The organism is Rhodococcus sp. ACPA1, assembly GCF_002300195.1.
GTDB lineage: Bacteria > Actinomycetota > Actinomycetes > Mycobacteriales > Mycobacteriaceae > Rhodococcus_F > Rhodococcus_F opacus.
Map to the genome: position 1 here is coordinate 1 of NZ_NSDX01000012.1, position 57671 is coordinate 57671.

The 57671-nt window shown below is 67.6% G+C and carries 55 protein-coding genes and 1 tRNA gene (1 of these 56 running past the window's edge); 13 read left to right on the forward strand and 43 right to left on the reverse strand.

Annotated elements, in window-relative coordinates:
- Positions 1 to 425 precede the first annotated feature (425 nt).
- Positions 426 to 1700 carry a UDP-N-acetylglucosamine 1-carboxyvinyltransferase gene (gene murA, locus CJ177_RS39030; protein ID WP_005252964.1) on the reverse strand — a complete coding sequence of 425 codons (1275 nt, stop codon included), beginning with the start codon at positions 1698 to 1700 and terminating at the stop codon, positions 426 to 428.
- A gap of 54 nt (positions 1701 to 1754) precedes the next feature.
- Between murA and CJ177_RS39035 the strand changes: the two genes are divergently transcribed.
- Positions 1755 to 2330, forward strand: coding sequence for a cob(I)yrinic acid a,c-diamide adenosyltransferase (locus CJ177_RS39035; protein ID WP_005252963.1), 576 nt, complete (start codon positions 1755 to 1757; stop codon positions 2328 to 2330).
- Here the strand turns inward: CJ177_RS39035 and CJ177_RS39040 are convergent, their stop codons facing one another.
- The 21 genes from CJ177_RS39040 to argS form a co-directional block, all read right to left on the reverse strand.
- Positions 2331 to 2753, reverse strand: a complete 423-nt coding sequence (locus tag CJ177_RS39040; protein ID WP_005571048.1) for a DUF2550 domain-containing protein — start codon at positions 2751 to 2753, stop codon at positions 2331 to 2333.
- Between the two features lie 48 nt (positions 2754 to 2801).
- Complete coding sequence (locus CJ177_RS39045) at positions 2802 to 3170, reverse strand: F0F1 ATP synthase subunit epsilon (protein ID WP_005252961.1); 369 nt, start codon at positions 3168 to 3170, stop codon at positions 2802 to 2804.
- Between the two features lie 6 nt (positions 3171 to 3176).
- Positions 3177 to 4628 carry a F0F1 ATP synthase subunit beta gene (gene atpD, locus CJ177_RS39050; RefSeq protein WP_005252960.1) on the reverse strand — a complete coding sequence of 484 codons (1452 nt, stop codon included), beginning with the start codon at positions 4626 to 4628 and terminating at the stop codon, positions 3177 to 3179.
- A 3-nt stretch (positions 4629 to 4631) separates the two neighbouring features.
- Complete coding sequence (locus CJ177_RS39055) at positions 4632 to 5612, reverse strand: F0F1 ATP synthase subunit gamma (RefSeq protein ID WP_005252959.1); 981 nt, start codon at positions 5610 to 5612, stop codon at positions 4632 to 4634.
- Between the two features lie 48 nt (positions 5613 to 5660).
- Positions 5661 to 7304: a F0F1 ATP synthase subunit alpha gene (gene atpA, locus CJ177_RS39060; RefSeq protein ID WP_005252958.1), complete on the reverse strand. Its 1644-nt coding sequence runs from the start codon at positions 7302 to 7304 to the stop codon at positions 5661 to 5663.
- A gap of 62 nt (positions 7305 to 7366) precedes the next feature.
- On the reverse strand, positions 7367 to 8194 hold the full coding sequence (locus tag CJ177_RS39065; RefSeq protein ID WP_179443395.1) for a F0F1 ATP synthase subunit delta: 828 nt from the start codon (positions 8192 to 8194) through the stop codon (positions 7367 to 7369).
- 5 nt (positions 8195 to 8199) lie between these two features.
- Positions 8200 to 8757: a F0F1 ATP synthase subunit B gene (locus CJ177_RS39070; protein ID WP_005252956.1), complete on the reverse strand. Its 558-nt coding sequence runs from the start codon at positions 8755 to 8757 to the stop codon at positions 8200 to 8202.
- Positions 8758 to 8764: 7 nt separating this feature from the next.
- Complete coding sequence (locus CJ177_RS39075; RefSeq protein ID WP_005252955.1) at positions 8765 to 9010, reverse strand: ATP synthase F0 subunit C; 246 nt, start codon at positions 9008 to 9010, stop codon at positions 8765 to 8767.
- 85 nt (positions 9011 to 9095) lie between these two features.
- Positions 9096 to 9878 carry a F0F1 ATP synthase subunit A gene (atpB, locus tag CJ177_RS39080; RefSeq protein ID WP_009474169.1) on the reverse strand — a complete coding sequence of 261 codons (783 nt, stop codon included), beginning with the start codon at positions 9876 to 9878 and terminating at the stop codon, positions 9096 to 9098.
- Between the two features lie 327 nt (positions 9879 to 10205).
- A complete protein-coding gene (locus CJ177_RS39085; protein ID WP_007300049.1) occupies positions 10206 to 10679 on the reverse strand; it encodes a hypothetical protein in 474 nt (157 codons plus the stop codon).
- 38 nt (positions 10680 to 10717) lie between these two features.
- Complete coding sequence (locus CJ177_RS39090; protein ID WP_005252952.1) at positions 10718 to 11899, reverse strand: glycosyltransferase family 4 protein; 1182 nt, start codon at positions 11897 to 11899, stop codon at positions 10718 to 10720.
- Entirely contained in the window at positions 11896 to 12552 is a 657-nt protein-coding gene (locus tag CJ177_RS39095; protein ID WP_095870239.1) for an L-threonylcarbamoyladenylate synthase, read from the reverse strand. Before CJ177_RS39095 ends, CJ177_RS39090 begins: the two co-directional genes overlap by 4 nt.
- Positions 12549 to 13478, reverse strand: a complete 930-nt coding sequence (gene prmC, locus CJ177_RS39100; protein WP_095870240.1) for a peptide chain release factor N(5)-glutamine methyltransferase — start codon at positions 13476 to 13478, stop codon at positions 12549 to 12551. Before prmC ends, CJ177_RS39095 begins: the two co-directional genes overlap by 4 nt.
- Positions 13479 to 13531: 53 nt before the next feature.
- On the reverse strand, positions 13532 to 14611 hold the full coding sequence (prfA, locus tag CJ177_RS39105) for a peptide chain release factor 1 (protein WP_005252949.1): 1080 nt from the start codon (positions 14609 to 14611) through the stop codon (positions 13532 to 13534).
- 92 nt (positions 14612 to 14703) lie between these two features.
- Positions 14704 to 14946 carry a 50S ribosomal protein L31 gene (gene rpmE / locus CJ177_RS39110; RefSeq protein ID WP_005252948.1) on the reverse strand — a complete coding sequence of 81 codons (243 nt, stop codon included), beginning with the start codon at positions 14944 to 14946 and terminating at the stop codon, positions 14704 to 14706.
- Between the two features lie 227 nt (positions 14947 to 15173).
- Entirely contained in the window at positions 15174 to 17258 is a 2085-nt protein-coding gene (gene rho, locus CJ177_RS39115) for a transcription termination factor Rho (RefSeq protein ID WP_095870241.1), read from the reverse strand.
- A 328-nt stretch (positions 17259 to 17586) separates the two neighbouring features.
- Entirely contained in the window at positions 17587 to 18531 is a 945-nt protein-coding gene (gene thrB, locus CJ177_RS39120) for a homoserine kinase (RefSeq protein ID WP_095870406.1), read from the reverse strand.
- A gap of 44 nt (positions 18532 to 18575) precedes the next feature.
- A complete protein-coding gene (thrC, locus tag CJ177_RS39125) occupies positions 18576 to 19658 on the reverse strand; it encodes a threonine synthase (protein WP_005252945.1) in 1083 nt (360 codons plus the stop codon).
- Positions 19655 to 20968 carry a homoserine dehydrogenase gene (locus CJ177_RS39130; RefSeq protein ID WP_005252944.1) on the reverse strand — a complete coding sequence of 438 codons (1314 nt, stop codon included), beginning with the start codon at positions 20966 to 20968 and terminating at the stop codon, positions 19655 to 19657. The genes thrC and CJ177_RS39130 overlap by 4 nt, the downstream gene beginning before the upstream one ends.
- Positions 20965 to 22386, reverse strand: coding sequence for a diaminopimelate decarboxylase (gene lysA, locus CJ177_RS39135; RefSeq protein ID WP_005252943.1), 1422 nt, complete (start codon positions 22384 to 22386; stop codon positions 20965 to 20967). The genes CJ177_RS39130 and lysA overlap by 4 nt, the downstream gene beginning before the upstream one ends.
- Entirely contained in the window at positions 22383 to 24035 is a 1653-nt protein-coding gene (gene argS, locus CJ177_RS39140) for an arginine--tRNA ligase (RefSeq protein ID WP_005252942.1), read from the reverse strand. The genes lysA and argS overlap by 4 nt, the downstream gene beginning before the upstream one ends.
- A 218-nt stretch (positions 24036 to 24253) precedes the next feature.
- On the opposite strand from argS, the gene CJ177_RS39145 reads away from it, so the two are divergent.
- Positions 24254 to 25174, forward strand: a complete 921-nt coding sequence (locus CJ177_RS39145) for a DUF3105 domain-containing protein (RefSeq protein WP_095870242.1) — start codon at positions 24254 to 24256, stop codon at positions 25172 to 25174.
- Positions 25167 to 25901 (forward strand): DUF305 domain-containing protein, encoded by a 735-nt coding sequence (locus CJ177_RS39150; protein ID WP_005252940.1) that lies wholly within the window; start codon positions 25167 to 25169, stop codon positions 25899 to 25901. Before CJ177_RS39145 ends, CJ177_RS39150 begins: the two co-directional genes overlap by 8 nt.
- A gap of 9 nt (positions 25902 to 25910) precedes the next feature.
- Here CJ177_RS39150 and CJ177_RS39155 read toward each other — a convergent pair whose 3' ends face one another.
- Positions 25911 to 28313 (reverse strand): phosphoketolase, encoded by a 2403-nt coding sequence (locus CJ177_RS39155; RefSeq protein WP_061045530.1) that lies wholly within the window; start codon positions 28311 to 28313, stop codon positions 25911 to 25913.
- 166 nt (positions 28314 to 28479) lie between these two features.
- On the opposite strand from CJ177_RS39155, the gene CJ177_RS39160 reads away from it, so the two are divergent.
- Together CJ177_RS39160 and CJ177_RS39165 are read left to right on the forward strand one after the other, a co-directional pair.
- A tRNA-Arg gene (locus CJ177_RS39160) sits at positions 28480 to 28555 on the forward strand.
- Positions 28556 to 28766: 211 nt separating this feature from the next.
- Positions 28767 to 29927, forward strand: coding sequence for a N(5)-(carboxyethyl)ornithine synthase (locus CJ177_RS39165; protein ID WP_179443396.1), 1161 nt, complete (start codon positions 28767 to 28769; stop codon positions 29925 to 29927).
- A gap of 72 nt (positions 29928 to 29999) precedes the next feature.
- Here the strand turns inward: CJ177_RS39165 and CJ177_RS39170 are convergent, their stop codons facing one another.
- The 11 genes from CJ177_RS39170 to CJ177_RS39220 are packed head-to-tail and all read right to left on the reverse strand — an operon-like array spanning position 30000 to position 41274.
- Complete coding sequence (locus CJ177_RS39170) at positions 30000 to 31658, reverse strand: AMP-binding protein (protein WP_061045528.1); 1659 nt, start codon at positions 31656 to 31658, stop codon at positions 30000 to 30002.
- A 53-nt stretch (positions 31659 to 31711) separates the two neighbouring features.
- The gene (locus CJ177_RS39175; RefSeq protein ID WP_061045527.1) at positions 31712 to 32500 is read right to left on the reverse strand and encodes a RhlG family 3-oxoacyl-ACP reductase; all 789 of its coding nucleotides are present in this window, start codon (positions 32498 to 32500) and stop codon (positions 31712 to 31714) included.
- Between the two features lie 11 nt (positions 32501 to 32511).
- Positions 32512 to 33495 carry an NADPH:quinone oxidoreductase family protein gene (locus CJ177_RS39180; protein WP_095870244.1) on the reverse strand — a complete coding sequence of 328 codons (984 nt, stop codon included), beginning with the start codon at positions 33493 to 33495 and terminating at the stop codon, positions 32512 to 32514.
- A 35-nt stretch (positions 33496 to 33530) separates the two neighbouring features.
- Positions 33531 to 34631 carry an acyl-CoA dehydrogenase family protein gene (locus CJ177_RS39185; protein WP_005252934.1) on the reverse strand — a complete coding sequence of 367 codons (1101 nt, stop codon included), beginning with the start codon at positions 34629 to 34631 and terminating at the stop codon, positions 33531 to 33533.
- Positions 34628 to 35818, reverse strand: coding sequence for an acyl-CoA dehydrogenase family protein (locus tag CJ177_RS39190; RefSeq protein ID WP_005252933.1), 1191 nt, complete (start codon positions 35816 to 35818; stop codon positions 34628 to 34630). Before CJ177_RS39190 ends, CJ177_RS39185 begins: the two co-directional genes overlap by 4 nt.
- A gap of 5 nt (positions 35819 to 35823) precedes the next feature.
- Complete coding sequence (fabG, locus tag CJ177_RS39195; RefSeq protein ID WP_005252932.1) at positions 35824 to 36585, reverse strand: 3-oxoacyl-ACP reductase FabG; 762 nt, start codon at positions 36583 to 36585, stop codon at positions 35824 to 35826.
- A 10-nt stretch (positions 36586 to 36595) separates the two neighbouring features.
- Positions 36596 to 37630: a phosphotransferase family protein gene (locus tag CJ177_RS39200; RefSeq protein ID WP_095870245.1), complete on the reverse strand. Its 1035-nt coding sequence runs from the start codon at positions 37628 to 37630 to the stop codon at positions 36596 to 36598.
- Positions 37623 to 38405: an SDR family oxidoreductase gene (locus CJ177_RS39205; RefSeq protein WP_005252930.1), complete on the reverse strand. Its 783-nt coding sequence runs from the start codon at positions 38403 to 38405 to the stop codon at positions 37623 to 37625. Before CJ177_RS39205 ends, CJ177_RS39200 begins: the two co-directional genes overlap by 8 nt.
- Before the next feature lies 1 nt (position 38406).
- Positions 38407 to 39660, reverse strand: a complete 1254-nt coding sequence (locus CJ177_RS39210; RefSeq protein WP_095870246.1) for an acyl-CoA dehydrogenase family protein — start codon at positions 39658 to 39660, stop codon at positions 38407 to 38409.
- Positions 39647 to 40459 (reverse strand): enoyl-CoA hydratase-related protein, encoded by an 813-nt coding sequence (locus CJ177_RS39215; protein ID WP_095870247.1) that lies wholly within the window; start codon positions 40457 to 40459, stop codon positions 39647 to 39649. Before CJ177_RS39215 ends, CJ177_RS39210 begins: the two co-directional genes overlap by 14 nt.
- Positions 40456 to 41274 carry an SDR family oxidoreductase gene (locus CJ177_RS39220; RefSeq protein WP_061700969.1) on the reverse strand — a complete coding sequence of 273 codons (819 nt, stop codon included), beginning with the start codon at positions 41272 to 41274 and terminating at the stop codon, positions 40456 to 40458. Before CJ177_RS39220 ends, CJ177_RS39215 begins: the two co-directional genes overlap by 4 nt.
- Positions 41275 to 41436: 162 nt before the next feature.
- On the opposite strand from CJ177_RS39220, the gene CJ177_RS39225 reads away from it, so the two are divergent.
- The 4 genes from CJ177_RS39225 to CJ177_RS39240 all read left to right on the forward strand — a co-directional run bounded on the left by CJ177_RS39225 (position 41437) and on the right by CJ177_RS39240 (position 45578).
- Entirely contained in the window at positions 41437 to 41916 is a 480-nt protein-coding gene (locus CJ177_RS39225) for a MaoC family dehydratase (RefSeq protein ID WP_005252926.1), read from the forward strand.
- Between the two features lie 53 nt (positions 41917 to 41969).
- Positions 41970 to 43490: an AMP-binding protein gene (locus CJ177_RS39230; protein WP_095870248.1), complete on the forward strand. Its 1521-nt coding sequence runs from the start codon at positions 41970 to 41972 to the stop codon at positions 43488 to 43490.
- A gap of 5 nt (positions 43491 to 43495) precedes the next feature.
- Positions 43496 to 44509, forward strand: a complete 1014-nt coding sequence (locus CJ177_RS39235; RefSeq protein ID WP_095870407.1) for an NADP-dependent oxidoreductase — start codon at positions 43496 to 43498, stop codon at positions 44507 to 44509.
- Positions 44510 to 44594: 85 nt separating this feature from the next.
- On the forward strand, positions 44595 to 45578 hold the full coding sequence (locus CJ177_RS39240; RefSeq protein WP_095870249.1) for a zinc-binding dehydrogenase: 984 nt from the start codon (positions 44595 to 44597) through the stop codon (positions 45576 to 45578).
- Between the two features lie 52 nt (positions 45579 to 45630).
- Here the strand turns inward: CJ177_RS39240 and CJ177_RS39245 are convergent, their stop codons facing one another.
- The gene (locus tag CJ177_RS39245) at positions 45631 to 47007 is read right to left on the reverse strand and encodes an MFS transporter (RefSeq protein WP_061042764.1); all 1377 of its coding nucleotides are present in this window, start codon (positions 47005 to 47007) and stop codon (positions 45631 to 45633) included.
- 192 nt (positions 47008 to 47199) lie between these two features.
- Here CJ177_RS39245 and CJ177_RS39255 point away from each other — a divergent pair, with 192 nt between their 5' ends.
- Positions 47200 to 47826 (forward strand): TetR/AcrR family transcriptional regulator, encoded by a 627-nt coding sequence (locus tag CJ177_RS39255; RefSeq protein WP_095870250.1) that lies wholly within the window; start codon positions 47200 to 47202, stop codon positions 47824 to 47826.
- A 7-nt stretch (positions 47827 to 47833) separates the two neighbouring features.
- On the opposite strand, the gene CJ177_RS39260 is transcribed toward CJ177_RS39255, so the two are convergent.
- The 8 genes from CJ177_RS39260 to CJ177_RS39295 all read right to left on the reverse strand — a co-directional run bounded on the left by CJ177_RS39260 (position 47834) and on the right by CJ177_RS39295 (position 55534).
- Positions 47834 to 48472: a TetR/AcrR family transcriptional regulator gene (locus CJ177_RS39260; RefSeq protein ID WP_005252917.1), complete on the reverse strand. Its 639-nt coding sequence runs from the start codon at positions 48470 to 48472 to the stop codon at positions 47834 to 47836.
- A gap of 1 nt (position 48473) precedes the next feature.
- Positions 48474 to 49466: a phosphotriesterase gene (locus CJ177_RS39265; protein ID WP_005252909.1), complete on the reverse strand. Its 993-nt coding sequence runs from the start codon at positions 49464 to 49466 to the stop codon at positions 48474 to 48476.
- A 56-nt stretch (positions 49467 to 49522) separates the two neighbouring features.
- Complete coding sequence (locus CJ177_RS39270) at positions 49523 to 50197, reverse strand: SUMF1/EgtB/PvdO family nonheme iron enzyme (protein ID WP_095870251.1); 675 nt, start codon at positions 50195 to 50197, stop codon at positions 49523 to 49525.
- A gap of 7 nt (positions 50198 to 50204) precedes the next feature.
- Entirely contained in the window at positions 50205 to 50606 is a 402-nt protein-coding gene (locus tag CJ177_RS39275; protein WP_005252906.1) for a nuclear transport factor 2 family protein, read from the reverse strand.
- The gene (locus CJ177_RS39280) at positions 50603 to 51733 is read right to left on the reverse strand and encodes a 3'(2'),5'-bisphosphate nucleotidase CysQ (RefSeq protein ID WP_095870252.1); all 1131 of its coding nucleotides are present in this window, start codon (positions 51731 to 51733) and stop codon (positions 50603 to 50605) included. Before CJ177_RS39280 ends, CJ177_RS39275 begins: the two co-directional genes overlap by 4 nt.
- Positions 51723 to 53573: an adenylyl-sulfate kinase gene (gene cysC, locus CJ177_RS39285; RefSeq protein WP_095870253.1), complete on the reverse strand. Its 1851-nt coding sequence runs from the start codon at positions 53571 to 53573 to the stop codon at positions 51723 to 51725. Before cysC ends, CJ177_RS39280 begins: the two co-directional genes overlap by 11 nt.
- Positions 53573 to 54490 carry a sulfate adenylyltransferase subunit CysD gene (cysD, locus tag CJ177_RS39290; protein ID WP_005252902.1) on the reverse strand — a complete coding sequence of 306 codons (918 nt, stop codon included), beginning with the start codon at positions 54488 to 54490 and terminating at the stop codon, positions 53573 to 53575. The genes cysC and cysD overlap by 1 nt, the downstream gene beginning before the upstream one ends.
- Before the next feature lie 120 nt (positions 54491 to 54610).
- Positions 54611 to 55534, reverse strand: a complete 924-nt coding sequence (locus CJ177_RS39295; protein WP_005252901.1) for a helix-turn-helix domain-containing protein — start codon at positions 55532 to 55534, stop codon at positions 54611 to 54613.
- 93 nt (positions 55535 to 55627) lie between these two features.
- Between CJ177_RS39295 and CJ177_RS39300 the strand changes: the two genes are divergently transcribed.
- The 3 genes in view from CJ177_RS39300 to CJ177_RS39310 are tightly spaced (at most 19 nt apart) and all read left to right on the forward strand, a layout consistent with a single transcriptional unit that may run on beyond the window.
- Positions 55628 to 56794: a hypothetical protein gene (locus CJ177_RS39300; protein ID WP_095870254.1), complete on the forward strand. Its 1167-nt coding sequence runs from the start codon at positions 55628 to 55630 to the stop codon at positions 56792 to 56794.
- Positions 56791 to 57588 carry an SDR family oxidoreductase gene (locus CJ177_RS39305; protein ID WP_025432986.1) on the forward strand — a complete coding sequence of 266 codons (798 nt, stop codon included), beginning with the start codon at positions 56791 to 56793 and terminating at the stop codon, positions 57586 to 57588. The genes CJ177_RS39300 and CJ177_RS39305 overlap by 4 nt, the downstream gene beginning before the upstream one ends.
- 19 nt (positions 57589 to 57607) lie before the next feature.
- Positions 57608 to 57671 carry the start of a sulfotransferase gene (locus tag CJ177_RS39310; RefSeq protein ID WP_095870255.1) on the forward strand. It continues 1094 nt past the right edge of the window, so the window shows 64 of its 1158 coding nt (coding positions 1-64); its start codon is at positions 57608 to 57610; its stop codon lies beyond the right edge, outside the window.

A 57671-nucleotide genomic window follows, 5' to 3' on the forward strand; every position in this document is an offset into this window, starting at 1 on the left:
CGGAGTACCAAAAACATTTGGCACTGACATTCATCGACACACTGTTGAGTTCTCAAAGAACACGCACACACCATCACCACTGGCACACTCGCCAGCCGCTCCGGGGCAACCGTTCCATCTTATCCTACCAGCCTCACCGGCGCAAGCCGAGACGCTGATCAGAATCTAACCGGGATGGAAGCACCACCGTACACGACCGGTGAACTTCCGATTTACCAGGCGCCTTCGTCCAACCTCGTGTCCCCCGCCTTCCGGCCGGGGTCGGTGTCCGTGTCGCTCTGACCTGGAATAAGTTACGCGAAGGGAAACTGCTTGCCAAATCGCCAGGTCACGGTGTTCGTCGATTCGGATTCTGCTGGTCAGAGCCGGTGCGCCGGAACCGAACCAGCGCCCGGCCGCTCACACGGGCCGCTGTGACGCCGGACTCACCGCTGAGAACCGGGATCTGCGTCCACCCTTTCGATCCGGCCACCGAGTTCCTGGAGGATCTCGACGAAACGGGGATAGCCCCGGTCGATGTGGAAGACGTCGTGGACTTCAGTCAGCCCGTCGGCGACGAGCCCCGCCAGCACCAGGCCGGCGCCGGCCCGGATGTCCGAGGACCACACCGGCGCGCTCGACAACTGCGCGATTCCCCGGATCACAGCGTGATGACCGTCCGTCCGCGCATCGGCACCCAACCGGATCATCTCCTCGACGAAACGGAACCGCGCCTCGAAGACGTTCTCCGTGATCATCGACGTTCCCTCCGCGACCGCGGCGAGACCGATGGCCATCGGCTGGAGGTCGGTGGGGAACCCCGGATAGGGCAGGGTCGCGAAGTTGACGGCCGTGGGCCGTGCTTCCTGGACCACCCGGAATCCGTCGGCCTCGGCCGTGACGTCGGCTCCGGCGACCCGCAGCTTGTCGAGCACCAGGCCGAGATGCTTCGGGTTGACTCCGCGAACGCGCACGTCGCCACGGGTCATCGATGCGGCGATCCCCCACGTCGCTGCGACGATCCGATCGCCGATCACCCGGTGGGTGGTTGGCTCGAGTTTAGGGACGCCCTGGATCGTCAGCGTGGACGTGCCGGCACCCCGGATCTTCGCGCCCATCTGGATCAGCATGTTGCACAGGTCGACGATCTCGGGTTCGCGCGCTGCGTTGTCGATCACCGTCTCGCCCTTGGCGAGTACGGCGGCCATCAAGATGTTCTCGGTCGCCCCCACCGACGGGAACGCGAGCCGGATGTTCGCACCGTGCAGGTCGTCGGCCTGCGCAACCACGCAGCCGTGCTCGATCGTGCTGTGGGCGCCGAGCAACCGCAGCCCCGACTGGTGCATGTCGAGGGGCCGCGAACCGATGGCATCACCACCCGGTAGCGCGACCACCGCGCGCCGGCACCGCGCGACCAGCGGTCCGAGCACACAGACCGACGCGCGGAACTGACGTACCGCCGCGAAATCGGCGTGGTGTTTGGGCTCGGCGGGTGTGGTGATCCGGACGATGGAATCGTCGAGGTCCACCTCGCAGCCGAGGCCGCGCAGGACGTCGGCCATCAAGGGGACATCCAGGATGTCCGGGCAGTTGGTGACAGTTGTGGTGCCCTCAGCCAACAGCGCTGCCGCCATCAGCTTGAGAACGCTGTTCTTCGCGCCCCCGACAGACACTTCACCTACGAGGCGGTTACCGCCGGTGACAAGGAAGCGTTCGCTCACAGAACACAGCCTAGAGCCAGGGATGCCGACCCCGGAGGCCGGTACCGTAACGCTATGGCCGTACACCTCACCAAGATCTATACCCGGACCGGCGACGACGGGACCACCGGACTCAGCGATTTCTCCCGTGTGTCGAAGAACGATCCGCGGCTGATCGCCTATGCCGACTGCGACGAGGCGAACGCGTCGATCGGGGTCGCGGTGGCATTGGGCGACCCGCCCGAGGAGATCCGGTCGATCCTGCGGCAGATCCAGAACGACCTGTTCGACGCCGGCGCCGACCTCTCCACCCCGGTGGAGGCCGAACCGAAGTACCCGCCGCTGCGGATCTCCGACGAGTACATCGACCGTCTCGAGGGCTGGTGCGACGAACTGAACGAACGCCTGGCGCCGCTGAACTCCTTCATTCTCCCCGGCGGCACGGCACTGGGAGCTCTGCTGCACGTGGCGCGGACCGTGACCCGGCGGGCCGAGCGGTCTGCGTGGGCAGCCGTCGACGCGAATCCGGAGACCACCAACGCACTGCCGGCGAAATACCTCAACCGACTGTCGGATCTGCTGTTCATCGTCAGCAGGCTCGCGAACCCTGAGGGCGACGTGCTCTGGAAGCCCGGGGCCGGACAGTCCTGATCAGAGTCGGCGACCGCGAACCGATCGGCCGGACGGTCGTGATTCGACCCAGGAGAGGAACGCGGTCAATGCTCCCCCGTCCAATGCGATCTCGTACGAGCTACCGCGGTCCTTGACCGACAGGATGATGATTTCCTCGGACATGATGTCGAATTCGGAGCCCTCCGGGCTGCGACGACCTGCGACTTCGATGCCCTGGCGGTCGATGCGCGAATCAGGGCCGGGACGCAAACTCGACAGTTTGAAAAAGACGAGGGAACCCTCGCCGTAGCGGATGACGCCGTGGCGCCACCCGGTGTCCCCGGGGGCAGGCGTCACCCGGAGGATCGCCGCGGTGCCGCCGCGGCGCAGTACTGCAAGCCGATACAAAAAGACCGCGACGAAGGCCGCGAGCAGCACAACCAGAATGATCAACACAGTCATTCCGATTGTCACTGTTCGTCGGCTCCGTCGCGGTCTTTCTCGTGCAGCCTAAGCGCGCTCTACAGCGCGGATCCGACCCTTGGCGACAGCAATCGCCTCGAGATCGTCTCCACTCTCTGCGAGCACGGCCTTGGCCGCTTCCACATCGATGTCCTCGGCCAAGTCGGCTGACTCGGCGAGGATCGTGACTGTCTTCGCGGTCACGGACAGGAACCCGCCGTGCACAGCAGCGACGATACGCTCACCGTCGGCCGTCGTGATCGCAACCACTCCGGCCTCGACCAGCTGTCCGAGAACCGGCTCATGCCCAGGCATGACACCGATCTCGCCCTCGGTCGTCTGTGCGCTGACGAGAGTCGCCGAACCAGACCACAACCGTCGCTCCACGGCGACGAGTTCCACGGTCATCTCAGCCATCGTCGACTACTTCCCGGCGATCTTCTTGGCTGCAGCCTCGACGTCGTCGAGTCCACCACAGCTGTTGAACGCCTGCTCGGGCAGGTGATCGAACTCGCCCTTGCAGATGCGGTCGAACGCCTCGATGGTGTCGCGGAGCGGCACCACGGAGCCGGGCTCACCGGTGAACTTCTCGGCGACGATGAAGTTCTGGCCGAGGAACTTCTGCAGACGGCGGGCACGGCCGACGAGCACCTTGTCCTCTTCCTGCAGCTCGTCCATACCGAGGATGGCGATGATGTCCTGCAGTTCCTTGTACTTCTGCAGGATGCGCTTGACCTCGTTGGCAACCCGGAAGTGCTCGGCACCGACGATGCCGGGCTCCAGGATGCGGGAGGTGGAGGTCAGCGGGTCCACAGCGGGGTAGATACCCATCTGCGAGATCGGACGCGACAGCTCGGTGGTGGCATCGAGGTGCGCGAACGTCGTGGCCGGCGCCGGGTCGGTGTAGTCGTCGGCGGGCACGTAGATCGCCTGCAGCGAGGTGATGGAGCGGCCTCGCGTCGAGGTGATGCGCTCCTGCAGCTCACCCATCTCGTCAGCCAGGGTCGGCTGGTAACCCACGGCCGAAGGCATACGACCGAGCAGGGTCGACACCTCGGAACCGGCCTGGGTGAAACGGAAGATGTTGTCGATGAACAGCAGCACGTCCTGGCCCTGGACATCGCGGAAGTACTCCGCCATGGTCAGCGCGGACAGGGCGACGCGCATACGCGTTCCCGGCGGCTCGTCCATCTGGCCGAAGACGAGGGCGGTGTCCTGGAGGACGCCCATCTCTTCCATCTCGAGGTGAAGGTCGGTGCCCTCACGGGTGCGCTCACCGACGCCTGCGAACACCGAGGTTCCGGAGAACTCGCGGGCGATACGGGTGATCATTTCCTGGATCAGAACGGTCTTGCCGACACCGGCACCACCGAACAGACCGATCTTTCCACCCTTGACGTACGGGGTGAGGAGGTCGATGACCTTGATGCCGGTCTCGAGGATCTCCGTCTTGCCCTCGAGCTGGTCGAAGGCCGGTGGCTTGCGGTGGATGCCCCACTGCTCGCCGTCGCGACCCGTTCCGGGAGCGTCGAGGCAGTCGCCCAGTGCGTTGAACACGTGGCCCTTGACGACGTCACCGACGGGAACCGAGATCGGCTTGCCCGTGTCGGACACCGAGGTGCCGCGGATCAGGCCGTCGGTGGGCTGCATCGAGACGGTGCGCACCAGGTTGTCGCCGAGGTGCTGTGCGACCTCGAGGGTCAGCGTCTTGGCGACCGAGGGGAGCGTGATCTCGGCGTGCAGGGCGTTGAACAGTTCAGGAATAGCGCCACGCGGGAATTCAACGTCCACGACGGGACCGATGACCCGCACGACGCGGCCGGCGACGGACGAACCCGAGCCTGCCCCGTTGTTTTCGGTTACTGCTGCGGTCATTGCTTAGTCACTTCCTGCGCTCGAGGCAAGCGCATTCGCGCCGCCGACGATCTCGCTGATTTCCTGGGTGATCTGGGCCTGGCGAGCCTGGTTTGCCTGACGGCTCAACGTGTTCACCAGTTCGTTTGCGTTGTCCGTCGCGGCCTTCATGGCGGTACGACGGGCAGCCGACTCCGACGCCGCAGCATCCAGCAGCGAGGAGTAGATGCGGGTGCTGATGTACTTCGGCAGCAGGGCGCCGAGCAACTTGTCGGGTTCCGGCTCGAAGTTGTATCCGGCGACCGGTTCCGAGTCGCTGGACCCGTGACCGTTCGACAGCATGTCCTCGCCGAGTTCGACGTGCTCCTCGGAGACCATCACCTCGAGGGGAGCCATCCGGCGGACCTCGGGAGACTGGGTCAGCATCGACACGAAGCGGGTGTAGACGATGTGGAGTTCGTCGACGCCTTCGATGGTGCCCTCGCCGTTCGGCGCGGGGACCTCCGAGCCGGATCCGGCCATGAACAGGTCGACCAGGTGCCGGCTCGCCTTGGCAGCGTCGGAGTAGCCCGGATCCTGGGAGAACCCGGTCCACGCACCTCCCAAGTCGCGGCCACGGAACGTGTAGTACCCCAGACCCTTGGATCCGAGCACGTAGATGACCGGATCCTTGCCCTCGCTGCGCAACAGCTGGAACAGCTCCTCGGCCTCCTTGAGGACGTTGGAGTTGTATCCGCCGCACATACCGCGGTCGCTGGTGACGACCAGAACCGCGGCACGCTTGGGATCGGTGCGCTCGTTCAGCAACGGGTGGTCCAGCGAAGCCGACGCGCTCGCCAGCTCCGACAGAACCTTCGTGATCTCCTCGGCGTACGGCTTCGCCGCGGCGACGCGAGACTGTGCCTTCGTGATGCGCGAGGTCGCGATCAGTTCCTGGGCCTTGGTGATCTTCTTGGTCGAGTTGACCGACTTGATGCGAGACCTCAGTTCGAGAATGCTTGCCATCGATCGATCACTCTCCCTTCATGTTTCGCAGCATCATGGGCAGGCCGCTCACTTGCTGACGGTGGTGCGCTTGACGTTGATCTGCTCGTGGCCGACCTCGCCGGCGTCCAGAGCTTCAGCCTCGGCCTCGTTCACGACCCGGCTTCCGTCGGATGCGATGAAGGTTTCCTTGAACTTGTCGGTGGCCTCGACCAGCGCCTTGGCGTTGTCGGCGTCGAGGGCCTTGCCGCCCTTGATGCTCTCGTACACGCCGGAGGCGGTGCGGTGCAGCTCGTCGAGCAGCTCGGCCTCGAAGCGGCGGACGTCACCGACGGGCACGCTGTCGAAGACACCTTCGCCGGCGAGGTAGATCGACACGATCTGGTCCTCGACGGGGATCGGGCTGTACTGATCCTGCTTGAGCAGCTCCACCAGGCGGGCACCGCGCTCGAGCTGTGCCTTCGAGGCGGCGTCCAGGTCGGAAGCGAAAGCGGAGAACGCTTCGAGCTCACGGAACTGAGCCAGTTCCAGACGCAGCGAACCGGAGACCTTCTTCATGCCCTTGGTCTGCGCGGCGCCACCGACTCGGGAAACCGAGATACCGACGTTGATGGCGGGACGGACACCCTTGTTGAACAGGTCCGACTCGAGGAACACCTGACCGTCGGTGATGGAGATGACGTTGGTCGGGATGTAGGCCGAGACGTCGTTGGCCTTGGTCTCGATGATCGGCAGCGCGGTCAGCGAGCCTCCACCCAGGGCGTCGGACAGCTTGGCCGAACGCTCCAGCAGGCGGGAGTGCAGGTAGAAGACGTCACCGGGGTATGCCTCACGTCCCGGCGGGCGACGCAGCAGCAGCGAGATGGCGCGGTACGCCTCGGCCTGCTTGGTCAGGTCGTCGAACACGACCAGGACGTGCTTGCCCTGGTACATCCAGTGCTGGCCGATGGCGGAGCCGGTGTAGGGCGCGAGCCACTTGAAACCGGCGGAGTCGGAGGCCGGGGCGGCGACGATGGTGGTGTACTCCATCGCGCCCTGCTCCTCGAGGGCAGCCTTGACACCCGCGATGGTGGAGCCCTTCTGGCCGATCGCGACGTAGATGCAGCGAACCTGCTGCTTCTCGTCGCCGGTCTCCCAGTTGGCCTTCTGGTTCAGGATCGCGTCGATGCAGACGGCCGTCTTGCCCGTCTTACGGTCGCCGATGACGAGCTGGCGCTGTCCGCGGCCGATCGGGGTCATCGCGTCGATGGCCTTGATGCCGGTCTGCAGCGGCTCCTCGACGGGCTGACGCTCGAGCACCGAGGCAGCCTGCAGTTCGAGGGCGCGGGTCTCGTTGCTCTCGATCTCGCCCAGGCCGTCGATCGGCTGGCCGAGCGGGTTGATGACGCGGCCGAGGAAGGCGTCGCCGACGGGTACCGACAGCACGTCGCCGGTCCGCTTGACTTCCTGGCCTTCCTGGATGTTCTCGTAATCGCCCAGGATGACGGCACCGATCTCGGTGGCATCCAGGTTGAGCGCGACACCCAGAATTCCGCCGGGGAACTCCAGCAGTTCGTTGGCCATCGCCGAAGGCAGGCCACTGACGTGCGCGATGCCGTCGCTGGTGTCGGTCACAAGGCCGACCTCTTCGCGGGAGGCCTCCGGGGAGTAGCTCGCGGTGTAGTTCTCGATCGCACTACGGATCTCGTCGGAGGAGATCGTCAGCTCCGCCATGTTTTTCCTGCTCTCGGTGTCTGGTCTTCGAAAAGATCTGGGGTATGGGGTTCGGTTGCGGACTACTTGAGGGACTTCCGCAACGCTGCGAGACGTCCCGCGCCGCTGCCGTCGATCACCTCGTCGCCCACCCGGACGACCAAGCCGCTGAGGAGTTCAGGATCGACCTCCACGTGAACCGTCACCGGCTTCCCGTAGGTACGGGTGAGGGTGGCGGTCAGCCGATCCGACTGCTCACTGGACAGCGGAGCAGCGCTGCGCACCTTGGCGACAACTGCTTCCCGCTGTGCTGCTGCCAGATTCGACAGTTCGTCGAAGGCGTCCGCGGGTGCGGAGTTCTTCAACCGGCCCACTGCCTGAGTCGCCAGCGCCTCGGCGACAGCGGTGACCTTGCCGTACAGCAGCTTGGAGAGCAGTTCACGCTTTCTCTTCGCCGGCACGGAACGGTCGGACAGTGACTGCTCGAGCTTGGGGTCACCGGCAACGATGCGGCCGAGGCGGAAGAGCTCGTCCTCGACAGCGTCGAGCTGTCCCTGATCGGCCGCTGCCTTCAGCAGCGATTCCCGACCGACGAGCACCAGCGAGTTGAGCAGGTCGGAGGTGACGGACCAGTCCTGGCCCACCGCCGCCTTCAGGACGGCGAGGGTCTCGGCCGAGACCTTGCCGCCGAATACCTGCTCGGCCAGACCTTCGCGAACGTTCCCGGGCGTCGAGGTGTCCGACAGGGCACTCCGGAGAGTGCGCTGCTCGTCCAGGATCTCGACGACCGAGAACAGCTCGGCCCCGATCTGGGCCGCGGCCGCTGTGGCTGCTCCGGCAGAGACGGATCCCAAGGCCGAAGACAACGCAGCACGGGTCTGCGTCAAGGCCTCACGGCTCGCTGCGTACATGGTGCTCACTTCCCTGCTGCGGAATTTGCGCCGATGGAGTCGAGCTCGTTCAGGAATCGATCGACCGTGCCGGCCCGCTTGACGTCGTCGGCGAGGGACTCACCGATGACCTTCTCAGCGAGGTCGACCGCGGTGCGGCCGAGATCGGCACGCAGTTCGGCAACGATCTGCTGACGCTGGGCAACCAACTGGTTGTTGCCGGCCGCCACGATGCGGTCGCTTTCTTCCTGAGCCTGTGCCTTCATTTCGGCGATGATCTGCTGCCCCTGGGTGCGCGCGTCCTCACGGATCTGCGCAGCCTCGGTGCGAGCTTCGGCGAGCTGAGCGCGGTACTGCTCGAGCGCCGCCTTCGCTTCGGCCTGGGCCTCTTCGGCCCGCTTGATGCCGCCGTCGATCTGCTCGGTTCGCTCGGCAAGGACCTTCTGGAACATCGGAAGGACGTACTTCCAGAAGACGAAACCAACGATGACCAGGCAGACGATCGACCAAACGATGTCATACGTCTCGGGCAGGAGAGGGTTGTGACTCTCTTCCTGCGCGAGGACTGCGATGTTGGCTGCCATGACGGTCTTAGAAAATGAAGCCGGCGACGAGGCCGATCAGCGCGAGGGCTTCGGTGAAGGCGATACCGAGGAACATCGTGGTACGAACCTGTCCGGCCATCTCGGGCTGGCGAACCATTCCCTCGATCGCCTTACCGACGACGATGCCCACGCCGATGCCGGGGCCGATCGCGGCGAGGCCGTAGCCGATGGCTCCGAAACCCGTCGAGTTGGTTTCCTGGACAGCTTCCTGAGCGAGGTAGGCGAGGCTCATGGTGTTCCGTTCCCTTTCTGTTGACCTCCGCCGGATTCGGCGGGAGGCTCAGTTCTTGGTGTAGCTGGTCGTGAAATTTGTGGTGCTAGTGCGAATCCGCGTGCAGCGCCAGATCGATGTACACCGACGTGAGCAGCGCGAAGACGTAGGCCTGCAGGAAGATCACCAGCAGTTCGAAGAAGGTGAATGCAATGCCGGCGGCAAGCGAAGCCACACCGAACACGGCCTGGAAGCCACCGGAGACGAAGAAGAAGTACTGGGTGGCGCTGAAGAACAGCACCAGCAGGATGTGGCCGGCCAGCATGTTGGCCATGAGACGAACCATGAGCGTGAACGGCCGGAGGACGAACGTCGAGATGAACTCGATCGGCACGAGCAGGAAGTGCAGCGGAAGCGGAACACCGGGAACCACGATGCTGCTCTTCACGTACTTGAAGAAGCCGTACTTCTTGATGCCGACGTAGTTGAACACGATGTACGCGAGGGCGGCGAGCACGAGCGGCATGCCGATACGCGCGTTCGGCGAGATGTTGATGAAGGGGATGATGCTGCCGAGGTTGCTGGCGAGCACCAGGAAGAAGATGGTGGTGATGACCGGCAGGAAGCGCTTGCCCTGCTCCTTGCCGAGAATCTCTTCCGCGATGTTGATCCGGACGAAGTCGAGCGCGATCTCACCGATGTTCTGGACACCGCGCGGAATGATCTTCGGGCTGCGCAGCGCGATGACGAAGAAGAGCATCATCAGTCCGGACAGCAGGATGCGAACCAGCATCAGGCGGTCGAGTTCGAACGGAGTCCCTTCGAACAGGACCGCGGGCGGGAAGAAGTCGTTCAGGGAAGGCGCGTGGAATTCTTCTCCAGCAGCCACGTTGATGACGCTCAGCGTTCTCTCCCGTAGTCGGTCCGCAGCCTTCGTTGACTGCGGTTCGATCGGACATTGACGATCAAACAAGTCGACAAGCTCGACTCGCGTATTCGTCAGCTGCTGCGGACTGTTCGAGTCCAGCGTCTGTCGGTGTCGGCGACTCTCGTCGACTCGGCGGCCCTGAAAGTGCGGCCACCTACAAGCATGCAATACCGGCGAGTAACTTACTCGCACTCTCATTGCTCTCGCTTGACCCAGACCTTAGCAAGTCATCTACGACGTTGTGTAGACGGGGTCCGGGTCGATTCAATTTTACTACATCTCGTAGTACTACTTATCGTCCGATTCCGGCGATCCGGCGTCGTCCGACGGCGTCGGCTCGACGTACGGCGCCTTGGTTCCCAGGACTCCGAATGTTTCCGCTCCCAGCACGATCACCAGCGACAGCACCATGACCAGCACCAATGCCGTCTTGTCGTAGAAGTCGAGCGGTTTGAGGATCGCCAGGACCGTGATCGCGAGGATCATCTTCAACAACCACGTACCGAGCAGTACCGCTCCCGCCGTCAAGGCCGGAAGTTTCGCGGTGAACAGCACACCCAGCGCGGTGCACAGGATGAACCCTCCCCCGACTGCGGCACCGAGAAGTGCGCCGTACAGACCGGGCTTGCCCGCGACGAGAAAGGCGATGATCGAACCGACCACTGCCAGCACGATCAGACCGAGAACTCCGTAGCGGACGGCAGCCCGCAACGACGCGGTGTGATCAGGGGCGGAGGCGGGGGTGAACGTCACGGTCGCCAAGGGTAGTGGATCTTCGCCGGTCCGCCGCAACCCTCCGGTCAGCCGCGACGGTCGTGCTGCTGTCCGCGAATCGACGGGACGGCCGTGACGACCAGCGCGAAGACGAGGCCCCCCGCAACCAGGAGGACGACGACGCGACGGTCGAACAGGGCCGACCCGACCGCACCGAACGCCAGGACACCGACCCACAAGTAGATGAGCAGCACGACGCGACGGTGCGAGTGCCCGATCTGGAGGAGCCGGTGATGGAGGTGCATCTTGTCGGGACTGAACGGGCTCACCCCCGCGCGGGTCCGCCGGACGACAGCGAGCAGCAGGTCGAGGATCGGGATGAACATGACGGCACCGACGAGGAGCAGCGGAGAGAGAAGTCCGAGCAGGTCGCGGGTGCCGTACGCGGTCAGCGGGATGCGGCCGGACGCGCTGGTGGAGATGGCCGCGAGCATCAGGCCGATCAGCATGGAGCCGGAGTCGCCCATGAAGATCTTGGCGGGCTGGAAGTTGTGCGGAAGGAATCCGAGACACGCACCCGCCAGCGCCGCGGCGATCAGCGCGGGCGGATACGCGCTGACGTCGCCGCCCTGATCGTGCAGAAGCCCCACCGAGAACACGCAGATCGCGAGCGAGGAGATCAGCCCGAGGCCCGCCGCGAGACCGTCGAGGCCGTCGACGAAGTTCATGGCGTTCACCATCACGACCGCGACACCCACCGTGACGAGACCGGCCTGGAGCTGGTCGAGAATGACGGTGCTGCCGTCCCCGAACGGCATGTAGATGATGAACCAGCTCACCCCCATCACGACGAGGATCCCCGCCGCGGTGACCTGGCCGACGAACTTGGTGAGCGCGTCCAGGCCCCACCGGTCGTCGACCACCCCCACCAGCACGATCACGAACCCCGAGACCAGGGCCGCGGGAATGTCGGAGGTGAACTCGAATCCCCTGGTCAGGGCGGGTAGCTGCTGCGCGAACAATAACGCCACGAGCATGCCGAGATACATGCCGACCCCACCGAGGCGGGGCGTCGGGGTCACGTGGACGTCGCGGTCCCGCGGCACCGCCACCGCCCCGAAGCGGAGCGCGAACAGCCGCACGGCCCCGGTGGCCAGGTAGGTGACCACCGCAGCGGTGAAGAGGACGAGCAGGAGTTCACGCAGCGGGACACCCGCGCCCCCACCTGCTTGGGCCAGCGCCACGCCGGCCGATTCGGCAGCACTCACTGGGCGGACAGACTCTCCGCCGTCACTCCGAGCACGTCGGCGACATCGCCGGTGGGCACGGCACCTTCACGCAGGATCCGGGGGGTCGCGCCGGTGAGGTCGACGATCGTCGATGCCTGCCCCTGCTCCGCCCGACCGCCGTCGAGGTACACGCTCGCCGATCCGCCGAGTTGCTCGCGCGCATCTTCGACCGTCGTGGCGGGCGGTCGCCCGGAGACGTTCGCGCTCGACACCGCCAGCGGTCCGACTTCACGCAGCAGTTCGAGGGCGACCGGGTGCAGCGGCATGCGCAGCATGACCGTCCCCCGGGTGTCGCCGAGGTCCCACGCCAGCGAAGGCGCTTGTTCCACAACGAGACTCAGCCCGCCGGGCCAGAACGCCCGGATCAGGTCGCGCGTCTGCGGGCGGACGCTGTACACCAGGCCGTCGATCGTGTTCCACGAGCCGACGAGCACGGGAACCGGCATGTCGCGTCCGCGACCCTTGGCCCGCAGGAGGGCAGCGACAGCCTCGCTGTCGAATGCGTCCGCGCCGATTCCGTACAGCGTGTCCGTGGGGAGCACGACGAGCCGCCCGGCCTTCAGCGCATTCTTGGCCGCACTCATTCCGGCGGAGCGTGAATCGGGACGGCCACAGTCGTAAACGGTACTCACCCGCCCATTCTTTCACCCTCGGCGACGGCCCCTGCACGCTGCGCCTCGATATCCGTGGCGACGCGCCGGGCGACCACGAAGCGCGGCTTGCCGGCGAGGTCCGGGTGCTCCGCGACCTCGCCGAACACCCGGCGGGACGCGAACAGTGCCGCCACGTCGGAGCCGTTGGAGTCGTCGTGCTCGATGCCGACCGCTCCCCCGATGCGCAACCAGCGCGCGACGTTCGAGATCATCGGCTTGATGACGGACAGACCGTCCGGTCCGGCGAACAGCGCGCTGTGCGGATCGTGGTCGGCGACCTCGGGTTCGAGCTCGACGCCCTCCGGGATGTACGGCGGGTTCGACACGATCAGGTCGACGCCGCCTTCGAGCCCGGCCAGCAACGTCCGATCGGTCACGTCGCCCTGATACAGCCGGATCGGTGCGTCACCTGCCTGTTCGCGGGCGTCGGCGTTGCGCCGGGCCCACGCGAGCGCGTGCGGTTCGAGTTCGACGGCGTGCACGACGGCGTCGGGGCGGGCGTTGGCGATGGCGAGCGCGAGTGCGCCCGACCCGGTGCACAGGTCGAGGACCACCGGCGGATGCTGATCACAGCTTCCGAGAAACGCGAGCGCCCACCCGAGCAGCAGTTCCGTCTCGGGACGCGGCACGAAGACCCCGGGGCCGACCTCGATGTCGATGGCCCCCATCGCGGCGGTACCGAGGATGTACTGCAACGGAATCCGCTTGGCGCGCTGGTCGACCATCTTCTTGTAGGCGTCGATCACCGACTCGTCGACCAGCGGGACGAGGCCGAGCCGGGTCCGCTCCACCCCCAGCAGGTGGGCCGCGAGCAGTTCGGCATCCGCACGGGAGCTACGCACCCCGGCCTCGTCGAGTTGCGCGGTTGCGTCGATCAGGGCCAGGCGAAGAGGAAGGCGACTCACAGGTACAGACTGCCACGCGGCTCGCCGTCCGGTGGCGCGGTCCCGCTTCGCGGTTACTCCGCGGCGAGCCTCGCCTCGCGGTCCGACTTGCCCAGGGCGTCCAGCAGGGCGTCGAGTTCGCCGTCCAGGACCGCGTCCAGGTTGTGGGACTTGAAACCGATCCGGTGATCGGTGATGCGGTTCTCCGGGAAGTTGTAGGTGCGGATGCGCTCCGAACGGTCGACGGTGCGCACCTGGCTCTGCCGGCCCGCCGACGCCTCCGCATCCGCGGCTTCCTCGGCGGCGGCCTGCAGCCGCGCGGCGAGCACCTGCATGGCGCGGGCCTTGTTCTGCAGCTGTGAGCGCTCGTTCTGGCAGGTCACGACGATTCCGGTGGGCAGGTGCGTGATCCGGACCGCGGAGTCGGTGGTGTTGACACCCTGACCACCCTTGCCCGAGGAGCGGTAGACGTCGATGCGCAGATCGGTTTCGTCGATCTGCACCTCCTCGACTTCTTCCGGTTCCGGGTAGATGAGGACACCGGCGGCGGACGTGTGGACGCGTCCCTGCGATTCCGTGACGGGCACGCGCTGCACGCGGTGGACCCCGCCCTCGAACTTCAGTCGCGCCCAGACCCCGTCACGCACATCGCCCTTCGACTTGATCGACAGCGTCGCGTCCTTGTAACCGCCCAGATCGGACACGGTCGCGTCGAGGATCTCGACACGCCAGCCGTGCCGCTCGGCGTACCGGACGTACATCCGGGCCAGATCGGAGGCGAACAGCGCGGATTCCTCGCCGCCCTCCCCCGACTTCACCTCGAGCACCACGTCGTCACCGTCGTGCGGGTCGCGGGGGGCCAGAAGGTCGGTGAGGGTCTTGTCGAGTTCCAGGACCTGCGCCTCGAGTTCGGGCACCTCGGCAGCGAAGCTGGAGTCGTCGGCGGCGAGCTCGCGCGCGGCATCCAGATCGTCCTGCGCCGACTTGAGCCTGGTATACGTCGCCATGATCGGCGCGAGCTCGGCGAATCGCTTGCCCGCCTTGCGGGCCGCGGAAGCGTCGTTGTGCAGGGCCGGGTCCGCCAACTGCTGCTCCAGGCCGGCATGTTCGGCCAGGATGTCGTCGATGGCCGACGGCTGGGTGGTCCCTGCCATGATTCGCTCCGCTCTGCGTTTCTTTCGGAAATAGGCACAAAAAAGCCGACGCCCGGCCTGCAATTATCGCAGGACGGGCGTCGGCGGAACAGCTAGGACTCTGCAGATTCCTTGGCTGCGCCCTTGCCGGCGCGCTTGCCGTAGCGAGCCTCGAAGCGGGCGACACGTCCACCGGTGTCGAGGATCTTCTGCTTGCCGGTGTAGAACGGGTGGCACTGCGAGCAGACCTCGACGTTGATACGCCCGGTCTCCTTGGTGCTGTGGGTCTCGAAGGTGTTTCCGCAACCGCAGACCACGGTGGTGGCCACGTAGTTGGGGTGAATGCCTGACTTCATGGTGTCCCTTTCTATGGTCGCCGGGTCGCCTTCGCCGTTCGAAGACGTGAACCGGAACCGGACTCAGCCGCTCAGTATGCCAGATCGCAGGTTCGCGATCCCAATCGGCATTTGTGCTTGCGGTGTGGTCAACGCGGGTGGTCCGCGTTTTGTTCCACGGTGGTTCCCGAGGGGAAAACAGCGGGGCCCGGCGACCGAAAGTCGCCGGGCCCCGCTTCGGGTCGAGATCAGTCGTCGATCGCGCCCGGAGCAGTCTTCGACACCTGCATGAGGAATTCGATGTTGCTCTTGCTCTTCTTGAGGCGGTCGATCAGCAGATCGATGGCCTGGTGCGAGTCGAGACCCGAGAGCACACGCCGGAGCTTGTGCAGCACCGCGGCCTCGTCCGGGCTGAGCAGCAGCTCGTCCTTACGCGTACCCGAGGGGTTCACGTCCACGGCCGGGAACACACGACGTTCCGCGATCTTGCGGTCGAGCTTCAGCTCGGCGTTACCGGTGCCCTTGAACTCCTCGAAGATCACGGTGTCGCCGGTGGAACCGGTCTCGACCATGGCCGTCGCGATGATCGTGAGCGAACCGCCGTTCTCGATGTTGCGCGCAGCACCGAGGAAACGCTTCGGCGGGTAGAGCGCGGTCGAGTCGACACCACCGGAGAGGATGCGTCCCGAGGCAGGCGACGAGTTGTTGTACGCACGGCCGAGGCGGGTGATCGAGTCGAGGAGGACGACGACGTCCTTACCCGCCTCCACGAGACGCTTCGCACGCTCGATGGCCAGCTCGGCGACCGAGGTGTGGTCTCCCGGCGGGCGGTCGAAGGTCGAGGAGATGACCTCGCCCTTCACCGAACGCTGCATGTCGGTGACCTCTTCGGGACGCTCGTCGACCAGCACGACCATGAGGTAGCACTCGGGGTTGTTGGTCGCGATGGCGTTGGCGATGGCCTGCAGAACGCTGGTCTTACCGGCCTTCGGCGGGCTCACGATCAGCGCACGCTGTCCCTTGCCGATCGGCATCACCAGGTCGATGACACGGGTCGTCAAGATGTTCGGCGTCGTCTCCAGACGCAGCCGCTGATTCGGGTACAGCGGGGTGAGCTTGCCGAACTCGGGGCGCTTCTTGGCCGCTTCCACGTCGCCACCGTTGACGGTGTCGATGCGGACCAACGGGTTGAACTTCTGGCGCTGGTTGCCCTGCTCGCCTTCGCGTCCGACCCGGACGGCGCCGGTGATGGCGTCGCCGCGGCGGAGGCCGTTCTTGCGGATCAGGTTCATCGACACGTAGACGTCGTTCGGTCCGGCCAGGTAGCCGGAGGTCCGCACGAACGCGTAGTTGTCGAGGACGTCCAGGATGCCGGCGACCGGCTGCAGGACGTCGTCCTCGCGGATCTCGGTCTCGCGGGCGTCGCCGCCGCCGCCTTCGCCGCGGTCGCGTCCACGACGACGTTCGCGGAAGCGACGTCCGCGGCGTCCGCGACCGCCTTCCTCGTCGTCGCCCGGGCGGTTGTCATTGTTGCGCGGGCCGTTGTTGCCCTGGCTGCGGTCGCCGCGGTTGTCGCGATCGCCCCGGTCACCGCGTTCGCCGCGGTCACCGCGTTCGCCGCGGTCACCGCGGTCGCCGCCCCGCTCGCGTCGGCTGCGGTCGCCGCCCTGTTCGCCGGAGCCGTCCTGCTTGGCCGGCTTCTCGGCCGAATCCTGACGGTCGTCGGCCTGCTTGCGCTCGGCCTGCTGCGTGTCGGTGGCATTCGCCGAGGCGGTGGCGTCCTGAGCGTTGCCGCCCTGGTCACCCTGCTCGGGTGCGCCTGCCCGACGCGCGGATCCGCGACGCTGACGCCCGCGACGGCCGCCTTCGGCGGTGTCGGTGTCGGCGGCTGCGCCGTCGCCTGTCGCGGGTTCGGCCGTCTTGGGCTCGGCGGCCTTCTCGGTGGTCTCCGCCTGGGGAGTCACTTCGAGTTCGGTCTGAGCGGACTGTTCGCGCTTCGCGCGGGTCGCCCGGGTCCGGGGAGCGGCTTCGGTCGCGGCAGCGGCCGGGGCGGAAGAGCCGCCCTGACGCTCCTTGATCGCGGCGATCAGGTCGCCCTTGCGCATCCCCGAGATGCCCTTGATGCCCAGCTCACCTGCGAGAGTGCGGAGCTCGGTGAGCACCATTCCGGACAGCCCGGCACCCCGGCGCGCCTCGGCGCGCTTGGTGGAGGCTGTCACGGCACCGGTGCCGGGTGCGGTCGATGACGCCTGTGAAGAGTCGCCTGCCTGCGCGCCAACGGTATCCACCGAGGAGGCGCGCACAGGAGCGGCGATGAGGTCCGTATCGGTCACGGAGGTCCTTTCCTTCCCTCACTCGCGCTGCGCAGAGTCGAGGGTTCGTCCCGTAATTCGGTTTCGAATACCGAATTCGGATGTGCCGTACGTAGTTGCATGTGAAGAACTGCCGGCTTGCCCGCCATCACATCACCTTTGAAACAGGCGCGTACTCGCAATCCCTACACGACAGATAGTGCGGAGGATCGTGCCAGGAGCCGTCAACCCCGATTGACCTGGAGTAATTGCCCTGGTGAAGCACCGGCGTCTGATGCGCACGATGTACGGACATTGCCCAGGATAGCTGTGAACGACCGTAGGGGCAAGGAGACGCCCCTACGGCGTGTCAGCTGGTCCGGACGCCGTCCGCCACGTCCAGTTCGAGAACCTGCAACCCCTCGGCCTCGGCATGTGCTCGAAGATCCACGGGGAAAGGCTCCGTGGTCAATGCGAGAACGGTCGGTCCGGCTCCCGAGACGGTGGCGGCGATACCCGCCTTCCGGAGGACGGCGATCCATCGCGTCGTGAGCGGAAGCGCCGGAGCGCGCTGCGTCTGGTGCAGCCGGTCCTCGGTGGCCGCCATCAGAAGGTCGGGACGCTCTGTGAGCGCCACCACAGCGAGGGCCCCGCGGCTCACGTTGAACGCTGCGTCCCGGTGGGGAACCGTCTCGGGCAACAGACCCCGCGTGTGGGCGGTCGACGAGCGCTCCCCCGGCACGAGCGCGACGACGCGGATCGCGGGATGAACCTTCAGCGCGACGGCCGAGTAGATGTCGGTGGCCGCGGGCGCTCCGTCGGTCTGCTCGCCCGCGCAACTCCACGACACGACGGCGCCGCCGAGCACGCTCGCCGACGCGTTGTCGGGGTGCCCTTCGAATTCGGACGACAGCTGGACGAGCTGATCGAGCGACAGCCCGAGTTCGGGGTCGAGCTTGATCGCCAGGCCGTTGGCGGCCGCCAGCCCCCCGACGACGGCGGAGGCCGACGAACCCAGGCCCCGCGAATGGGGTATCGCGTTGCGGCACACCACATCCAGGCCGTCAGCCCACACGCCCGCCGATTCCAGGCCACGTTCGATGGCCCGGACCACGAGATGGGACGGACCCCACGGCACGTCGTCGGCACCCTCGCCCTCGACCCGGATCTTCAGCCCCGAACCCGTGGTGGTCACGGTGATCTCGTCGTACAGCCCGAGCGCGATGCCCAGCGTGTCGAAGCCCGGGCCGAGGTTGGCGCTCGACGCAGGCACGCGGGCGGTCACGGTGAGGCCCGTGGGGAGGGTCTGTGTCATGGCAGCGGTGTGGTCCTGCGGCGTGGTGGGCGTGGGCGCCACCACTACGCCAGCTCGAGGGCCGACGCGACAGCGACAGGATCGACCGGGATCGGTTGAACCTCAGGCATACCCGCCAACGCCGTGTCGGGGTCCTTGAGGCCGTTACCGGTGACCGTGCAGACGACGGTCAGCCCCGAGTCCAGCCAGCCCTCCTTGCGGGCGGCGAGCAGACCTGCGACGCTCGCGGCCGAGGCGGGCTCGACGAACACCCCTTCGGTCCTGGCGATCAGCCGGTACGCCTCGAGGATCTCGTCGTCGGTCGCGGCCCGGAAGGCGCCGTGCGACTCTTCCTTGGCGGTGACCGCGCCGTTCCAGGACGCGGGCGAGCCGATGCGGATCGCGGTGGCGATCGTCTCCGGGTCCTTCACCGGTGCGCCGTGGACGAGCGGTGCGGCGCCGGCGGCCTGGACGCCGAGCATGCGGGGCTTCACGCTGGTGAGCCCGTCCGCGTAGTACTCGGAGTACCCGCGCCAGTACGCGGTGATGTTGCCCGCGTTGCCGACCGGGAGCGCGTGCACGTCGGGGGCCTTGCCCAGTGCGTCGCAGATCTCGAATGCCGCGGTCTTCTGGCCCTCGATGCGGACCGGGTTGACCGAGTTCACGAGCCCGATCGTGGGGAATTCCGCGGTGGTCTTGCGGGCCAGTTCGAGGCAGTCGTCGAAGTTGCCCTGCACCTGGATGATCCGCGCGCCGTGCATGACGGCCTGCGCGAGCTTGCCCATCGCGATCTTGCCCTGCGGCACCAGAACGGCGCAGGTCATCTTCGCCTTTGCGGCGTACGCGGCGGCGGACGCGGACGTGTTACCCGTGGACGCGCACAGGACCGCCTGCTGACCGCGGGCGAGCGCGTCGGTAACGGCCATCGTCATGCCGCGGTCCTTGAACGAACCGGTCGGGTTGAGCCCCTCGACCTTCAGGTAGACGTCGCAACCGGTGAGTTCCGAGAGGTGCCCGGCGGGCAGCAGCGGGGTGCCGCCCTCGCGCAGGGTGACCGTCTTCCAGTTCGGTCCGATGGCGAGGCGGTCGCGGTAAGCCTCGATCAGCCCCGGCCAGGGGGTGTGAACGGGGTTGCGGGTGCCGGTCATTGTTCGGTGCCTTCCAGTCGCAGCACGCTGGTCACAGCGGTGACGAATTCGAGTTTGCTCAGTGCCTCAACGGTTTCCGACAGAGCAGAATCCGTCGCGACGTGGGTCACGACGACGAGGCGGGCACCGTCGCCGGCGCCTTCCTGCCGCACGGTGGAGATGCTGACGCCGTGCTGCGAGAATTCGGCAGCCACCGCCGACAGGACCCCGGCCTTGTCCGTCACCTGCATGTTGACGTAGTAGCGCGTGGGGATGTCGCCGATCGGCGCGATCTTCAGCTTGGCGTACTTGGACTCGCGGGGTCCGCGGCCACCGTTCACCTTGTTACGCGCGGCCATCACCAGGTCGCCCATCACGGCCGACGCGGTGGGGGCGCCGCCTGCGCCCTGCCCGTAGAACATCAGGCGTCCGGCGTTCTCCGCCTCGACGACGACCGCGTTGAACGCACCGTTGACCGAGGCCAGCGGATGTTCCAGCGGCACGAGCGCCGGGTAGACCCGCGCGGAGATCCGTTCCTTGCCCTCGGGGGTGGTGATCCGCTCGCAGATGGACAGCAGCTTGATCGTGCAGTCGAGTGCGCGGGCCGACGTCAGGTCGGCCGCGGTGATCTTGGAGATCCCCTCGCGGTACACGTCGGCGGCCGTGACCCGGGTGTGGAACGCGATCGACGCGAGGATCGCCGCCTTGGCCGCGGCGTCGTAGCCCTCCACGTCGGCGGTCGGATCGGCCTCGGCGTATCCCAGGCGTCCGGCCTCGGCGAGGGTCGCGGCGTAGTCCGCGCCGGTCTCGTCCATCGCCGACAGGATGAAGTTGGTGGTTCCGTTCACGATTCCGGCGACCTTGTTCACCCGGTCACCGGCGAGGGACTGGATGAGCGGGCGGATCACAGGGATCGCGCCGGCCACGGCGGCCTCGAAGTAGAGGTCGACGTTGTGCAGTTCCGCGGCCTCGGCCAGTTCACCGGTGTGATCGGCGAGCAGCGCCTTGTTGGCGGTGACGACGGACTTGCCGGAGTTGAGCGCCGAGAGGATCAGCTTGCGGGGCAGGTCCATGCCGCCTATCACCTCGACGACGAGGTCGACGTCGTCGCGGGCCACGAGTGACTCCGCGTCGGTGGTCTGCAACTCCTCGGGAATTCCGCGGTCCTTGCCGGGGCGGCGCACGGCCACTCCACGCAGTTCCAGCGGGGCACCGACGCGAGCCTCGAGGTCTTCGCTGTGCTCCCGCAGGATGCGCACGACCTCGCTCCCGACGTTGCCGAGGCCGAGGACGGCCACACCGATAGCGCGATGCGCCGATTCGCTCGTCACTCCTGTACCTCCAAGCTCAGCAGGTCTTCCACAGTTTCCCTCCGGAGGATCACGCGCGACTGTCCGTCGCGCACCGCCACCACGGCAGGGCGGGCGAGCAGGTTGTACCTGCTCGACATCGAATAGCAGTATGCACCGGTGGCCGCGACGGCGAGCAAATCGCCGGCGTCGATGTCCTCGGGCATCCAGGTGTCGCGGATCACGACGTCGCCGGACTCGCAGTGCTTACCGACGACGCGGGACACCACCGGTGCCGCGTCGCTGACCCGCGAGACCAGCTTGGCCTCGTACTCCGCCTGGTACAGCGCGGTACGGATGTTGTCGCTCATTCCGCCGTCGACGCTGACGTACCGGCGGGTGAGGTTGCTGCCGACGGTGACGTCCTTGATGGTGCCGACCTCGTACAGCGTCACCGTGCCGGGTCCGGCGATCGCGCGCCCGGGTTCGACGGCCAGCGTCGGCTCCGGCAGGCCGGCGAGCGCCGACTCGTTGCGCACGATGTCGCCCAGTTTGGCGGCGAGCTGGTCGACCGGCGGCGGGTCGTCGGTGGGGACGTAGGAGATTCCCATGCCGCCACCGAGGTCGATGATCGAGATCTGGGCGGTCTTGTCCACACCGAACTCCGCGACGACGTCCCGCAGGAGCCCGATCACGCGGTGTGCGGCCAACTCGAAGCCGTCGACGTCGAAGATCTGCGAGCCGATGTGGCTGTGGAGTCCCACCAGCCGCAGGTTGCCGGCGGCGAAGACCCGGCGGACCGCGTCGATCGCCTTTCCGCCCGCGAGCGAGAACCCGAACTTCTGGTCCTCGTGGGCCGTGGAGATGAACTCGTGGGTGTGTGCCTCGACTCCGACCGTCACGCGGATCAGAACGTCCTGCACCACACCGGCTTCGGCGGCCACCTTGTCGAGGCGGTCGATCTCCGTGGCGGAGTCGAGCACGATGTGCCCGACCCGGGCCGACACGGCGGCGTTCAGCTCGGCGACCGATTTGTTGTTGCCGTGCATGGCAATTCGCTCCGCCGGGAATCCGGCGTGCAGGGCGACCGCCAGTTCGCCGCCCGACGCGACGTCCAGGGACAGGCCCTCGTCGGCGACCCAGCGGGCGATCTCGCCGCACAGGAACGCCTTGGACGCGTAGTGCACCTTGGCGGTGGGCCCGAACGCACGGGCCATGTCGCGGCAGCGGGACCGGAAGTCGTCCTCGTCGACCACGAACAACGGTGTGCCGTACTTCTCGGCCAGTTCGGTAACCGGGATGCCCGCGAGACTGACGACTCCGTCCGCGGCGCGGTGTGCGTTGCGGGGCCACACCTCGGGAGAGAGTGCGGCGAATGCGGCCGCGTCGGCGGGACGTTCGGGCAGACCGGGTGCGTGCAGCTGTTCGGCGTGCTTGGGACCTGCGGGGTGCGCGTTCACATCTGCTCCGGTGCGCTGACGCCGAGCAGGGCCAGTCCGTTGGACAGGACCTGACGGGACGCGTCGCACAACGCCAGTCGCGCGATGTGCAGCGGGCCGACTTCCTCGTCGCCCTGGGGCAGGATCCGGCAGGCGCCGTAGAACCGGTGGTAGGCACCGGCCAGCTCCTCGAGATACCGCGCAATGCGGTGCGGCTCACGCAGATTCGCGGCACTGGTGACGACGCGCGGGTACTCGCCGAGGGTGCGGATCAGATCGCCCTCCTGCTCCGAGACGAGCAGCGAGAAGTCGGGATTCGTGACGGCGATACCGAGGTCGGCGGCGTTGCGGGCGATGGCCGACAGGCGGGCGTGCGCGTATTGCACGTAGTACACCGGGTTCTCGTTGCCGGTGCTCGTCCACAGTTCGAGATCGATGTCGATGCTCGAATCCACCGACGACCGGATCATCGCGTACCGCGACGCGTCGACGCCGATCGCCTCGACGAGGTCGTCGAGGGTGATGACCGTCCCGGCGCGCTTGCTCATCTTCACGGCCACACCGTCGCGGACGAGGTTCACCATCTGGCCGATCAGCACCTCGACGGTGTCGGGGTCGTCGCCGAACGCGGCCGCGGCCGCCTTGAGCCGGCCGATGTACCCGTGGTGGTCGGCACCGAGCATGTAGATGCACAGGTCGAAGCCGCGGGAGCGCTTGTCCTGGAAGTAGGCGATGTCACCGGCGATGTACGCGGCGTTGCCGTCGCTCTTGATGACGACGCGGTCCTTGTCGTCGCCGAAGTCGGTGCTCTTGAGCCACCAGGCGCCGTCCTCCTGGAACAGGTTGCCGGAGTCCTTGAGCGTCTCGACGGCCTTCTCCACCGCACCGGATTCGAACAGCGAGTTCTCGTGGAAGTAGACGTCGAAGTCGACGCCGAACTCGTGCAGGGTGCGCTTGATGTGGGCGAACATCAGGTCGACGCCGATGGCGCGGAAGACTTCCTGCTGCTCGCCCGCGGGCAGTTCCAGCACGTCGGGGCGCTGCTGCTGCACCTGGGCGGCGATGTCGGCGATGTAGGCGCCCGCGTAGCCGTCCTCGGGGGCGGGTTCGCCCTTGGCGGCCGCGATCAGCGAGCGGGAGAACCGGTCGATCTGGGCGCCGTGGTCGTTGAAGTAGTACTCGCGGGTGACCGCCGCGCCCTGGGTGGACAGGATCCGGCCCAGCGCGTCGCCCACGGCCGCCCAGCGCGTTCCACCGAGGTGGATGGGGCCGGTGGGGTTGGCGGAGACGAACTCGAGGTTGATCTTCTTGCCGTCGAGCGTGTGTCCGGACCCGAAGGCGGCACCTTCCTCGAGGATCTTCGCGACGATCGCGCCCTGCGCGTCGGCGGCCAGGCGGATGTTGAGGAAGCCCGGGCCCGCGATGTCGGCGCTGTCGATGCCCGCGGCCGCGGTCAGCGCCTCGGCGAGCCAGCCGGCCAGCTCACGCGGGTTGGTACCGACCTTCTTGGCCACCTGCATCGCGACGTTGGTGGCGTAATCGCCGTGCTCGGGATTGCGCGGACGCTCGACCGTGAGAGTTTCGGGAAGCACGGACACGTCGAGTCCGCGTTCGGCGAGCACTTTCGCGGCGGTTCCGCGGAGCAGTTCGGCAAGGTCAGCTGGAGTCACAGGTATCTATCCTATGGCCAACGCGTCCCGGGCGGTGATCCGCCTTCCCGCGAGTCCCGCCGCGGGCCCGGCGACCGCCGGCGAGCGTGGCCGCGGCCACTCTCCCAGGTTGCGCTCAGGGTGGGAAAGTACAGTGGTGTCGCCCTGAGTCCCGGCCCTCAGCTTCCGGTTACCGGGGGTCGAGCGCCCGTAACCCACACACCGAAAGATCACAATCGATGCCAAGCGGTTCGGAAAGTCGCGGTCCCGATAAGAACTCGGGCGCGAAGTCGGCGAAGGCCATCAAGGCCGCCAAGAAGAGCAGCGGCGGCGCGAAAGTCAAGGGTGGCGCGTCCGCTCCGCGGAACATCCCCTGGCTGACGATCGGCGCCGGAGCTGCCGTTCTCGCACTCGTGGCGATCCTCGCGATCAACCTGGTCCCCAAGTACCAGGCCAAGGAAGAAGCCGCGAAGTACGCGCCGAGCGCCGAGAATCCCGACCCGTCGGTCAACATCGACGGCGTCGTCAAGGTCGACTATCCGGCCGGCATCCACATCCAGCCGACGCAGCGCGTCGCGTACGACCAGTCGCCCCCGTTCGGCGGCCCGCACGACGCCATCTGGGCGACGTGCACCGGCACGGTCTACCCGAACGCGATTCGCACCGAGAATGCCGTGCACTCGCTCGAGCACGGCGCCGTGTGGATCGCCTACAACCCGGACGAGCTGTCCGCCGACCAGGTCGAGACGCTGAAGGACAAGGTGGACGGCGAGACGTACACGCTGATGTCGCCGTTCCCGGGCCTCGACAGCCCGGTCTCGCTGCAGTCGTGGGGCCACCAGCTGAAGCTGGACAGCGTCGACGACGACCGCATCGACCAGTTCATCACCGCGCTGCGGATCAACAAGAACACCTACCCGGAGGTCGGCGCGAGCTGCTCGTCCATCCCGGGCTCCGGTTTCGACCCCGACAACCCGCCGCCGTTCGACCCGAGCGCACCCGGCGCGGACGCGGTGCCGATGGACGGTGGCGGTATCAGCCCCGACCAGTCGGAGTCCGGCGGCGCGGGAGCGCAGCTGCCCAGCGGCATGCAGCTCCCGAGCGACCTGCAGTTGCCGTCCGATCTGCAGCAGGCGCCGGCCGAGGGCGGCAATGGCTAGTTCTGCCGAATCCGGGTACGGACCCGAGACCGACTCCGCGGACGATCCAGCCCCGTCCCGGCCAAGTCAGCGCACAGCGCTCCTGGTCATCGGGCTGATCGGCGCCATCGCCCTCGGATTCGCGCTCGGGTTCCTCGCCCGGCTTCCGCTCGAGGACTCCGGCGCCCCGGTCCCCGAGGCCGGTTCCGTCGATGTCGGATTCGCGCAGGACATGAGCGTGCATCACAGCCAGGCGGTGGAGATGTCGGCGATCGCGCTGGCGGGCGCCACCGACCCGGCGGTGCGCGGCCTGGCGTACGACATCCTCACCACGCAGCAGAATCAGCTCGGGCAGATGCAGGGCTGGCTCGCGCTGTGGGATCAGCCGGCGCTGCCGTCCGGTGGCTACATGGGCTGGATGGAATCCGAACACTCCGACGGTCACGACCACGGGTCCGCCGACAGCGGGCACATGGGATCGATGTCGACGATGCCGGGCATGGCGTCCTCGGAGGACATGGCCGCGTTGCGTCAAGCCACCGGTCCGGCCGTCGACGTCCTGTACCTCCAGCTGATGCTGCGTCACCACCAGGGCGGACTTCCGATGATGGAGTACGCGGCCCAGCACGCGTCGGAGGCCGCGGTGCGCTCTCTCGCGCAGACGATGGTGGACACCCAGCAGAGCGAGTCGACGGTGATGACGAACATGCTCACCGCGAAGGGTGCCGCTCCCCTTCCGATGAACTGACCTCCGGCTTCACGACCACGTCCAGTCGCGCACCTCGGGCATGTCCTCGAGGTGCGCGACGACGTATTCGCCGTGCCGTTCGAGTTGCCGGAGGCAGAAGTCGGCCAATTCGCCGGCACCGGCCGGCTCTCTCCGCGTGCGGCGCAGCGCCTCGAGGACCAGGTGGTAGCGGCTCATCCGGTTGAGCACGACCATGTCGAACGGTGTGGTCGTGGTGCCCTGTTCGCTGAACCCGCGAACGTGGAACCGGTCCGGGGCGGGTCGCCCGTGGATCAGCTCGTGGACGGCGCGCGAGTACCCGTGGAACGCGAACACCACGTCCGTGTCCGCGGTGAACAGGTCGAGGAACATGCGTGCCTCGAATCCGTGCGGGTGTTCGGTGGGGGTGAGCAACCCCATCAGGTCGACGACGTTGACCACCCGGGTGACCAGGTCCGGCGTGTGTTCGCGCAGCAACTGCGCCGCGGCGAGAATCTCCTGGGTCGGAACGTCCCCGGCGGCCGCGAGCACGACGTCCGGGTCGGTGCCCGCCGCGCCTTCCGTCCCCGCCCACTCCCACACCGACGCCCCGGCCGCGCAGTGCGCATGTGCCTCCGCGAGGGTCAGGTACTGCAGGTGCGGCTGCTTGTCGACCACGATGAGGTTGACGTGATCGGTGCTGCGGAGGCAGTGGTCGGCGATGGAGAGCAGGGTGTTCGAGTCCGGTGGCAGCCAGATCCGGACGACGTCCGGTGCGAGCGGGATGACGGCGTCGATCATGCCCGGCCCCTGATGGCTGAACCCGTTGTGGTCGTTGCGCCAGCACGTGCTGGTCAGCAAGACGTTCAGCGACGCCACCGGTGCCCGCCACGGCAGATCCACCGCGTGCTGCAGCCACTTCGTGTGCTGGACGAGCATCGACACGCTCACCATCGCGAACGCCTCGTAGCTGGCGAACAGCCCGTGCCGCCCCGACAGCAGATATCCCTCGAGCCATCCCTCGCAGAGGTGCTCGCTGAGCACTTCCATCACCCGGCCGCGGGCCGACAGTCCGTCGTCGTAGTCGGTGACCGGCAGCTGCCAGCAGCGGTCGGTCACCTCGAACACGGCGCCCAACCGGTTGCTGGACGTTTCGTCCGGACAGAACAGCCGGAAGTAGCCACCGCCGTCGGGCGTGGTGGTGCCGGCGTACAGGTCGCGGAGCAGTTCCCCGAGCACCCGGGTGGTCTCGTGGTGGGTGGTGCCGGGCTTCTCGATCGCGAGCGCGTACTTCTCCAGCGGCGGCACGGGAAGATCAGCACGCAGGCGGCCGCCGTTCGCGTACGGCGACGAACCCATCCGCTTGTCGCCCTGCGGCGCGAGCCGCTCGAGGTCCGGAACGAGTGCGCCGGAGGAGTCGAACAGTTCGCCGGGGCCGTAGGACCGCATCCACTCCTCGAGCTGACGCAGATGCGCCTCGTCGGTCCGCACCCCCGCCAGCGGAACCTGATGCGCCCGGTGCGTGCCCTCGACGAGCACGCCGTCGACGGTGCGCGGACCGGTCCAGCCCTTCGGGGTCCGCAGCACGATCGCCGGCCACTTGGCTGCGCTGCGCCGGCCGGCCCGCGCCTCCCGCTGCAGGTCGGAGATCGCGGCGTGCGCGTCGGTGAAGGCGCGATGCAGCGCCGGGAAGACCTGCCTCGGGTCGTCGCCGGAGACGACGGTCGGCGCCCACCCCTGACCGTCGAGGAACGCCTCGACGTCCGCGTCGCTGCTGCGACCGTAGACGGTCGGCCCGGCGATCTTCGCTCCGTTGACGTGCAGGATAGGCAACACCGCTCCGTCACGTTCCGGATTGAGGAATGCGGGGAGTTTCCACGAACCGGACAGTGGTGCCGTCTCAGCCTCGCCGTCTCCGATCACGCACGCCACCAACAGATTCGGGTGATCGAACGCCGCCCCGGCGGCATGCGCGAGAGCGTAGCCGAGCTCGCCGCCCTCGTGGATGCTGCCCGGCGTCTGCACACTGACGTGACTCGGGATGCCACCCGGCGTAGAGAACTGCCGGCAGAGCCGGTGGATACCGGCGACATCGCGGGACACGCCCGGGTACACCTCCGAGTACGTCCCCTCCAGGTACGTGGCGGCGACGAGCGCAGGACCACCGTGTCCGGGACCCGTCACATAGAGACAGTCGGTGTCGGTCCGGCGGATGAGACGGTTCAGCAGGGCATAGATCATCGACAGGCCCGGGCTCGTCCCCCAGTGCCCGAGCAGCCGGGGTTTGATGTGTTCGGGGCGCAGCGGCTCACGCAGAAGCGCGTTGTCCTGCAGGTAGATCTGCGCGACCGTCAGATAGTTGGCCGCCGCCCACCACCTCAGGTCCAACTCGAGGTCGGAATCGGAATAGTGCCCGTCGGAGTCCTGCGACCCGACCTGCCGTCCATCGGTCATTCTCGACCCCTCCCCGAGAGTTCGCGAGCGTCCACGTCCTCCCGACACTAGGCGTGTTCGGGCCGCTACCGGGGCGAGTCCACGAAGTAGGGGGACCGATTTGGTCGATCCCACTACCCATGCGCTACGATTGGCCAGCCCAATCGGCACACCGGTTTTCCGGTGCGCCCCCGTAGCTCAGGGGATAGAGCGTTCGCCTCCGGAGCGAAAGGTCGCAGGTTCGAATCCTGCCGGGGGCACCACGAGGAACTGCGTCGCCTGTCGCGGCGCAGCCTTTCTCTCTGGTGCTACCAGTCTTCCCCGAGTGATCTCCTCGGGCTTTGTCGAGAGCTGCAGCCGCGCCGGCAGATGCCGCGCACATCGATCGAACGCTGGCCTCCTCCATTGCGGGTTCCGCGGCAACAACTCTCTGCCGAAGACTCTCTCCGGCAGTGTCGACCAAGGGACACCCCTGTGCAGCAACACCGCTCTCATCCACTCACCCTCGGCGTCGTCGCGCGTTCGAGTAAAACTGACGAACGCCGGCTCCCGATCCACCCGCTCCACTTCGACCGGATCGACCCCGACCTCCGTGGCCGCATCCATCTCGAGTACGGCTACGGCGAGCCCTTCGGCGTGTCCGACGAGCAGCTGACCCTGTCGGTGGGAGGGTTACGCACCCGCGAGCAGCTGATCGAGCACAACGACGTCCTCCTGCTGCCCAAACCTCTCGCGAAGGATCTGGCGGACCTGCGTGACGGCCAGATCCTGTGGGGGTGGCCGCACTGCGTCCAGGACACGGAGCTCACCCAGGTGGCCGTCGATCGCCACCTCACGTTGATCGCGTTCGAGGCCATGAACCACTGGAGCGTCGAGGGGTCGTTCCAGCTCCATGTCTTCCACAAGAACAACGAGCTCGCCGGATACAGCTCGGTGCTGCACGCCCTGTCGATCGCGGGGTCGACCGGCGACTACGGCCGCCGCCTCCGCGCCGTGGTCCTCGGCTTCGGTGCCACCGCCCGCGGCGCCGTGACCGCGCTGAACGCCCTGGGCATCCACGACGTCCACGTCGTCACCCAGCGCGGGGTCACCGCCGTGAGCTCGCCGATCCACTCCGCGGAGATCGTGCAGTTCGATCACGACGACGCCGATCCGCGCCGCAGCCACGTCACCACCGACGAGGGCCGGATGCCGCTCGCCGGGTTCCTCGCCCGGCACGACATCATCGTCAACTGCGTCCTGCAGGACACGGAATCGCCGCTGACGTTCCTGATCGACTCGGACGTCGAGACCCTCCTGCCCGGCAGCCTCGTCGTCGACGTGTCCTGCGACGAGGGAATGGGCTTCAGCTGGGCCCGGCCCACGTCGTTCGCCGATCCGACGTTCATGATCGGTGAGAACGTCCGCTACTACGCGGTCGATCACAGCCCGTCCTACCTGTGGAATTCGGCGACGTGGGAGATCAGCGAGGCCCTGCTCCCGCACCTGGGGACCGTCCTCGACGGACCCGCCGCCTGGGACCGCAGCGACACGATCCGGCGGGCCGTCGAGATCCGCGACGGGGTCGTGCAGAACCCCCGGATCCTGTCGTTCCAGCATCGCGCGGCGGACTACCCGCACCCCGTTCTCGCCTGATCGTCGGAACGAACGGGACGCTCGTTCGATCTGACGCGACGAGCGTCCCGTTCGTCCGGGACGATGGAGCGTTCAGGCCGGGGTGCTGCGGCGCATTTCGCGTCGGAGGATTTTCCCACTGGCCGTCTTGGGCAGTTCGTCGACGATCTCGACGCGCCTCGGGGCCTTGTAGCTGGCCAGCCGCTCCCGGCAGTACTCGACGAGGTCGTCCGTCTCGACCGTCTGCCCGGGGCGGAGGCTGACGAACGCGGCGACGGTCTCGCCGCGGTAGCTGTCCGGCTCGCCGACGACGGCGGCCTCACGGACTGCCGGGTGCCGGTACAGGACGTCCTCGACCTCGCGCGGCCAGACCTTGAACCCGGACGCGTTGATCATGTCCTTCTTGCGATCGACGACGTACACCCAGCCCTGGGCGTCCATGAATCCCACATCGCCGGTGAGCAACCGGCCGCCGGGCAGCGACTGCGCCGTGGCGTCCGGTTTGTTCCAGTACGCGGGCACGACCATCGGCCCGTCGACGGCGATCTCCCCGACTTCGAGCGGGTCGAGGTCGTGCCCGTCCTCCCCGACGATCCGGATCACGGCGGAGGGAAGGGGCAGGCCGATCGCCAGCGTGCCCGATGACGGATCGACCGGCGCCTCCAGGTTCGGCGGGACGACGACGCACGGTGCGCTGGTCTCGGTGAGCCCGTAGCCGTTGCGGATGTACTTTCCGGTCAGCTCCCGGAACCGTTCGACGATGGCGGGGGGCAGCGGGGCGCCACCGGACATCACGGCCTCCAGCGAAGCGAATCGCTCACCGGAGAAGTCGGGGTGTGCCATCAGCGCCATGTAGGCGGTGGACGGGCCGACCATGAACACCGGCCGCTCCCGCTCGAGGGCGTCGAGGACGACCCCTGCGTCGAACCGGTACGCGAGGATCAGCGGCGACGCCAGGTCGATCGCGGTGAGCAGCTGGCACACCATGCCCGTGATGTGGAACAGCGGTGCGAGCGCGAAGATCGGCGAACCGGCGGGCTTGCTCTCGTACAGGCGCAGGATCGAACTGTTGACGGTGAGATTCCGATGGGTGTTGGTCGCTCCCTTCGGGACTCCACTCGTTCCGGACGTGTAGGACACGAGTGCGACGTCGTCCGGGACCAGACCGGGATCCGGCACGCCGGCCCCCGCGCGCGCCCGGGCCACCTCGAGCAGGTCCGGCACGGCCTCTGCGCGCACCCGGGTCACGCCCCCGAACACCCGTGGGTCGCCGGACGTCTGGATGTCGAGCTCGCTCGCGGTCAGCGCGATCCGCACACCCGCGGCGGATGCCCGCTCCGCCACCCGATCGGCCCACGCGTTCTCGCTGCACACGATCGCGGTGACTCCGGCGTCCGTGAGGATGTGGGAGAGCTCGTCCCGGTACATCGGGTTCAGCGGGACGACGACACCGCCCGCCTTCCACGTGCCGAGCAACGCCAGCACGAACTGCGGGATGTTCTGCAGGTAGATCGCGAGCCGGTCGCCCTTCCCGAATCCGTTCTCGGTGAGGTAGGCGGCCACACCGTCGCTGAGTTCGTCGACCTCGCGGTAGTCGAGGGTGCCTCCGAGGTACCGGATGGCCGGCCCGTCCGGGGCGGATTCGACCGCGGCCGAGAACATGTCGAGCGCTGTCCGGGCGGGGATCTCCCCCACGGAACGCGTGTTCTCGTCGTACCGGTCCATCCAGGGCCTGTCGTCGTACCAGCTCATCGCGGCCGTACCGCCTCTCGCTCGTTCCGTGTTCCGACTGTCTGACGTGGTGTTCAGCGTGTTCCCGAGATCCCGCCGTCGACGGGGACGACGGTGCCGGTGAGGTAGGCCCCGGCACGCGAGGAGAGGAAGATCGCGGTGCCCGCGACGTCTTCCGGGGTGCCGACCCGGCCGAGCGGCACCGATCCCTCGACCGCCTCCTTCCGCTCCGGATCGTCCAGGACGAACGCCATCATCTTGCTCGGAAACGGCCCGGGGGCAATTGCATTGACGGTGATCCGCTCGGCGGCCAGCGTCGCTGCGAGCTTGCGGGTGAGCATGTGGACCGCGGCCTTGCTCGCCCCGTACGAGAAGTTCTCGCTACCCGACACCACGAGTCCGTCGATCGATCCGATGTTGATCACCCGGGCAGGGTCACCGTCCGTCGCCGCGGCCCGCAGACTCGGCAGCAACGCCTGGGTGAGCATGAACACGCCCTTGACGTTGATGTCGAAGATCTTGTCGAAACCGGCGGCGGGGAAATCGTCGACCGGCGCACCCCACGTCGCTCCGGCGTTGTTCACCAGGACGTCCAGCCGGGGCGACACCTCGGCGACCCGCGCGACGAGGCCCTCGATCCCCTCCTCGGTGGACAGGTCGGCGGGGTGTGCGTGACACGTCCCCGGCCCGGCGGCGGACAGTTCGGCCGCGGCCTTCTCGCACGCCTCGGCCTTGCGGGCGGAGATGATCACGGTCGCCCCGGCCAGGGCGAATCCTTGCGCGATCATCCGGCCGATACCCCGCGAACCTCCGGTGACCACCACGGTCTTGCCTGCGACGTCGAACAGTGAACCGATGTCCATGTGTGTTCCCTTCAGGGTTGGAAGACGAGGCGGCCGACGGTGCTGCCGTCACCGAGCCGGCCGATGCCGTCGGCGACGTCCGCGAGCGAGAGCCGCTCGCTGATGAGCGGCGTGATCGCACCGGAGTCGGCGAGACGGGTCAATTCCTCGTGGCAGTCGGCGATCGCCTGCTGGTTGTACTGCTTGTACAGACCCCAGTGCAGGCCGATGATCGAGTAGTTCTTGATCAGGGCGTGATTGAGGCCGGGTGTCGGGATGGTGCCGCCGGCGAAACCGATGATCAGGATCCGGCCTTCGAACGCGATGCACTTGGTGGACTTCGCGTAGGCGTCGCCGCCGACCGGGTCGTAGACGACGTCCGCGCCGCGTCCGCCGGTGAATTCCTTGACCAGCGGAACGAAATCGTCGGTGTGCCGGTCGATCACCAGATCCGCCCCCAGCCGGCGGCAGTACTCGACCTTGTCGGCGCCTCCGACGACGCCGATCACCTTCGCTCCGGCGGCCTTGCCCAATTGCACTGCGGCGCTGCCCACTCCGCCCGCGGCGGCATGGACGAGCAGCGTCTCCCCCGGCTTCAGCTGGGTGCGCCTGTGAAGGGCGAACCAGCTCGTCTGGTAGCCGATGCTCAACGCCGACGCCTCGGCGTCGTCGAGCGCGGACGGGGCGGCGAACGTGTTGGCCTCGTCCATCACGGCCATCTGGGCGAATCCGCCGCCGGGCAGGTTGGGGTTGCCGATCACCCGGTCGCCGACGGCGAAGCGGGTCACGCCGTCACCGACCTCCAGCACCTCACCGCACAGCTCGACCCCTGGTGTGAACGGCAGCGGCGGCTTGATCTGGTATTCGCCGCGGCACAGCAGCACGTCGGGGAAGTTCGCCGGTGCGGCGAGAACTTTCACCAGCGCCTGGCCGGGGCCTGCCGTCGGGTCCGGGACCTCCTCGAGTTGCAGCGCGGTGCGCGGCTCGCCGAGTTCGTGGACACGCCATGCCTTCATGGATTGCTTCCTGACTGTCGGTGGTGTGGCTCGGGTTATGCGGGCAGGTCGATCAGGTCGGCGAGGCGCGCGCGGTGGCGGTAGGCGGTGCCGAACGCGAGCTGATCGCTCTTCGCCCTCTTCAGATACAGGTGTGCGGGGTATTCCCACGTCATACCGATCCCGCCGTGCAATTGGACGCACTCCTCGGCGGCGTGGACCGCGACGTCACTGCAGTACGCCTGGGCGACGGCAGCCGCGACCTCGGCGTCCGCGTCGCCCCGGGCGGCGGTGTCCGCGGCGTAGCGGGCAGCGGCGGCCGCGGAGGTGACCTCGAGCCACAGGTCGGCGAGGCGGTGCTTGATCGCCTGGAACGACCCGACGGCGCGGCCGAACTGGGTTCGCTCCTTGACGTACGCCAGGGTGGTCTCGAAGCACCACTGCGCGAGCCCGAGTTGCTCGGAGGCGAGCAGTGCGGCGCCGACGACGAGGGCCTCACGGACCGCCGCCGCGGCGTTGCCGTCGTCGATGCGGGTGGACGCGGCGGCGTCGAACGCGACATCGGACAGTGGCCGGGTCATGTCGAGCGCGAGCACGGGGGTGACCGTGACGCCGGCAGTGCCTGCGGGCACCGTGTGCAGTTCGAGTCCACCGGGACCCTCGACGGGCACGATCAGGATGTCGGCCTCCGAGACGCCCGCGACACTGGTCACGGTGCCGGTCAGGGCGTCGCCGTCCCGGCGCACGGTCGGGGTGAACCGGCCCGGTGCGGTCGCGAGCCCGACCGTGAGCGCACCGGTGGTCGTCCCGTCGGCGAGTGCGCCGACCGTTCGCGTGTCTCCCGCCTTCAGCAGCGCGACCGTCGCGAGTACGGCGCTGGAAAGGTACGGGACGGGCGCGACGGCACGTCCGATCTCCTCCATGACCACCCCGGCCTCGCGTGCGCTCGCGCCGGCGCCGCCCAGGTCCTCGGGGACGAGCAGGCCCGCCAGTCCGAGTTCGACGGCGAGGGATTTCCACACTCCGGAGAAGTCTGCGGGTGCCCGGTCGTACGCCCCGACCACCAGTTCCGGTGGGCAGCGGTCGGCGAGGAGGCGGCGGACGGAGTCGCGCAGGGCGTCTTCCGTGTCGGAATACAGCAGATCTGCGGCGCTCATCGGGGCAGGTCCTTCCAGGCGATGTCCTTGTCGACGCGATGCTCCGGCGGGAGGCCGAGGACGCGTTCTGCGATGACGTTGCGCAGGATCTCGGACGTGCCGCCCTCGATCGAGTTGCCTTTCGCGCGCAGGTACCGGTAGCCGGGTTCACGGCCGGTGAAGTCGACCTTGTCGGGGCGGCGCATGGTCCAGTCGTCGTACCGCAGCCCCGCCTCACCGTGGAGTTCGATGTCGAAACCCGAAATGGTCTGCGCGAGCCGGGCGAAGGCCAGCTTCAGGCCGGATCCCTCCGGGCCGGGTTGCCCGGCCTCGAGTTGTTGCCGCAGGCGTTCCCCGGTCAGCCGGGCGACCTCCGCTTCGACCCACAGCCGCAGCAGTTCGTCGTGCATCGCAGGATCGCGGAGTTCGGGTTGCTCCCGCCAGGCCTGGGCGACCGGTCCGATCATCCCGCTCTCTCGGGCGGCCGCGGAACCGCCGATCGCCACCCGCTCGTTGTTGAGGGTCGCGGTGGCCACCCGCCAGCCCTGCCCCTCGTCGCCGAGCCGATCGGTATCGGGAATGTGGACGTCGGTGAGGAACACTTCGTTGAACTCGGCCTCACCGGTGATCTGCCGCAACGGCCGGACGTCGATACCGGGATCGCTCATGTCGCACAGGAAGTACGTGAGCCCGGCGTGCTTGGGCACCGTCGGATCCGTCCGGGCCACGAGGATCGCCATCTGCGCGTTCTGCGCCCCCGACGTCCACACCTTCTGCCCGTTGACCGTCCAGCCGTCACCCTCACGGACGGCTCGCGTCGCGACCGCGGCCAGGTCGGAGCCCGCCCCCGGTTCGCTGAACAACTGGCAGTAGATGTGCTCGCTGGTGAAGATCGGCCGCAGGTACTTCTGCTGTTGTTCCTCGGTGCCGAACGCGGCGATGGTCGGCGCGGCCATGCCCAATCCGATCCCGTTGCGGCCCTTCGCCGGACCGGGCGCTCCGGCGGCGGCGAGTTCGGCGTCGACCTGCGCCTGGAAGCTCTGCGGCAGCCCGAGCCCGCCGCGTCCGGGCGGGAAGTGGACCCACGCGAGGCCGGCGTCGAATCGGGCTCCGAGGAACCCGGTCGGATCCGACAGGTCGTTCTGTTCGACGAGGGTCGCGACGCGATCGCCGAGGTCGCGTGCGATCGCCTGTTCGTCAGTGGTCATGTTCCTCAGTCCTTCGGTCCGCCGGCCACGTAGATCACTTGCCCGGACACGAATCCGGCGCCCTCACTCGCCAGGAACGACGCGGTGTTGGCGATGTCCTCGGGCTGCCCGACGCGGTTCACCGGGATCTGCGACGCCGCCGCCTTCTTGAAGTCCTCGAAGCCGACACCCACCCGTTCGGCGGTGGCGGCGGTCATCTCGGTCTCGATGAAGCCGGGAGCGATCGCGTTCGCGGTGACACCGAACTTGCCCAGTTCGATGGCGAGCGTCTTGGTGAAGCCCTGCATGCCGGCCTTGGCGGCGGAGTAGTTGACCTGCCCGCGGTTACCGAGGGCGGACGTGCTCGACAGGTTCACGATGCGGCCGAACCCGGCGTCGACCATGTGCTGCTGCACGGCCCGCGACATCAGGAACGCACCGCGCAGGTGCACGTTCATGACCGCGTCCCAGTCGTCGACGGTCATCTTGAACAGCAGGTTGTCGCGGGTGATCCCGGCGTTGTTGATCAGGATCGTCGGGGCACCGAGTTCGGTCGCCACCCGCTCGACCGCCGCTGCGACGGACGCCTCGTCGGCGACGTTCGCGCCCACGGCAAGTGCCCGGCCGCCAGCGGACTCGATGGCGTCGACGGTTGCCGCGCAGGCGGACTCGTCGAGGTCGAGCACGGCCACCGCGTACCCGTCGCTCGCCAGTTTCTTCGCCACCGCGGCACCGATGCCTCGTGCCGCGCCGGTGACGATTGCCGTTCTCTTCATGAAATTCTCCATCGTCGTTCGATCAGATTCCGGCCCGGGCGGCGATGTCGCACGCCTTGGCCACGAGGTCGTCGATGCGCTCGACGGTCGGGGTGCCCGCGGCCGCCTTGTTCTGCGGTTCGTCCCGCGCGCGGCGCATGACGCCCTCCGCGATGACCGCGACCTTCCACAGGCCGAGGACGTGCCAGAACGCCAGGGCTTTCGGGTCGCGGCCGGTCTCGTCGAGGTACACCCCGGCGATCTCCACCCGGTCCGGGAAACCGTCGAGGGTGGACGCGGGGAAGTCGCCGCCGGTCGTCTCGCCCGGCTCCGGCCAGTACGCGAGCAGGCTGCCGACGTCGGCGAGCGGGTCGCCGAGGGTGCACAACTCCCAGTCCAGGGCCGCGGTCACCTCCCCGGTCTCGTGGGAGGTGATGACGTTGCGCAGGTGGAAGTCGCCGTGCACCAGTGTCAGTTCCCGCTGCTCCGGCACCGAGGCGGCGAGCCGTCGGGTCAGGTCGTCGAGGGCGGGCAACTCGCGGGTCTTCGATTTCTCCCACTGCCCCGACCACCGCTTGAGCTGACGCTGCGCGTACGGCTTGTGGCTGGCCAGGTCGGTCAACCCGGTCCGGTCGAGGTCCACCGCGTGGATCTTCGCGAGCGTCCGCGGCAGCGACAGACCGATCGCCCGGCGACGTTCCGGGGTCAGGGACTCCGCGATCGACATGCGATCGACGACCTGTCCGTCGACGAACTCCATCAGCAGCAGCGGTACCTCGCTCACCTCCGGGTCGTCGGTGAGTCCGAACACCCGCGGGGTGGGCACCACGGTGTCCTCGAGGGCGGAGAGGATCCGCGCCTCACGGGCGACGTCGTGGGCCGACGCCAGCAGGTGTCCCAGGGGTGGGCGCCGGAGCACCCATCTGCCACCCGCTCGGTCCTGGACCAGGTAGGTGAGGTTCGACTGGCCGAGTCCGATCCGGTCGAAGGTCAGCGGTCCGGCACTGTCGATGCCGAGCGTGCCGAACCAGCGGCTCACGGCATCGGTGTCGATGCCGACGACGTCCACGCTAGACACCGAGCTGGGCCCCCTGCCGGAACGGGAGGGCGTCGCCGAGCAGTTGACCGCCGTCGATCACCATGGTTTCGCCGGTGATCCAGCTCGCGGCATCGGAGACGAGGAACGCGACCGCGGACGCGATGTCCGCGGGTTCGCCGATCCGCCCCAGCGCCGTGGACTCCGACACGGCCTGCTCGTGTTCCTTCCAGAGCGCCTCGGCGAGCTTGGTCCGCACCACACCGGGAGCGACGGCATTGACCCGCACCTTCGGTGAGAGTTCCAGTGCCAGTTGCTTGGTGAGATGGATCAGCGCGGCCTTGGACGCGTTGTACAGACCGATGTTCGCCTCGAAGGCCATGCCGCCGATGGAGGCGGTGTTGACCACGGCGCCGCCGTGCTCGCCCATCCACGCCTTCGTGGCGAGCCCCGTCCACAGCACCGGAGCCCACAGGTTCACGTCGAAGGTCTTGGCGAATCGCGCGTGGTCCTGGTCGATGATCGGCCCGAACGAAGGGTTGGTTCCCGCATTGTTGACCAGGATGTCCAGGCTGCCGAAGCGTTCGAGGGTGACGTCGACGCAGCGCCGGGCGGCCTCTTCGTCGACGGCGTGGGCGGCAATTCCGATCGCGGTGCCCCCGACCTCGGCCGCGGCGGCGTCGGCCGATTCCTGGGACCGTGAGGTGAGCACCACGTTGCCGCCTGCGGCCGCGATGGCCTTAGCGACGGCCAGGCCGATGCCCCGCGACGCGCCGGTGACGATCGCGGTGCGTCCGGTGAGGTCGAGTCCGGCCATGTCAGCTCACCGCAACCTTGTGTCCGTTGGTGGAGGCGCTGACGGCGGTGTCGCGGTACTGCCGGAGTTCCTGCCGCGCGATGGCGCGCTTGTGGACCTCGTCGGGACCGTCCGCCAGGCGCAGCGTGCGCAGGTGCGCCCAGGCCATGGCGAGCGGGAAGTCGTCGGTGACACCGGCCCCACCGTGCACCTGAATCGCCCGATCCACAATCTTCAACGCAATATTCGGAGCCGCCACCTTGATCGCCGCGATCTCCGTCCGCGCCTCCTTGTTCCCCACCGTATCCATCAGATACGCCGCCTTCAGCGTCAACAACCGGATCATCTCGATCTCGATCCGCGCCTCCGCAATCCAATCCTGAATATTCGCATTCTCACTGACGGGCTTGCCGAACGTCACCCGCGACGACGCCCGACGACACATGAGCTCGAGTGCCCGCTCCGCCATCCCGATCGCCCGCATGCAATGGTGAATCCGGCCCGGACCCAACCGCGCCTGCGAAATCGCGAACCCCTCCCCCTCCCCCTTCAACACATCCGCCACCGGCACCCGCACATCCGCGAAATCGATCTCCGCATGCCCCTCACGATCCTGATACCCGAACACCGGCAACCCCCGCATCACCGTCACCCCCGGCGCATCGATCGGCACCACCATCATCGACTGCTGCCGATGCGGCGCCGCCGACGGATCCGTCTTCCCCATCACGATCAACACCCGGCAATTCCGATGCAACGCATTCGACGCGAACCACTTCCGCCCGTTCAGCACATACTCGTCACCGTCCCGGACCATCGACAACTCCACATTCGTCGCATCCGAACTCGCCACCGCAGGCTCCGTCATCGCGAACGCCGACGCCATCGTCCCCTCCAGCAACGGCTTCAGATACTTCTCCTTGTGCTCGGCCGTACCGAACAACTCGAGCACCTCCATATTGCCCGTATCCGGCGCATTACAATTGCACGCCTCCGACGCAATATGACTGCGCCCCATGATCTCCGCCAACGGCGCATACTCGAGATTCGTCAACCCCGCACCCGTCCCCGGATGCGGATGAAACAGATTCCACAACCCCCGGCGCCGCGCCTCAACCTTCAACTCCTCCAACACCGGCGGCTGGAAATGCGGATCCCCCGACTCCCGCATCTGCTCCTCATACACCGCCTCCGCCGGATACACATGCGAATCCATGAACTCCAGCAGATCGGTCTGCAACTGCTGGGCGCGATCCGAGATGTCAAACAGGGACATGGGAACTCCTGACGGGTAGTGAGGGAAACATGGGTGTGCGCTTGTCGAGGTGACTCTGTACGCCCTCGACGAGATCGGCCCCGCGGAACGCCTGCAACATCAGGCCTTCCGCTCGGGCCACGGACTCGGCGTACGTGCCGTCCGCATCGTTCTGTAATTGGTCCTTGATGACGGCCATCGACGTCGGGGAGCAGTGCGTCGACAGCTGTTCGGCGTAGGCGACCGCGCCGTCGACGACCGAACCGTCCGGCACGAGGTGGTCGACGAGTCCGATGCGCAGTGCCTCCTCGGCGTCGACCATGCGGCTCGACAGCAGCAGGTCGGTGGCGCGGCTGCGTCCCACGAGCCGGGGCAGCAGCCAGGAGATGCCGTATTCGGCGATCAGTCCCCGCTTGGCGAAGGCGGTCGTGAACCGGGCGGACGCCGAGGCGAACCGGACGTCGCAGTAGAGGGCCTCCACCATTCCGAGACCGGCGGCGACCCCGTTGATCGCCCCGATCAGCGGTTTGCGCAGTGTCGCGGGAAGGTCGCGGGGGCGCGGCCGGAGGAGGTCCGCTTCGGACACGTCACCGACGGCCTGCAGGCGTCCGAGGTCGGCGCCGGCGCAGAACCCGCGCCCGGCTCCGGTCACCACGATCGCGCGGACGTCCGGGTCGTCCTCTGCGTCGCTCAGCAGCGTGAAGTACCGGTCCTCGAGGTCGTCGGTCCAGGCGTTCAGCTTGTCCGGCCGGTTGAACGTCAGCACCAGGACCGGTCCGCGCCGCTCGGCGAGGACCAGGTCTGCGTGCTCGGGTGTCACGCGTGCTCCAGCAGCGAACTCTGGTAGCGGCGCATCCCGCGCAGCCAGCGGTCGTAGTCGGATCCCTTCTGCCGGTACATGGTGAGGACGCTCTCGTGGGGCAGGATCAGGAACGTCTCCCGGTCCACGGCGTCGAGCACGATGTCGGCGACCTGCTCGGGCTGCAGCACGTCGCCTGCCGAGACGACGGCGCGGGTGGCCGCGACTCCGAGTGGATCACCCGAGTTCTCGCCGGAGCGCATCAACTTCGTCTCGACTCCCATCGGACAGAGGCAGCTGACGCGAACTCCGTTGTCCCCATAGGTGACCGACAACCATTCGGAGAACGCTACGGCCGCATGCTTGGTGACCGCGTAGGTGGCCGAGCCGATTTGAGTGAGGAGCCCGGCCGCTGACGCGGTCGACACGAAGTACCCCTCGCCCCGCTCCACCCACTTCGGCACGAGCTGCTGGGCGGCGCGGATGTGGGCGCGGACGTTGACGTCGATCGCGAGATCCCAGCCGGCGTCGTCGGCGTCGAGACCGGGTGCTCCCGCGATGCCGGCGTTGGCGAAGTAGAGATCGACCGGGCCGAACTCGGTCTCCGCGCGATCGATGATGCGCCGGATCTGATCGGCGTCCGCGACGTCGGCGCCTTCGGCGACGGCCGTTCCGGGGTGACGTGCGTTGATTCCGTCCGCAACCGCGGCGGCGGCGTTCGGGTCGAGATCGGCGACCAGCACCTTGGCGCCCTGGTCGGCGAGACGGTCCGCGATCGCCCCGCCGATACCGCCTCCACCGCCGGTCACGATGGCGACCTTCTGTGCAACCTTCACGAGGTGTCCTCTCCTTCGCCGTGCGTTGTGACTCGCGTCTCTCTTTTGTATAGTTGAATCCGTCGTCAAGTTCAAGTGTCGGAGTTCGACGAACACCTCGAAGTTCGATGCAGCCAACGTGACACATCCAGGCCCTGCACCACCCGGAATTGAGGGAGACAGATGACCGACACCACCGCACTGCCCGTTCGCCCCGCGAGCTTCGACGAGCTCACGGCGTTGATCGGCAAGGAGTTGGGCCCCACCGACTGGCACGACGTCACCCAGGAACGCGTCAACGCCTTCGCCGACGCGACCGGCGACCACCAGTGGATCCACATCGATCCCGAGCGCGCCGCCGCCAGCCCACTCGGCGGCACCATCGCGCACGGGCTGTACAGCCTGTCCCTCGGACCGGCGCTGTCGGCGACCCTGCTGCGGTTCGACGGTTTCGCCCACAGCCTGAACTACGGCTACAACAAGGTCCGTTTCCCCGCGCCGGTGCCGGTGGGTTCACGCATCCGGATGCGCGCCACCGTGCAGTCCGCGGAACAGGTCGGGGGCGGCATCCAGGTGACGATGAGCCAGGTCGTCGAACGCGAGGGCTCCGACAAGCCGGTGGTCGTGTCCGAGTCCGTCGCCCGCGTCGTCGAGGCCGGATAACCGCCCGTGCCGTCGAGGCCGGAAAATCCTGTACCGCGTCGGAGGTTGACGACATGGCAAATGTGATCGATCCGGTGTCCCGCCACGCGGACGCCACTCCCGACAACATCGCACTACGGGGTGCGGACAGCACCCTGACCTACGGACAGTTGCGCGACGCGAGCACCCGGTATGCGGGAGCACTCACCGAAGCGGGCCTGTCCCCCGGCGACAGAATTCTCCTGGCCGCACCCTCCGTGCCCGAGTTCGTGGTGGCGTATCTGGGAATTCAGGCGGCGGGGTGCGTCGTGGTCCCGGTGAACACGATGTCCACCCGGCCCGAGACCGAGTACGTCCTCACCGACGCCGGCGCCGCGCTCGCCGTCGTGTGGCACGAACTCGGGCCCGCGATCGGCGACGCCGCGTCCGCACTGGACATCCCAGTCTGGACACTCGCACCCGACGCCGCCGCACCGGACGCCGAGCCGGTCCCCGTCGTCGAGCGGAACCGCGACGACACCGCCGCCATCCTCTACACGTCCGGCACCACCGGGCGGCCGAAGGGCGCGGAACTGACGGTCGGGAACCTGCTGTCCGGCGGTGAGATCGGCGCCGAATGCAGTCGCGGTTCGACCGACGACCGGACGGGCACCGGACTTCCGCTGTTCCACGTCTTCGGCCAGGCCTCGGTCATGATGGCGACGTTCACGGGCGGCGGGTCGCTGTCGCTGCTGGCCCGGTTCGACCCGGCCGCGATGCTCGCTCTCCTCCGACGCGACCGCCTCACGATCATGGCCGGGGTGCCGACGATGTGGAACGCGATGCTCCACGCCGCGGACGGGGCCGACTCGCAGGACTTCACGCAACTGCGCATTGCCATCTCCGGGGGCGCGTCGCTGCCGGGCGAAGTGGCCCGCGAATTCGAGTCCCGCTTCGGGTGCACCATCCTCGAGGGATACGGGCTCACCGAGACCACCGCGTTCGGCACGTTCAACGACATCGACCGCGGCGGAAAGATCGGCTTCACCGGACGCGCGGTGCCCCGGCTGGAGGTCCAGGTGCGGGACCACGACACCACCGCCTGCCCTCCCGGCACCGTCGGCGAGGTGTTCGTGAAGGGCGCGACCGTGATGAAGGGTTACTGGAACCGGCCGTCCGACACCGCGGCCGTCCTGGACTCGGACGGCTGGCTGCGCACGGGGGATCTGGGCGAGATCGATGCGGACGGGGATCTGCGCATCGTCGACCGGGTCAAGGACCTCATCATCCGCGGCGGCTACAACGTGTACCCGAGCGAAGTCGAGGAGGTGTTGTACACACACCCTGACATCCTCGAGGCCGCCGTCGTGGGTGTTCCCGACGACCACTACGGCGAGGAGGTGGCCGCGGTCGTGGCCACCGTCCCCGGTTCCGGTCTGGACGGAGGCGACCTGACCAGCTGGGCGCGGGAACGACTGTCCGCATACAAGATTCCCCGGATCGTCGCGATCGTCGATTCCCTCCCGAAGGGGTCGACCGGAAAGATCCTCAAGCGGTCGATCGACCGGACCGCACTGAAGAACGACGCACTGACCGCAGAAGTACCCGAAAGGTGAACACCGTGACATCCGTGAACAGGCAGGTCCGACTGGCGAAGCGTCCGGTCGGCCGGCCCGACGACTCCACCTGGGAGATCACGTCGGAACCGATCCCCGAACCCGCGGACGGCGAATTCACCGTGAAGGTGGAGTACGTGTCCCTCGATCCCGCGATGCGCGGGTGGCTCGACGACGTGAAGTCGTACGTGCCGCCGGTGGCGATCGGTGAGGTGATGCGCACCCACGCCGTCGGCCGGGTGGTGGCGTCGAAGAACGCGAAGTTCCCGGAGGGACAGCTCGTCTCCGGACAGTTCGGCGTGCAGGAGTTCGCGCTCTCCGACGGCCGCGGCGCACTCGCGGTCGACGAGTCGCTCGCCCCGGCGCCGACGTGGCTGGGCGCGCTCGGGTTCCCGGGGATGACCGCCTACTTCGGCCTCACCGACATCGGCAAGCTGGAGAAGGGCGACACCGTGCTCATCTCGGGGGCGGCGGGAGCGGTGGGGAGTATCGCCGGGCAGATCGCCAAGCTGAAGGGCGCCACGGTGATCGGCATCGCCGGCGGCCCGGACAAGTGCGCGTGGCTGACCGAGGAGCTGGGTTTCGACGCGGCGATCGACTACAAGTCCGAATCGGTCGGCAAGGCCCTGCGCGCCGCCGCACCGGACGGAATCGACATCTACTTCGACAACGTCGGCGGCGAGATCCTCGACGCCGCACTGGCCCGGCTCCGCAAGGACGCCCGGGTCGCGCTGTGTGGTGCGATCTCCGGATACAACGCCACCGACCCGCAGCCCGGCCCGTCCCGGTACCTGTCGCTACTGGTCAACCGGGCGTCGATGACGGGGTTCATCGTGTTCGACTACCTCGACCGGTTCCCCGAGGGCATGGAGGCGATGTCGGAGTGGATCCGGGCAGGCGAGATCGTGACCCGCGAACAGGTCGAGACCGGCGGCGTCGAGGCTTTCGGCCGCACACTCAATCTGCTGTTCGACGGCGCCAACACCGGCAAGCTCGTGCTGGAGATCGGCGACCACTGACAGCACGCTCGGAGGGCTCGTCGCGGCCGTCACCGTACTACGGTGGCGGCCGTACCCGTGCGACGACGAGATGACGAGGTAGACCATGCGCGCGATCACCATTTCATATTTCGGCGAAGTAGACGTCCTCGAGACCGCCGACCTTCCTGTCCCGGAGCCGGGGCCCGGCCAGGTGAGTATCGACGTCTCGCACGCCGCTGTCGGGTTGGCGGACGTCCTCATGCGTCGTGGTGAGTTCGGCGGGACACCACCGATCGTGCCGGGCCTCGAGGTGGCGGGAACGGTGCGGGAAGTCGGTGCCGGCGTGCATCATCTGCGGGTCGGCCAGCCTGTCGTGACGCTCTCTCGCCCGACCGCGGGCGGCTATGCGGAAGTGTCGGTGGCCGATGCGGCCATCACGATCCCGCTCGATTCCGTGGACCCTCGCCTCGATGCCGCCGAGGCGGTGGCGCTGGTCCCGAATACCACTACCGCGCTGCTGTCACTGGAACTCGTGGGCAATGTCGGTCCGGGAAGCCAGGTGCTGATCCACGGCGCCGCAGGTGCCCTGTCGGGCATCACCGCACAGGTGGCCCGTCGGCTCGGCGCCACGCAGGTGCTGGGCACGGTTCGGTCTGCCCGACGTGCCGCGGAGGCCGAGCGGTACGGATACGACCTGGTGGTGTCGAGCAACGGATTTCGCAGCGCCCTGTCGGACGCGGGCATCGATTCGGTGGACATCGTCGTGGATCCGGTCGGCGGCCGGTTGCGTGCCGAGAGCCTCGAGGTGCTCGCGCCGCTGGGCCGGCTTCTCGCCGTGGGCAATGCGAGCGGAGAGGACGACGTGCGGGTCGGTGCCAACGAGTTGTGGCTCGCCAACCGCGCCGTCCTGGGTTTCAACGTCGGCGGACTGCTGATGCAGGATCCGACCGCCGCGGAGGCCGCCGCGCGCCGCGCGATCGAGTGGGTGGCCGCGGGCACGGTGAACATGCCGCACACCACGCTGCCGCTGGCGCAGGCCGCCGAGGCGCACCGCCTCCTCGAATCCGGGGACTGCGAGGGCCGGATCGTGCTGACGGTGCCGAACTGACGGCTGTGGGGTGGCTGGGTCCCAGCCACCCCACGCCGCCTTGTAGTGCCGGTCAGTAGAACTGGGCGCCGGGCACGGCGGTGGGATCGTTCCGGACCTCGGCGGTGTTGGTCTCGCGCAGCTTCCACGCGCAGAGGAACGTGACCAGCCCCATCAGTGCGACGAAGACGGCGACGAACGTGGTGGTTCCGGTCTTGGCGATCAGCGCGGTCATGATGAACGGAGTGCCGCCGCTGACCGTGATCGCCGCCAGCTGGTACGCGAGGGAGGCCGCCGAGTACCGGACGTTGGGAGCGAACAGTTCACCCATGTACGCGGCGATCGGCCCGTATGTCATGGACTGGAAGACGCTGCCGACCGTGACGGCGATGAAGAACAGCAGCAGGTTCCGGGTGTTGATCAGCCAGAAGTACGGGAACGCCCACACGATGATCATCGCCGCGCCGATCAGGATCATCGGCCTGCGCCCGATCTTGTCGGACATGTGCCCGGACCACAGCACGACACCGACCGTGAGTCCGGCGCTGAGCAGCGAGATCGCGAGCAGGTCGTTGCGCTCGAGCCCCAGTTCCGCGGTGCCGTAGCTGAGCACACCGGCGATGGAGATGTAGAACAGGGAGTTGGTGGCGGCGAGCAGGCCGCAGCCGAGCAGGATCTTGCGCCAGTGTTCCTTGATCGCCTCCGTCAGCGGTGCGCGGACGACGGTCTTGTTCTTCTTCTGTGCCTCCTCCTGCAGGTCCCGGAATTCGGGGGTGTCCTCGACCTTGGTCTGGATGTAGAGCACGACCGGGAACAGCAGTGCGCTCGCGAAGAACGGGATCCGCCAGCCCCAGCTGAGGAACGCCTCGTTCGAGATCGCCGCGGTGGCGCCGAGGAACACCAGGTTGCCGAGCAGGACGCCGAAGGAGACGCCCATCTGGCCGAAGGTCCCGGAGAATCCCCTGCGCTTCGGGCTCGCCGATTCGGTCAGCAGCAGGACGATCCCACCCCATTGACCACCGCACGCCAGGCCCTGGACGAACCGCAGGACCACCAGCAGGATCGGGGCCGCGACGCCGATGGTCGCGGCGCCCGGGAGGCAGCCGATGAGAAATGTCGCCAGTCCCATGAACAGCAGGCAGGTGACGACGGCCGGCTTGCGGCCGTACTTGTCGCCGAAGTGGCCGGCGACGAGTCCGCCGAGTGGGCGTGCGACGAAGCCCGCCCAGAACGTGCTGAACGAAAGCAGGGTGCCCGTCAACGCCGACGAGTCGGGGAAGAAGACGTGGGGAAAGACCAGTGCCGCAGCGGTTCCGTACAGGAAGAAGTCGTACCACTCGATCGAGCTGCCGACGAGTCCCGCCGCAAGCAGTTTCCGATGCGCACGCTTGCGCGAGACGGCTGTGTCGCCGGCTGCGTCCTTACTCGGCTGCACCGCGGATGTAGTCATCCGATCACTCCTCGAGATAGGTCTTCGTATGGATGTGGGAGTCAGATTTTTCAGAACATGACGCCAACTTCAAGTCAGTGAGCGCTTGCTTAGTGTGTTTGAATAGCTGTGTGATGTCAATCACTCGAGGGGATTGATCTTGCCGGATCCCGCCGATGCGGACGAAGCTCGATACGGCGGAGAGGACCACCGATGACCGAACTGCGAGACGACGTGTCCGAGACCGAGGAGCCGAGCCCTGGTCCGCCGACATCCGAGGAACGCCTGCTCCGGGCGGCGACGACTCTGTTCTCCGACAAGGGTTTCGAAGCCACCCGCACGAGGGACATCTCCACCACGGCCGGGATGAGCCCCTCCGCGATGTACGTGCACTTCCCCTCCAAGGAAGATCTGCTGTTCCAACTCGTCCGCCGGTCGAACGAGCGCGCGCTCGCGCTGGTGCTGAAGGCCGTGGCGCCGTTCACCGACCCCATCGACCGCGTCCGGGCACTGGTCCGCGAATTCAGCATCATGCACGCCCGGAACTTCCGCCGCGCGCGCATCGCCCAGTACGAGAGCAGGCATCTCGCCCCCGAACACCGCGAGGTGGTCGCCGAGACCCGGCTCCAGATCCGGGTCGCGGCAATTCGAGAGGTGCAGAACGGGATCGATCAGGGGGTGTTCCTGATCCCCGACCCCCGTGTCGCGGTCCTCGCGATCATGTCGCTCGCGGTGGACATCTGCCGGTGGTACAGCCCCGACGGCGAATTCACGCCGGAGGAACTGGGCGACATCAACGCCGACCTCGTTCTGCGCATCCTCCACGCACCCGGCTACTGACGGCCCCTCACACGCGGTCGGGGACGCGCAGCGCGTTCGTCCACATCCGCGCGAGTCCGGCGGTCAACTGCTCGAACGTGAGCGATCGCCGCTCGCTCGGCGGTCCGACGAAATAGCTGTAGGCCATCCTTCCGACCATGGCGGACAACGCCTTCGACGTCAGCATCGGGTCGAGCGAGGCGTCGGCGAGACCGCGGTCCTGCAGATCGGCGATCGCCCGCGCGTTGCGCCGGTAGAACGTCTCGTCCCGCGAGCGTTCCAGTTCGCGGAATGCGGGGTCGACGTGCGCGACCTGCTCGAGCAGGGCCAGCAGTCGCGCATTCCGGCGGCACGCGTGCAGGTAGGCGCGGATGCTCGCCTCCACGACCGCGTGCACGTCGCCTTCGTCCGCGACCCGTCCCATGCCCGGATGCAGCAGGTCGTTCTGCGTCACCTCGACGACCGCCGCGAACGCCTCTTCCTTGTTGGTGAAGTAGGTGTAGAACGATCCGGTCGAGAGTCCGGCCTCCTTGCTGATGTCGACGAGACGGGCGTCGAGGTACCCCTCGCGCTCGAACACCACCCGGGCCGCCGCGACGAGACGATCGCGGGTGCGGACGCCCCGGGCCGTGACCGGTGGTGTGGGTGCAATTCGCGGGCGCGACATGTCAGTACGGGTCGACGTTCTCGAAGTATCGCCGAGGCACCTCGACCAGCATCTCGGTGATCATCTTCTCGGTGACACCCCGCTCGCGGACGTAGGGCAGCACGTCGTTCTCGATGTGCAGGTAGTGCCACTGCGGGAGTGCCGCCATCAGGTTGGGGTCGATCCAGTCGATGTAGCAGGAGGCGTCCTGCGACAGGACCATCTGCCCCGCGAATCCCCGGCGGCACATCTCGACGAGGGTGTCGGCGCGGGCTTCGAACGTCGTCTCCAGGTTGATCCCGAACCGGTCCATCCCGAGGACGAAGCCCGCCTCCGCGAGGCTGGTCAGATGCTCGATGTCGGTGCTGTCTCCGCTGTGGCCGAGAACGATCCGGTCCGGCCGCACCCCCTCCTCGTCGCACATCACGCGTGTGACGTGCAATCCGGCCTCACTGCCGGGGTGAGTGTGCACGGTGATGGGCACGCCGGTGCGCCGATGCGCCTTCGCGACGGCCCGCATCACCCGCTCGACACCGGGCGTGGGCCCCTGGTGGTCGATCGCGCACTTGAGCAGTCCCGCGCGGACCCCGGTGTCGGCGATCCCCTCTTCGATGTCCTTCACGAACATGTCCACCATCGGGTCGGGGACCTCGGCCCCCACGATCGCGTCCAGAGCCGGACCGCGGTAGTGGAAGAAGAACGGCACGTCGTCGTAGGTGTACAGCCCTGTTGCGGCAACGATGTTCAGCTCGGGAAGCTGGTCCGCGACCCGCTGGATGCGCGGGATGTACCGGCCGAGGCCGACGACGGTGGGGTCGACGATGGTCCGGACACCCTGCTCCGCCAGCGCGCGCAGCTTGGTGACCGCGTCGGCGACCCGCTCGTCCTCGCTCCCCCACTCGTCCGGGTAGTTCTGTTGCACGTCGGGCGTCAGCACGAACACGTGCTCGTGCATGTACGTGCGTCCGAGTTCGGCGCTGTCGATCGGCCCGCGGACCGTGTTGACCTGGCTCATGCAGACTCGCCCTCTCCGGATGTGACCGTCGTCATACTCCCGAGCTCAGCCTAGAGCTAACTTGAACCTGACGTCAACATTTGGTCAGGAGTGAATGCACCGCGGGCGAGACGGAATCCGACGTCGTCGATGCGGTAGGTCGGGTGACTGCGCCGCCGCACGGAGGCACGGCAACTCCAGTGCTCGTCGAACCACCCACCGCCGCGCAGGACCCGGTACGTGCCGTACACCTCGGGGTCGTACAGATCCCAGCACCACTCCCACACATTGCCCAGGGTGTCGTGCAGGCCCCATGCGTTCGGCTGCTTCCCGCCCACGTCCTGCGACCGGCCGTCGGAGTTGCCGCGGTACCACGCGATCGCGTCGAGCGGGCCGTACCGCGGACCCGTGGTGCCCGCCCGGCAGGCGCGTTCCCATTCGGCCTCCGCCGGAAGCCGGTACCCGTCGGCCATGGTGTCCCACACGACGTCGTCGCCGGTCACCCTATAGGCGGCGGCGAGCCCGGCGCGCTCGGACAGGGTGTTGCAGAACAGGATCGCGTCCCGCCACGACACTCCGTCGACCGGCAGCCGCGTTCCCCGCGTGGTGCCCGGCCACTCGCCGGTGATGTCGGCGTACTCCCCCTGCGTCACCGGATGGACGGCGATCTCGAAGGCGCCCAGCTCGACGCTCCAGCTGCGGGTGGTTCGGCGATCCGACAGCGTGACCCGCCCGGCCGGGACGGCGATCATCGGGCCGCTATCCACCGCCGGCAGCAGCCTGGATCGGTGCCATGTCGAAGTAGTCGCGCCAGGTGGTGATCTTGCCGTCGGTGATCTCGAAGACACCGACGACGGGCAGTTCGACGACGTTGCCGTTCAGCGTGAACACGTCGATCCGCTCGTTCATCACCACGCCGCTCGATTCCTCGGCGTTGGGGCTCTGCCCGCCGTCGGTGACCTGCCGGTGCACACGGAAGTCGATGCCGCCGAAGGCCGCGATGAAGCCGGCGACGAACTCGCGGATCGCGTCACGACCGATGACGGGTTCCATCGGAATGTTGTGATAGACGGCGTCTTCGGCGAAGTACTCCGCAATCTTCGCCGGATCGGGCTCGATCCACTCGGCACAGAATTGGGTGACCAGTTGATCCGGGGTCATCGGTTCTCCCTTTCGATCGCGGACGGTTCGATGATGGCCATGACGGACTGGATCGCCCCGGCCGGGATGTCGAAATGTTCCGTGATCCGGACGGACGTCACCTCGGTGGGCGTGGCCCCGAGGTCGAGCACGAACCGGGCCACCACGTTGTCGCCCCACTCGTGGAAGGAAAGTTCGCGCACGGCCTGGATGGCCTGATACTGCAGGCCGTTCTCGAGTTCGTCCCGGATGAACGCCCCCGATTCGCCCGTGTGCTGACCGTTCTCGACCCGCCAGGCGTTGTCCGCGAGACGCACCTTGGTGGCGTCGTGGCTGACCAGTGCATCGATGTAGGCCCTGGCCATCGCGACCCGGCCGCTGTCGGCCGTGTCGGTGGCGTGTGTCGCGATCGCGGCGAGCAGCGGCCGAGCCAGCTCCGGCCGGCAGATCAGGAGGTCGGGCAGGTACGGGTGGGATTCGTTGTAGTCCAACGGGGTTCCGTCGATCCGTGAGCAGTGCAGGCCCGCGGCCTCGGCGACGCCGACGGGTGCGGCCGAGTCCCATTCCCACTGCCCGCCCGAGTGGATGTAGGCGTCCACGTCTCCGCGGAGCACCGCCATTGCCTTCGCTCCGGCCGAACCCATGGTGGCGACCTCGGCGCCGATCTCCGTCGCGACGGCGTCGACGAAGGCAGGCGGCCTGCTGGCGGACACGACGATCCGTGGTCGTGCCGGAAGTTGTTCGGTATGCACCGCATGGCTGTCGTCGTCACTGGCATACACGGCACCCAGTGCCGGTTGCGCGACCGCTGCCGCCGTGATGCCCCGACCGCGTTCCCACAGCGCGACGTGCACGGCCCAGTCCGAGTGCCCGGGCAGTCCGTACTCCTTGGAACCGTCGAGCGGGTCGATGATCCACACCCGCGAACTCTCCAGCCGCGACCGGTCGTCGGCCGACTCCTCGGAGAGAATCGCGTCGCCGGGTCGCTCCGCGGAGAGCTTGCCGAGAATGAACGCGTCGGCGGCGACGTCGCCCCGCCTGCCCAGTTCACGCCCGTCCGCCGATCCGAGTCCCGCGGTGCGGATGTCCAGCAGCAGGGCACCGGCACCGGAGGCGATGTCGGCCGCGAGTCGTGCGTCAGTGATCACGTCTCAACAATTCCATAATTCTCTCGGCTTGTTCGGTCGGCGTGCCGTCCCCGGGCCGGAGGACGAGTTCGGCGTTCTCCGGGGCCTCGTACGGGTCGTCGACCCCGGTGAATCCGGTGATCTCCCCCGCGCGGGCTTTCGCGTACATGCCCTTGGGGTCCCGCGCCTCGCACTGTTCCACCGGCGTGTCGACGAACACCTCGACGAAGTCGAGCCCGGCGGCCCGGTGCTGCTCGCGGACGCGGTCCCGGTCGGCGCGGTACGGGCTGATCAGCGACGCGATCGCGACCACCCCGGAGTCGGCGAGCAGTTGTGCCACGGCGCCGACGCGGCGCACGTTCTCGGCGCGGTCCTCCGCACTGAAACCGAGGTCGGCGTTGAGACCGTGACGCAGGTTGTCGCCGTCGAGCCGGTAGGCGGGCACCCCGGCCGCGACCAGGCGCCGCTCGAGTTCCACCGCGACCGTCGACTTTCCCGACGCCGAGAGCCCGGTCAGCCACACCGTGCGACCTCGTGTCGCCCGCTCGTCCCGCGAGACGGCCGCGGCGTGCCACACCACCTTGGAACGCGACAGCGTCGGCCCGGTGATCATGCCGGCGGCGACGGTGTTGTGGGTCGACTCGTCCACGAGGATGAAACTGCCCGTCACGTGGTTGCGGCGGTACGGGTCGAACATCAGCGGCTGCGACGTCCTCAATTGGATACGGCCGATCTCGTTGAGTGAGAGCGACTGTGCGGACTCGTCGCGGTGCAGGGTGTTCACGTCGAGACGGTAGTCGAGCCGCACGACGGACGCCCTGGTGGCGCGGGTGGTGTGCAGCAGCGTGTACCGCGCATCCGGTGTCAGCGAGGACTGTTCGCTGAACCAGCAGACCATCGCGTCGAGTTCCTGTCCGACGAGCGGACGGTTGTTGGGGCGGCACAGCACATCTCCGCGGCTCACGTCCAGTTGGTCGGCGAGCTGCACACACACCGCCGACGGTGCGAACGCCTCGTCGAGGCGGGTTCCGCCGGGACCCCAGATGGCGCTGACGGTGGAGGTGAATCCGGACGGCAGTGCCACCACCTCGTCGCCCGGCTTGAACACGCCGCTGGCGACCGTGCCTGCGTACCCGCGGAAATCGTGCAGCGCGGAATCGGTCTGGCGCTGCGGCCGGACCACGTACTGCACCGGGAACCGCGCGTCGATGAGGTTGCGGTCGGAGGCCACGTGCACCTGCTCGAGGTAGTGCAGCAGCGACCCTCCCTCGTACCAGGGCATGTTGACGGTGCGTTGCGCGATGTTGTCGCCGCGCAGTGCCGACACCGGAATGAACGTGAGGTCGTGGACCTCGAGCTTGATCGCGAACTGCCGGAATTCCTCCTTGATCTCCTCGAACCTGTCCTCGGACCACCCGACGAGATCCATCTTGTTGACGCACAGCACGAGGTGCGGAATTCCGAGGAGGCTGGCGATGAACGCGTGGCGGCGCGTCTGCTCGAGGATCCCTTTGCGGGCGTCGACGAGGATCAGGGCCAGGTCGGCGGTCGACGCACCGGTCACCATGTTCCGGGTGTACTGCTCGTGCCCCGGGGTGTCCGCGATGATGAACTTGCGGTGCGGTGTGGCGAAGTAGCGGTGCGCGACGTCGATGGTGATGCCCTGCTCGCGTTCGGCGCGCAGACCGTCGGTGAGCAGTGCCAGGTCGGCGTGCTCGTCGCCCCGTTCGCGGCTGGTGCGTTCGACTGCCTCGAGCTGATCCTCGAAGATCGCCTTCGAGTCGTACAGCAGCCGGCCGATCAGGGTGGATTTGCCGTCGTCGACGCTGCCTGCGGTCGCGACCCGGAGTAACTGCGGCATCAGAAGTACCCTTCCTTCTTGCGGTCTTCCATGCCGGCCTCGGAGATCCGGTCGTCGGCCCGGGTGGCCCCGCGCTCGGTCAGCCTGCTCGCGGCGACCTCGGTGACCACGGCCTCGGCGGTGGTTGCCGACGACTCGACGCAGCCCGTGCACGTGGCGTCGCCCACGGTCCGGAAGCGGACGAGGGCCTCGTACGGCTCGTCACCGGGAAGCAGGGTCAGGAACCGGGTGTGCGCCAACAGCATTCCGTCGCGGGGCACGACCTCCCTGCGGTGCGCGTAGTACAGGGGCGGCAGTTCGATCTTCTCCTCGCTGATGTACTGCCAGATGTCGAGTTCGGTCCAGTTCGACAGCGGGAACACCCGGATGTGCTCCCCCTTGCGGTGCCTGCCGTTGTAGAGGCTCCACAGCTCGGGGCGTTGCGCCCGCGGATCCCACTGCCCGAACTCGTCGCGGAAGCTGAACACCCGCTCCTTCGCGCGGGCCTTCTCCTCGTCGCGGCGGGCGCCGCCGAAGATGGCGTCGAATCCGTTGTCCCGGATCCCGCGCAGCAGCGCCGTGGTCTGGAGCCGGTTGCGGCTGGCCCGCGGACCCGTCTCCTCGCTGACGCGGCCTGCGTCGATGTCGTCCTGCACGCTGGACACCACCATCCGCAGGTCGAGGCGGTCGACGGTCCGGTCGCGGAACTCGATGACCTCGTCGAAGTTGTGGCCGGTGTCGACGTGCATGACGGCGAACGGGAGAGGTGCGGGCCAGAACGCCTTGGCGGCCACGTGGAGCATCACCACCGAGTCCTTGCCGCCGGAGAACAGCAGAACCGGACGCTCGAACGTGGCGGCCACTTCTCGGAAGATGTGCACGGCTTCGGCTTCGAGCGCGCCGAGGTGGGACAACTCGTACACGGGCGGTGCGGTCATGGGCGATTCCTCGTCGCGAGTGCCTTACCGGTCACTGGTCCATATTTGGACCAGCTCGGTCGAAAATGATTGCACCTCCGAGAATAGAACGTGTTTCAGATTGCGGTCAATGCCCGTTCGTCACCGCGGCCGGCGGCCGCCCACCTCCGCCGTGATCGCATCCGCGGCCGCGGCGAGAGCCTTGCCTCGCCGCGCGATGTCGGACGGCGCGAGTTCGGTGCCGACATAGAGCGTCAGAACCATGGCCTGATGGCCCTCTGCGTCGTACGTCGGCGCGGCGATGAGGCTGACGGGGTGCGGTGCGGCGGGGTCCGCGTGCTCGGCGTCCAGGTAGACCCGCTCCCCCAGGCTGGACACCATCTCACCGAGCACGTCGCGCAACTCCGGCGGCAGGTCGTGCGCGGCGACCCCGGCCATGAGCGTGTGCAGGCGCTGACCGACGGGAGTGAGCGTCTCCACGAGATACCCGGTGCGGGAGCACTCGTCCACCACGGTGCGCAATCGGTCGCGGTCGAGGCGCACCGGCAGGGTCGGCTCCCGGCGCAACCACGACTGCAGCGCGTCGTCGCCGTCCCACAGCACGTACATCAGGCCGACGGGCGGCGCGAACGGGTACATCTCCCCCACCTTGGCGGCCGCCCGCACACCGGGCGGACTCGTCAGCTCCAGGACGGCGATACGGTCGCCGACCACCGCCGACGCCGTGCACGTGGTCCGGAACTCCTCACTGAGCACGGCGAGATGCGTGCGCGCCACCGGGCCGGCCGCGAATCCTTGCTGCGCCGCGCGGCCGGCCGCGATGAGTGCGGGCCCGAGGCCGTACGTCTTCGTGTCGGGATCCCGGACGAGATAGCCGCCGCGGGCCAGTTCGGTGAGGATTCCCAGGCAGGTGGGCTTGCTGATGTCGAGTTGCCGGGCCAGCTCCGACAAACCGAAGCGGTGCTCCTTGCGCGCCACCAGGAAGTCGAGCACCTGCACCACACGTTCGGTGGGCGGCGACCGTCGGCCCTGCGCCCTGTCGGGCGTCTCGTTCTCGTGTCCCATTGACCACTCCTTAGAACACGTTCTATGGTCGGTTCATCAATGTTCTACCACGCAGGTACATATTTGTACCACTCCCATCGTGAGGAGCACGGTGTGCTGACCGACCCATTCGCCGACGCCATGGCCGAGGCCGAGAAACTGATCGAGAGCGCCCCCCACATCCGCACCGAACAGGATCTGCTGGAGGGCTACCAGTACCTCGCCGGCGGCATTCTCGCCACGACGCACGCAGCCTGGGCCACCGAACGGTCGCACCCGACGTTCATCTCGGGCACCGGCCCGTACATGAAGATGGGCCTCGACAACCCCGACACCCTGTACTTCGGCGCGCGGATCGACGACGACGTCGAATACGTGGTCACCGGGCGGCGCGGCACCACGGCGGACCTGAGCTTCCAGGTGCTGAGCGGAAACTACACGGCCGCACACGTTCCCGGCAGCGTCACCGCGTTCGACGACCGGGAGATCGACATCGCCTCCGACGGCTCGTTCGAGGTGCGGTTCGGGCCCGGCGGGAGCGCCGGCAGGCGTAACTACTTCACCCTCGCGCCGGGTTCGTCGCAACTGGTGGTCCGGGAGGTGTACAGCGATTGGAGTCAGCATCGCGGCACCATCCGCATCGCCAGGGCGGATACGACGGGTACGGCTCCGGGTCCGCTCACGCGGAAGGCCGTCGAGAAGCGCTACGCCCGCGCGGGCACAGCCCTGGTCTCCCGGGTGAAGACGTGGCTGCAGTTCCCGGAGTGGTTCTATCTGAACCTGCCGGTGAACACGATGACCGAACCTCGGCTGACGCCGGGCGGCCTCGCCACGCAGTACTCGTCCGTCGGGCACTACGAACTCGCCGAGGACGAGGCCATCGTCATCACCGTCCCGAAAGCCGACGTGCCCTACCAGGGTTTTCAGCTGGGCAGCATGTGGTACATCTCCCTCGACTACGTCAACCACCAGACCTCGCTGAACGTCGCCCAGTCGCAGGTGGATCCCGACGACCACATCCGACTCGTCGTCAGCGAGCGCAATCCCGGCGTGGCCAACTGGATCGCCACCATCGGGCACCTCCGCGGCTACCTGCAGTTCCGCTGGCAGCGCGTCTCCCGCGAACTGACCCCGGACGACGGTCCCCGCATCGAGGTCGTGAAGTTCGACGAGATCCATCGGACGCTGCCGTTCTACGATTCCAACAAGATCTCGCCCGAGGACTTCGCCGAACGCATCGCCGCACGCCAGGCCGCGGTCGCCGACCGGATGCTGGGGTGAGCGCGGTGACTACTCCGCAACTCCTGCAGGACAAGGTGGTCGTCATCTCCGGCGTCGGACCGGCCCTGGGCCGGACCCTCGCCGTCCGCTGCGCCGACGCCGGCGCGGACGTGGTGCTGGCCGCCCGCACCGCGTCGCGTCTCGACGAGGTGGCCAAGGAGATCATCGCCGTCGGCCGACGCGCGGTCACCGTCCCGACCGACATCACGGATCAGGCATCGGCCGAGAATCTGGTGTCCGCGGCCGTCGACGCGTACGGCAAGGTCGACGTGCTGATCAACAACGCGTTCTCGGTTCCGTCGATGAAACCACTGGCCCGCACGGAATTCGACCACATCCGCAGCAGTTTCGAGCTGACCGTGCTCGGGGCGTTGCGGCTGACACAGCTGTTCACCCCTGCACTCGCCGACGCGAACGGAGCGGTGGTGAACATCAATTCGATGGTGCTCCGGCACTCCCAGGAACGGTACGGCAGCTACAAGATGGCCAAATCCGCCCTGCTCGCGACGTCGCAGTCGCTTGCCACGGAACTGGGACCACAGGGAATCCGCGTCAATTCCGTTGCTCCCGGCTATATCTGGGGAGACACGTTGAAGCAGTACTTCACGCACCAGGCCGAGAAGTACGGGACGACCGTCGAGCAGATCTACGAACACACCGCCGCGAACACCGATCTGAAAAGGCTCCCCACAACCGAGGAAGTGGCCGACGCCGTGATCTTCCTGGCCTCACCGTTGGCGAGCGCCGTGACCGGCCAGTGCCTCGACGTCAACTGCGGCGAATTCCATCACTAGCGACGAGAACCGGAGCATCATGAGCGAGCGCACCACCGTCGGCACGGTCGAGGACCTTCACGCCTCGGCCACCCGCCTGACCG

Coding starts and splice junctions, on each gene's coding strand:
- CJ177_RS39035 (WP_005252963.1), top strand. CDS start 1,755: ATGGCCGTACACCTCACCAAGATCTATACCCGGACCGGCGACGACGGG.
- CJ177_RS39040 (WP_005571048.1), bottom strand. CDS start 2,753: ATGACTGTGTTGATCATTCTGGTTGTGCTGCTCGCGGCCTTCGTCGCG.
- CJ177_RS39045 (WP_005252961.1), bottom strand. CDS start 3,170: ATGGCTGAGATGACCGTGGAACTCGTCGCCGTGGAGCGACGGTTGTGG.
- atpD (WP_005252960.1), bottom strand. CDS start 4,628: ATGACCGCAGCAGTAACCGAAAACAACGGGGCAGGCTCGGGTTCGTCC.
- CJ177_RS39055 (WP_005252959.1), bottom strand. CDS start 5,612: ATGGCAAGCATTCTCGAACTGAGGTCTCGCATCAAGTCGGTCAACTCG.
- atpA (WP_005252958.1), bottom strand. CDS start 7,304: ATGGCGGAGCTGACGATCTCCTCCGACGAGATCCGTAGTGCGATCGAG.
- CJ177_RS39065 (WP_179443395.1), bottom strand. CDS start 8,194: ATGTACGCAGCGAGCCGTGAGGCCTTGACGCAGACCCGTGCTGCGTTG.
- CJ177_RS39070 (WP_005252956.1), bottom strand. CDS start 8,757: ATGGCAGCCAACATCGCAGTCCTCGCGCAGGAAGAGAGTCACAACCCT.
- CJ177_RS39075 (WP_005252955.1), bottom strand. CDS start 9,010: ATGAGCCTCGCCTACCTCGCTCAGGAAGCTGTCCAGGAAACCAACTCG.
- prfA (WP_005252949.1), bottom strand. CDS start 14,611: ATGGCAGGGACCACCCAGCCGTCGGCCATCGACGACATCCTGGCCGAA.
- rpmE (WP_005252948.1), bottom strand. CDS start 14,946: ATGAAGTCAGGCATTCACCCCAACTACGTGGCCACCACCGTGGTCTGC.
- thrB (WP_095870406.1), bottom strand. CDS start 18,531: ATGACACAGACCCTCCCCACGGGCCTCACCGTGACCGCCCGCGTGCCT.
- thrC (WP_005252945.1), bottom strand. CDS start 19,658: ATGACCGGCACCCGCAACCCCGTTCACACCCCCTGGCCGGGGCTGATC.
- CJ177_RS39145 (WP_095870242.1), top strand. CDS start 24,254: ATGCCAAGCGGTTCGGAAAGTCGCGGTCCCGATAAGAACTCGGGCGCG.
- CJ177_RS39150 (WP_005252940.1), top strand. CDS start 25,167: ATGGCTAGTTCTGCCGAATCCGGGTACGGACCCGAGACCGACTCCGCG.
- CJ177_RS39155 (WP_061045530.1), bottom strand. CDS start 28,313: ATGACCGATGGACGGCAGGTCGGGTCGCAGGACTCCGACGGGCACTAT.
- CJ177_RS39170 (WP_061045528.1), bottom strand. CDS start 31,658: ATGAGCTGGTACGACGACAGGCCCTGGATGGACCGGTACGACGAGAAC.
- CJ177_RS39175 (WP_061045527.1), bottom strand. CDS start 32,500: ATGGACATCGGTTCACTGTTCGACGTCGCAGGCAAGACCGTGGTGGTC.
- CJ177_RS39180 (WP_095870244.1), bottom strand. CDS start 33,495: ATGAAGGCATGGCGTGTCCACGAACTCGGCGAGCCGCGCACCGCGCTG.
- CJ177_RS39185 (WP_005252934.1), bottom strand. CDS start 34,631: ATGAGCGCCGCAGATCTGCTGTATTCCGACACGGAAGACGCCCTGCGC.
- CJ177_RS39190 (WP_005252933.1), bottom strand. CDS start 35,818: ATGACCACTGACGAACAGGCGATCGCACGCGACCTCGGCGATCGCGTC.
- fabG (WP_005252932.1), bottom strand. CDS start 36,585: ATGGAGAATTTCATGAAGAGAACGGCAATCGTCACCGGCGCGGCACGA.
- CJ177_RS39205 (WP_005252930.1), bottom strand. CDS start 38,405: ATGGCCGGACTCGACCTCACCGGACGCACCGCGATCGTCACCGGCGCG.
- CJ177_RS39210 (WP_095870246.1), bottom strand. CDS start 39,660: ATGTCCCTGTTTGACATCTCGGATCGCGCCCAGCAGTTGCAGACCGAT.
- CJ177_RS39225 (WP_005252926.1), top strand. CDS start 41,437: ATGACCGACACCACCGCACTGCCCGTTCGCCCCGCGAGCTTCGACGAG.
- CJ177_RS39230 (WP_095870248.1), top strand. CDS start 41,970: ATGGCAAATGTGATCGATCCGGTGTCCCGCCACGCGGACGCCACTCCC.
- CJ177_RS39240 (WP_095870249.1), top strand. CDS start 44,595: ATGCGCGCGATCACCATTTCATATTTCGGCGAAGTAGACGTCCTCGAG.
- CJ177_RS39245 (WP_061042764.1), bottom strand. CDS start 47,007: ATGACTACATCCGCGGTGCAGCCGAGTAAGGACGCAGCCGGCGACACA.
- CJ177_RS39255 (WP_095870250.1), top strand. CDS start 47,200: ATGACCGAACTGCGAGACGACGTGTCCGAGACCGAGGAGCCGAGCCCT.
- CJ177_RS39260 (WP_005252917.1), bottom strand. CDS start 48,472: ATGTCGCGCCCGCGAATTGCACCCACACCACCGGTCACGGCCCGGGGC.
- CJ177_RS39265 (WP_005252909.1), bottom strand. CDS start 49,466: ATGAGCCAGGTCAACACGGTCCGCGGGCCGATCGACAGCGCCGAACTC.
- CJ177_RS39270 (WP_095870251.1), bottom strand. CDS start 50,197: ATGATCGCCGTCCCGGCCGGGCGGGTCACGCTGTCGGATCGCCGAACC.
- CJ177_RS39275 (WP_005252906.1), bottom strand. CDS start 50,606: ATGACCCCGGATCAACTGGTCACCCAATTCTGTGCCGAGTGGATCGAG.
- cysC (WP_095870253.1), bottom strand. CDS start 53,573: ATGCCGCAGTTACTCCGGGTCGCGACCGCAGGCAGCGTCGACGACGGC.
- cysD (WP_005252902.1), bottom strand. CDS start 54,490: ATGACCGCACCGCCCGTGTACGAGTTGTCCCACCTCGGCGCGCTCGAA.
- CJ177_RS39295 (WP_005252901.1), bottom strand. CDS start 55,534: ATGGGACACGAGAACGAGACGCCCGACAGGGCGCAGGGCCGACGGTCG.